The sequence below is a fragment of the Leptothoe sp. LEGE 181152 genome, assembly GCF_032906605.1.
Taxonomy (GTDB): Bacteria; Cyanobacteriota; Cyanobacteriia; order Phormidesmidales; family Phormidesmidaceae; genus Leptothoe; species Leptothoe turfae.
Map to the genome: position 1 here is coordinate 57,672 of NZ_JASATU010000024.1, position 57,671 is coordinate 115,342.

At 45.3% G+C, this 57,671-nt stretch carries 43 protein-coding genes (1 of these 43 only partly in view); 35 read left to right on the top strand and 8 right to left on the bottom strand.

Annotated elements, in window-relative coordinates; all coding sequences use genetic code 11:
* Both QGP82_RS14345 and QGP82_RS14350 read right to left on the bottom strand, forming a co-directional pair.
* Positions 1 to 942: the 5' portion of a dynamin family protein gene (locus QGP82_RS14345; protein ID WP_499059800.1), read on the bottom strand. The gene continues 705 nt to the left of window position 1, outside the view; the window shows 942 of its 1,647 coding nt (coding positions 1–942); it begins with the start codon at positions 940 to 942; its stop codon lies off the left edge, out of view.
* A 108-nt stretch (positions 943 to 1,050) separates the two neighbouring features.
* A complete protein-coding gene (locus QGP82_RS14350) occupies positions 1,051 to 1,368 on the bottom strand; it encodes a hypothetical protein (protein ID WP_499059801.1) in 318 nt (105 codons plus the stop codon).
* 585 nt (positions 1,369 to 1,953) lie between these two features.
* On the opposite strand from QGP82_RS14350, the gene QGP82_RS14355 reads away from it, so the two are divergent.
* Positions 1,954 to 2,415: a hypothetical protein gene (locus QGP82_RS14355; protein ID WP_163667166.1), complete on the top strand. Its 462-nt coding sequence runs from the start codon at positions 1,954 to 1,956 to the stop codon at positions 2,413 to 2,415.
* Positions 2,416 to 2,570: 155 nt separating this feature from the next.
* On the opposite strand, the gene QGP82_RS14360 is transcribed toward QGP82_RS14355, so the two are convergent.
* Positions 2,571 to 4,058 carry an ammonium transporter gene (locus QGP82_RS14360; RefSeq protein ID WP_499059804.1) on the bottom strand — a complete coding sequence of 496 codons (1,488 nt, stop codon included), beginning with the start codon at positions 4,056 to 4,058 and terminating at the stop codon, positions 2,571 to 2,573.
* Between the two features lie 306 nt (positions 4,059 to 4,364).
* Here QGP82_RS14360 and QGP82_RS14365 point away from each other — a divergent pair, with 306 nt between their 5' ends.
* Both QGP82_RS14365 and dinB read left to right on the top strand, forming a co-directional pair.
* Entirely contained in the window at positions 4,365 to 5,375 is a 1,011-nt protein-coding gene (locus QGP82_RS14365) for an adenosine kinase (protein WP_499059806.1), read from the top strand.
* A gap of 106 nt (positions 5,376 to 5,481) precedes the next feature.
* Positions 5,482 to 6,543: a DNA polymerase IV gene (dinB, locus tag QGP82_RS14370; protein WP_499059807.1), complete on the top strand. Its 1,062-nt coding sequence runs from the start codon at positions 5,482 to 5,484 to the stop codon at positions 6,541 to 6,543.
* A gap of 37 nt (positions 6,544 to 6,580) precedes the next feature.
* On the opposite strand, the gene QGP82_RS14375 is transcribed toward dinB, so the two are convergent.
* A complete protein-coding gene (locus tag QGP82_RS14375) occupies positions 6,581 to 8,884 on the bottom strand; it encodes a GumC family protein (RefSeq protein WP_499059809.1) in 2,304 nt (767 codons plus the stop codon).
* Positions 8,885 to 8,954: 70 nt separating this feature from the next.
* The gene (locus QGP82_RS14380; protein ID WP_499059811.1) at positions 8,955 to 10,385 is read right to left on the bottom strand and encodes a polysaccharide biosynthesis/export family protein; all 1,431 of its coding nucleotides are present in this window, start codon (positions 10,383 to 10,385) and stop codon (positions 8,955 to 8,957) included.
* Between the two features lie 2,482 nt (positions 10,386 to 12,867).
* Here QGP82_RS14380 and QGP82_RS14385 point away from each other — a divergent pair.
* The 25 genes from QGP82_RS14385 (at position 12,868) to QGP82_RS14505 (ending at position 43,532) form a co-directional block, all read left to right on the top strand.
* A complete protein-coding gene (locus tag QGP82_RS14385; RefSeq protein WP_499059813.1) occupies positions 12,868 to 13,929 on the top strand; it encodes an MraY family glycosyltransferase in 1,062 nt (353 codons plus the stop codon).
* A 61-nt stretch (positions 13,930 to 13,990) separates the two neighbouring features.
* Positions 13,991 to 15,268, top strand: coding sequence for a glycosyltransferase (locus QGP82_RS14390; RefSeq protein ID WP_499059816.1), 1,278 nt, complete (start codon positions 13,991 to 13,993; stop codon positions 15,266 to 15,268).
* Positions 15,269 to 15,321: 53 nt separating this feature from the next.
* Complete coding sequence (locus QGP82_RS14395) at positions 15,322 to 16,452, top strand: glycosyltransferase family 4 protein (protein WP_499059818.1); 1,131 nt, start codon at positions 15,322 to 15,324, stop codon at positions 16,450 to 16,452.
* Between the two features lie 45 nt (positions 16,453 to 16,497).
* Entirely contained in the window at positions 16,498 to 17,487 is a 990-nt protein-coding gene (locus tag QGP82_RS14400) for an FkbM family methyltransferase (RefSeq protein ID WP_499059820.1), read from the top strand.
* A gap of 270 nt (positions 17,488 to 17,757) precedes the next feature.
* Entirely contained in the window at positions 17,758 to 18,987 is a 1,230-nt protein-coding gene (locus QGP82_RS14405) for a hypothetical protein (RefSeq protein WP_499059822.1), read from the top strand.
* A gap of 45 nt (positions 18,988 to 19,032) precedes the next feature.
* A complete protein-coding gene (locus QGP82_RS14410) occupies positions 19,033 to 20,244 on the top strand; it encodes a glycosyltransferase family 4 protein (protein WP_499059825.1) in 1,212 nt (403 codons plus the stop codon).
* Positions 20,241 to 21,416, top strand: coding sequence for a glycosyltransferase family 4 protein (locus QGP82_RS14415; protein ID WP_499059826.1), 1,176 nt, complete (start codon positions 20,241 to 20,243; stop codon positions 21,414 to 21,416). The genes QGP82_RS14410 and QGP82_RS14415 overlap by 4 nt, the downstream gene beginning before the upstream one ends.
* 2 nt (positions 21,417 to 21,418) lie before the next feature.
* Entirely contained in the window at positions 21,419 to 22,600 is a 1,182-nt protein-coding gene (locus QGP82_RS14420) for a glycosyltransferase family 4 protein (RefSeq protein ID WP_499059828.1), read from the top strand.
* Positions 22,601 to 22,770: 170 nt separating this feature from the next.
* Positions 22,771 to 23,724 carry an FkbM family methyltransferase gene (locus QGP82_RS14425; protein ID WP_499059830.1) on the top strand — a complete coding sequence of 318 codons (954 nt, stop codon included), beginning with the start codon at positions 22,771 to 22,773 and terminating at the stop codon, positions 23,722 to 23,724.
* 142 nt (positions 23,725 to 23,866) lie between these two features.
* The gene (locus QGP82_RS14430; RefSeq protein WP_499059832.1) at positions 23,867 to 25,042 is read left to right on the top strand and encodes a polysaccharide pyruvyl transferase family protein; all 1,176 of its coding nucleotides are present in this window, start codon (positions 23,867 to 23,869) and stop codon (positions 25,040 to 25,042) included.
* 147 nt (positions 25,043 to 25,189) lie between these two features.
* Complete coding sequence (locus QGP82_RS14435) at positions 25,190 to 26,716, top strand: lipopolysaccharide biosynthesis protein (protein ID WP_499059834.1); 1,527 nt, start codon at positions 25,190 to 25,192, stop codon at positions 26,714 to 26,716.
* 290 nt (positions 26,717 to 27,006) lie between these two features.
* Positions 27,007 to 27,588: a serine O-acetyltransferase gene (locus QGP82_RS14440; protein ID WP_499059835.1), complete on the top strand. Its 582-nt coding sequence runs from the start codon at positions 27,007 to 27,009 to the stop codon at positions 27,586 to 27,588.
* 92 nt (positions 27,589 to 27,680) lie between these two features.
* Positions 27,681 to 28,631: a glycosyltransferase family 2 protein gene (locus QGP82_RS14445; protein ID WP_499059837.1), complete on the top strand. Its 951-nt coding sequence runs from the start codon at positions 27,681 to 27,683 to the stop codon at positions 28,629 to 28,631.
* A gap of 138 nt (positions 28,632 to 28,769) precedes the next feature.
* Complete coding sequence (locus tag QGP82_RS14450) at positions 28,770 to 29,357, top strand: O-methyltransferase (RefSeq protein ID WP_499059838.1); 588 nt, start codon at positions 28,770 to 28,772, stop codon at positions 29,355 to 29,357.
* 48 nt (positions 29,358 to 29,405) lie between these two features.
* Positions 29,406 to 30,566, top strand: coding sequence for a glycosyltransferase family 4 protein (locus QGP82_RS14455; protein ID WP_499059841.1), 1,161 nt, complete (start codon positions 29,406 to 29,408; stop codon positions 30,564 to 30,566).
* Entirely contained in the window at positions 30,566 to 31,672 is a 1,107-nt protein-coding gene (locus QGP82_RS14460) for an acyltransferase family protein (RefSeq protein ID WP_499059843.1), read from the top strand. Before QGP82_RS14455 ends, QGP82_RS14460 begins: the two co-directional genes overlap by 1 nt.
* Positions 31,673 to 31,810: 138 nt before the next feature.
* Complete coding sequence (locus QGP82_RS14465) at positions 31,811 to 33,085, top strand: glycosyltransferase (RefSeq protein ID WP_499059845.1); 1,275 nt, start codon at positions 31,811 to 31,813, stop codon at positions 33,083 to 33,085.
* Positions 33,085 to 34,314, top strand: coding sequence for a glycosyltransferase family 4 protein (locus QGP82_RS14470; RefSeq protein ID WP_499059847.1), 1,230 nt, complete (start codon positions 33,085 to 33,087; stop codon positions 34,312 to 34,314). Before QGP82_RS14465 ends, QGP82_RS14470 begins: the two co-directional genes overlap by 1 nt.
* 150 nt (positions 34,315 to 34,464) lie before the next feature.
* Positions 34,465 to 35,052 carry a YdcF family protein gene (locus QGP82_RS14475; protein ID WP_499059849.1) on the top strand — a complete coding sequence of 196 codons (588 nt, stop codon included), beginning with the start codon at positions 34,465 to 34,467 and terminating at the stop codon, positions 35,050 to 35,052.
* Between the two features lie 129 nt (positions 35,053 to 35,181).
* A complete protein-coding gene (locus tag QGP82_RS14480) occupies positions 35,182 to 35,271 on the top strand; it encodes an element excision factor XisI family protein (RefSeq protein ID WP_163671782.1) in 90 nt (29 codons plus the stop codon).
* A 169-nt stretch (positions 35,272 to 35,440) separates the two neighbouring features.
* The gene (locus tag QGP82_RS14485; protein ID WP_499059851.1) at positions 35,441 to 36,217 is read left to right on the top strand and encodes a Uma2 family endonuclease; all 777 of its coding nucleotides are present in this window, start codon (positions 35,441 to 35,443) and stop codon (positions 36,215 to 36,217) included.
* Between the two features lie 121 nt (positions 36,218 to 36,338).
* Positions 36,339 to 37,493 (top strand): methionine adenosyltransferase, encoded by a 1,155-nt coding sequence (gene metK, locus QGP82_RS14490; RefSeq protein ID WP_163702688.1) that lies wholly within the window; start codon positions 36,339 to 36,341, stop codon positions 37,491 to 37,493.
* A 416-nt stretch (positions 37,494 to 37,909) separates the two neighbouring features.
* On the top strand, positions 37,910 to 39,295 hold the full coding sequence (ahcY, locus tag QGP82_RS14495; protein ID WP_499059853.1) for an adenosylhomocysteinase: 1,386 nt from the start codon (positions 37,910 to 37,912) through the stop codon (positions 39,293 to 39,295).
* Between the two features lie 433 nt (positions 39,296 to 39,728).
* Complete coding sequence (gene fcl, locus QGP82_RS14500) at positions 39,729 to 40,679, top strand: GDP-L-fucose synthase (protein ID WP_499059855.1); 951 nt, start codon at positions 39,729 to 39,731, stop codon at positions 40,677 to 40,679.
* An 87-nt stretch (positions 40,680 to 40,766) separates the two neighbouring features.
* The gene (locus QGP82_RS14505) at positions 40,767 to 43,532 is read left to right on the top strand and encodes a protein kinase domain-containing protein (RefSeq protein ID WP_499059857.1); all 2,766 of its coding nucleotides are present in this window, start codon (positions 40,767 to 40,769) and stop codon (positions 43,530 to 43,532) included.
* A gap of 261 nt (positions 43,533 to 43,793) precedes the next feature.
* Here QGP82_RS14505 and QGP82_RS14510 read toward each other — a convergent pair whose 3' ends face one another.
* Positions 43,794 to 44,438: a response regulator transcription factor gene (locus QGP82_RS14510; protein ID WP_499059858.1), complete on the bottom strand. Its 645-nt coding sequence runs from the start codon at positions 44,436 to 44,438 to the stop codon at positions 43,794 to 43,796.
* Between the two features lie 57 nt (positions 44,439 to 44,495).
* A complete protein-coding gene (locus tag QGP82_RS14515; protein ID WP_499059860.1) occupies positions 44,496 to 46,463 on the bottom strand; it encodes an ATP-binding protein in 1,968 nt (655 codons plus the stop codon).
* A gap of 163 nt (positions 46,464 to 46,626) precedes the next feature.
* Here QGP82_RS14515 and QGP82_RS14520 point away from each other — a divergent pair, with 163 nt between their 5' ends.
* The 7 genes from QGP82_RS14520 (at position 46,627) to QGP82_RS14550 (ending at position 55,919) form a co-directional block, all read left to right on the top strand.
* Positions 46,627 to 47,487, top strand: coding sequence for an AraC family transcriptional regulator (locus tag QGP82_RS14520; RefSeq protein WP_499059863.1), 861 nt, complete (start codon positions 46,627 to 46,629; stop codon positions 47,485 to 47,487).
* Positions 47,488 to 47,976: 489 nt separating this feature from the next.
* Positions 47,977 to 49,278, top strand: coding sequence for an efflux RND transporter periplasmic adaptor subunit (locus QGP82_RS14525; RefSeq protein WP_499059864.1), 1,302 nt, complete (start codon positions 47,977 to 47,979; stop codon positions 49,276 to 49,278).
* Between the two features lie 54 nt (positions 49,279 to 49,332).
* A complete protein-coding gene (locus tag QGP82_RS14530) occupies positions 49,333 to 50,004 on the top strand; it encodes a GUN4 domain-containing protein (RefSeq protein ID WP_163668554.1) in 672 nt (223 codons plus the stop codon).
* 93 nt (positions 50,005 to 50,097) lie between these two features.
* Positions 50,098 to 53,286 carry an efflux RND transporter permease subunit gene (locus tag QGP82_RS14535; RefSeq protein WP_163702679.1) on the top strand — a complete coding sequence of 1,063 codons (3,189 nt, stop codon included), beginning with the start codon at positions 50,098 to 50,100 and terminating at the stop codon, positions 53,284 to 53,286.
* A gap of 59 nt (positions 53,287 to 53,345) precedes the next feature.
* Positions 53,346 to 54,566 carry a PQQ-dependent sugar dehydrogenase gene (locus QGP82_RS14540; protein ID WP_163668558.1) on the top strand — a complete coding sequence of 407 codons (1,221 nt, stop codon included), beginning with the start codon at positions 53,346 to 53,348 and terminating at the stop codon, positions 54,564 to 54,566.
* Between the two features lie 532 nt (positions 54,567 to 55,098).
* A complete protein-coding gene (locus QGP82_RS14545) occupies positions 55,099 to 55,509 on the top strand; it encodes a MerR family transcriptional regulator (RefSeq protein WP_163668560.1) in 411 nt (136 codons plus the stop codon).
* A complete protein-coding gene (locus tag QGP82_RS14550; protein ID WP_163668562.1) occupies positions 55,506 to 55,919 on the top strand; it encodes a carboxymuconolactone decarboxylase family protein in 414 nt (137 codons plus the stop codon). Before QGP82_RS14545 ends, QGP82_RS14550 begins: the two co-directional genes overlap by 4 nt.
* 82 nt (positions 55,920 to 56,001) lie before the next feature.
* Here the strand turns inward: QGP82_RS14550 and QGP82_RS14555 are convergent, their stop codons facing one another.
* The gene (locus QGP82_RS14555) at positions 56,002 to 57,120 is read right to left on the bottom strand and encodes a DICT sensory domain-containing protein (protein ID WP_163668564.1); all 1,119 of its coding nucleotides are present in this window, start codon (positions 57,118 to 57,120) and stop codon (positions 56,002 to 56,004) included.
* Between the last annotated feature and the right edge of the window lie 551 nt (positions 57,121 to 57,671).

Here is a 57,671-nt window from a genome sequence, read left to right on the forward strand (position 1 = left end):
GGGGTGGGGGGCTGCATTCAGAGATTGCAGCTGTTGTTGCAGAGCCTGGTGCACCTGGGACACTAAGGGCAACAATCGCGGTATGCGATGAACAGCCAACTCCGGTAAACGGACCTGTACCAACCTATGCAAAGCCGACTCCAATGCTGGTAACCCGGCCTGGGTGGCAGCAGCCATATCTCCTTTGAGGCGTGCCCGCAGAGCTGGTAAAGCATCCACCGCATAGAGATTACTCACACCATCCGGCAGGGTTGTTCGAAAGTCTTGGGCTAGCAATCGCAAACGGTACATGACCTGTTTGCGTTCCTCAGGTTCCATAAGATTGAGAAAATTCACCACAAATAGCACTGTGGTAATGCCTCGGTCCATCAGCCAGTCCCGCAGATGCTCTCGCTCTGCCAGGGTCATGAGCTTACGACCATCCAAGAGCTGCACCACCACATCGGTCTCCATCAGTTTGGCGTACACCCGCTCATTTTGTGCTTCTTGGTCATCGGTGCCCGGCAGGTCCACCAGCTCTACGCCTGGTTGCAGAAACGGGTGGGGACAGGTCACGGCCACCGCTGCCACATGGGCCTGCATCTGCCGCTGCTCATCGAGAATGGCGTAACGTTGCAACAGGTCTGTTCCAGGTTCTTCTAGGACTGTGCCATCGGTGAGGGTGATGCGGCTGACCAATGCAGGCCCATGGGTGACGGTGATAGCAGCCCCAGTGGTGGGGACGAGATCAATGGGCAGGGTTTTCTCACCGAGGAGGGCATTGAGTAAGGTGGATTTGCCGTAGTTAAAGGGGCCAAAGACGGTGATGCGTAGGGTGGTATGGGAGATGCGATCGCATTGATATAACACATCGGCCTTTAATGCAGCGTGCTCTGGGTCGAGCAGGCCTACCGCTTTTCTCAGGGTGTTGATGAGCGGAAAATGTGATGTAATAGCGGCCATACGTTAGGGAGATATGGTGTGGACAGTGGGATGGCCCACCTCAGGCCCTGGTGAAAAATTTTAATTGCGATCGCGCCCTAGAACCTAATTGCGATCGCGCTTTAGAACCTAATTTCTAGAGCGCTCTAGAAACAGCTTGTAAATAACCCAGCCAACGGCAAACAGTAACAATACGCCAGACAACCAGGTGGCCACTCGTATAGCTATAATCACACCCACAACGAGCAAACCAAACTGTACAAGTTTCGGTAAACGGTTATACCAGCCAAAGCTTACGGCTCCCTTGTGTTTAACCGTAGGTTTTACCGACGTCGACGTCTCTATCTCAGATTCAAGCTCACGCATCCGCACCTTTATTTCGCGTTCCTTGAGCTCTGCTTCCAGATTTTTGAGTTCTTGTTCTTTAGATTGATGATCAGAATTCATAGATTTGCAAAGGACCAACCGCTTCTCTACCAAAATATGCGCAGTTTTGAGCACCTGCAACCTTAAAAAAACTTGAACTCCAAACCCATGGTTCCTTCAAAATGGGGAGACAGCAGATATATAAAGAATGCCACAGGTATGGTGGTGTCGACAAAAGCTTGAATCTACCCTTGACTAAACACATTTTTATACAAAAACTGCTTTCATGTGCGGATTCTCATGTTTAGAGTGGTAAATACATAGTAATCCCAACGATCAGGTGTCGCATTGTTAGGACGTCGGTTCCGTAAAATCACGGGTTCACACAATATATAAGCTAAAAATTAGCTTAAAAAATAAATCAAAAGTATAGAGTTTTAATTGGTAAAAACTTTATGTTTTTGATTTATTTATTGTGGCGAATAGAACCATCCAAATTCTGTAATCCTTACCAAATAAACGGGTACTTCTTATACGGAATTAGGAGACCTTAAAGCTATAGTCTCAACATTGAAATCCCACTAGATTTATAGTCAAAAAATGCGCAAACAAGACATCAAACGAGATGCCTCTGGTCCCTCTATATTTCTATCGACAGTTGCCCTCATGTTGTCAGCACTAGCTATTTTTGCGTATTTTTTATTTAGATCTGGCTCTCCGCAACAGGCTGTTGAGGGTAGCCCAACGCCAGATAGTTATTGTCAAGAAAATTTTGAGGATCAGGAGGTTCTTTTACAAAGGCTATCAGACCTCAAAAATCGTATGGGTGATAATTGGTCAAGTTTTTGCCAGGATCGATTAGATAGCGCCCTTTATGAAACAGCTATTCTCAAAGCAGCAGTAGGGCGATTTAACACATCATTTATTCGCCTTTGCCAAATCCCCGAAAGGCCTGATTCAGAAATATTCAAAGATGCTCGATTTTTATTTAGTATCTGGGAAGAAAATCGTAATACGTCTGGTGAATCTCAGGAAATCAAACCTTTATTAGAAAACTTCTTCCAAAATTACGAAACCGTTAGTGAGAGTTGTCCTGCGGCAAAAGAAATATTTGCAGGCAATAATTAGTGAACTATCCGGTGTAGAAATCATGAATAATCTCGTAGGGGCTGTGCCTTGTGCCAGCCCCTCTACATTGGAATCATGAATAATCTTGTCGGGGCTGCGCCTTGTGCCAGCCCCTCTACATTGGCAGCTATCAGCCAGGGGCTGAAAACCTGGACTTACATAATAATTGTCGCGTCGCTACCGGCTTTTTCATCTTCCAGAGTGACTCTCAATCCCCGTCTAACCATGACAAAAATATCAATGGCCTCTTTTGAGTCGTGATATGAAATGCTCGGGCGCAGGTAATAGAGAAATAGCCCGATCATTGCCCAGGCCAATAGGCTCAACAGACACGTTACAGCAATGATACAGCCACAGCCTAGGCATTGATACAGGGTTTGCTGAGCTGCTGAATAAACGCTGTTGAACTCGCGGGAAAACCCCTGGGCAAACAGGCCAACAGCAATTGTTCCCCAGGCACCACAAAAGAGGTGTACGGGCACAGCACTAACCGGATCATCGATCCGCATGAGGTTTGATTCCAAAACGCTTTCACCCACCAGCACCAAAATGCCTCCCACCGCACCAATAATGCACGCGCCTAAAATATCAACATAGGCTGACGATGCTGTGATGCTGACCAACCCCCCTAAAATGCCATTAATAATCGATGACAGTTTGACCTTATACCCTGTAACCAGGGGACTATAGAAGAGAATTGCCAAACCTCCAGCCGTAGAGGCAAACATGGTGGTAATGATGACATGGGGGACATAGTCTAAAAACCGGGTTGAACCACCATTAAAGCCAAACCAGCCAACCCATAAAATTAAACAACCCAATGTGGTAAAGCCGGGGTTACAGGGCCTAAATATTTCTTCTTCTTCTTCACCGTAAGGGAAACTGCCGGTCTCCGCATCATAGCCAAATTTGCCATCTCGGGGTTTCAATAGCCAAGCCCCCACCAACGCTGCCGCACCACCCACACAATGAATCACGGTTGAACCAGCAAAATCATGGAAGTTAAGGGTGCTGGCCAGCCAACCGTTCTCCCCCCATACCCAATAGCCAACTAAAGGATAGATAAAACCCACCAGCACAAAGCTAAAAAGGATAAACGCCCAGAATTTAATTCTTTCTGCAACGGCCCCAGACACAATGGTGGCTGCTGTTCCGGCAAACGATAGCTGGAAAAAGAAAATGGCAGCAAACGAGCGATTACCCCAAAAGGTTCTTAAATTCTCAAAACCTTGGGGGAAAGGGTTAACATTGGCTGCCGATGGAAAGAGAGAGTCTACAAAAATTCCCAGTTGTCCAAAAATAGGATTTCCACTGTCGCCAAACATAAAGCGAAACCCAAAAACAAAAAACGCTGTAGCTGAGACGCAAAAAACAATTAAGTTTTTAGCTAAAATATTTGTTGCATTTTCAGTTCGGCAAATTCCTGCTTCAAGCATGGCAAACCCGGCATTCATAAAGAATACGAGTAACGCCGCAATTAGCATCCAGATAGTATTAATCCCTGAAAACAGTTCCGTAGTGAGGGGGATTTCGGGAGTCAATTCTTGGGCAAGCGTCTGAGGCGATATCGCTATAACAAAAGCTACTATCAGTAACGTGATAAAGGACCAGTATTTTGATAATCCATGGTGCAAAATATTCATAGTCCTACAGGTTTTTTGTTCTATGGTTCGCTGATTTTAGGTACTTGCAATCTCCTACAAGAGGCTGAAGTCCTCAACTTTTCGATACCCGGTAAAAACTGTCCGGAATGTTGCTCGAACCCCGACAGATTCTTTAAAATCTTGCCAAACTGACACCATGGGAGACTATCGAGCGGGGTGGGCAATGGGCACTCACCCTGGATCATGACTCACCCTGTGGCGCAGAATTGTATAGCTTCTCATTGCCACCCATCGTAATCAGCGGGATAATAAGCGAGCAAAATCATTTGATCTCCAATCACTCCCATGACCCACAATCCACCGAAGTACAACGTTTATGGCCTTGGCAATGCTCTGGTGGATATAGAATGCGCCCTGTCTGTAGAAACGCTGGCAGCCATCGGTATGGATAAGGGTGTGATGACCCTTTTGGATGAAGCCGTGCAGAATAATGCGATCGCACAGCTCAATAGCCATCAAACCAAACGTATCTGTGGTGGCTCTGCTGCCAATACCATCATTGCCATCAGCCAACTTGGCGGCAAAACCTTCTATGGCTGCAAAGTCGCCGATGACGAATATGGTCAGTTTTACACGCAAGATCTAGTGGACTGTGGTGTGGACACCAATTTGACCAGCCATGACCCTGAACCGGGGATTACGGGCAAGTGTCTGGTGCTGATTACTCCAGATGCCGACCGTACCATGGGCACCTTTCTGGGCATTTCATCCCAGCTGTCTGAGGCTGACCTCAATCCCGAAGCCATTGCCGCTGCTGAATATACGTATATGGAAGGGTTTTTAGTCAGCGGTGAAAACAGTAAGCAAGCGGCGATTAAAGCCAGCCATCTAGCCAAAGCCGCAGGCCGCAAAGTCGCCATGTCTCTATCGGATTACAACATGGTGAAGTTTTTTAGGCCAGGGCTGTTGGAAATGATTGGTGACGGTGTAGATATGCTATTTGCCAATGAGTCCGAGGCGCTTTTAATGGCAGATACGGATGATTTTGCCACCGCCATTGAACACACCAAAACCCTAGCTAAAACCTTTGCCATTACCCGTGGTCCCGCAGGTTCGATTTTGTTTGATGGCGAACAGGTATTGGAAATTGCTCCCCATCCAGTCACTGCCATTGACACCCTGGGTGCCGGCGACATGTATGCCGGGGGTGTGCTTTACGGCATTACCCACGGATTGGGCTGGGCCCAGGCTGGCAAACTGGGCTCCACGGCCTCCGCTCAGTTGGTAACCGGATATGGTGCCAGAATGGGAACGGATGAATTGCAGGCGGTGTTGAAACAGGTGGTTGGGGAGTAGGGGCTATGGGTGATCTTGGCTGAAAAGAGTCTTGATCGATGTTCAGGGCTGATTACATCAACTAAAGAGTGTTTGTAAGCTAGGGCTGACGACAACCATAAGGGAGATGGTAGACCATCGTAAAATCCTCCATGTTGATATGGATGCATTTTATGCATCCATTGAGCAGCGGGACTATCCTGAGTATCGGGACAAGCCGGTGGTGGTGGGTGGTCGTCCAGAACAGAGAGGGGCTGTAGCCGCCGCTAGCTATGAGGCTAGGCGCTATGGAATTCATTCGGCAATGCCGTCACGCATTGCGGTGCAGCGGTGTCCCCATGTGATTTTTGTGCGACCTCGATTTGATGTGTATAGAGCAGTATCCGAGCAGATTCGGACAATTTTTCGGGATTATACAGAGTTGGTTGAACCCCTGTCCCTGGATGAAGCTTATTTGGATGTGACTGGCTGTGAATCGGCGATCGCAACGGCTAAAGTCATTAAACAGCGTATTCAGCAGACCACTGAGCTGACGGCCTCTGCCGGTGTTTCCATCAATAAGTTTTTGGCCAAAATGGCCTCGGATGTGAATAAACCCAATGGACTGTATGTGATTTTGCCCGACGAGGCCATGGCCTTTATTGCCACGTTGCCCATCGAAAAATTTCATGGCATTGGTCCGGCCACTGCCCGCAAAATGAAACAGCTGGGTATTGCTAGGGGAGCCGACTTACAACGTTGGCGTGAGACTGATCTGGTGGCAGAATTTGGCAAAATCGGTAGCCACTATTTTCGTGTGGCCAATGCCCAGGATAATCGCCGAGTTGATCCTAACCGTATTCGTAAATCGGTTGGGGCCGAACGCAGCTTTGCTGAAGATCTGCGGTCTTTAGAGGCCATGAGCCAGGCGCTGGCTACGATTGTGGATGAGGTGGAAGCACGGCTGCTCAAGGCAAAAAAGATGGGCTATACCCTCACCCTTAAGGTTAAATATGCGAACTATCGCCAAATTACTCGCAGTCGTACGGTGGATGTGCCGATGCAGCGGGCCACTGACATGGGGCCGTTAGCTCAGGCTTTGTTGGAGCATCACCTTGAGCCTCAACCGCAGGTGAGACTGTTGGGGGTGGCGATCGCAAATTTGGTGCCTGCTGAAACGGTGGGGTTTCAGCAACTGTCGTTGCTTTAGGTGAGTTTGTTTTTTGACTATTTTATGGGTTGTCTTGCTATTTCTTGACATTTAAGAAATCGGATATGCTGAGGCCATTTTGGTGGGGTGAGCTGCCATTTTTACTGGCGGCGGCAGCCAGGGCGTTGGCCCCCTCATCGGTGGTGTCAGCCGTTGGGGGTTTGTCTGGCTGGGCTCCGTAGTCGCCGTAGGAATAGTACTTGTACCCATTACCTTTGGAAGAGACACCGTTGGCGACCAGACCCAGGACGGGAATCTTAGTGAAGCTGATGTTGTCCATGGCATGCTGGAGGATGTTGCGATCGCAACCATTTAACCGAGAAACCAGGATCAGACCATCGGTGTTAGCCGCAATCAATGTGGCATCCGCCAGACCCACCAGCGGTGGCGTATCATAAACCACCAAGTCAAACTGTTTTTCTAGCTGATTCATCAACAGTCGCATCCGCTTAGATGCCAGTAGTTTAACCGGGTCGGGGGGCGCAGTACCGGCTGTAATGGCATAGAAATCCAGAAAGGGCATGACCTTTTGTAGTATCCCACTGCCCTTCGTAACATTGCCCGAGAGCAAATCGCTAAGACCTGTTTTGTTGCTTAACCCAAGACGCTGATGAACCGTAGGTCGCCGCAGATCTGCATCCACTAGCAAGACTCGTTTGCCCATGGTGGCAGCGGTTTGCGCCAGATGGCGGGCAACGGTGGACTTACCCTCATTGGGCATGGACGAACTGATAATTACTGAGCGAATGGTACGATCGGCCCCCATCAACGACAGATTTGTGTGCAACAACCGCATTGATTCCAAAAACTGCGAGCCACCATAGCCATAGTATCCATCGGTGGCCCCCGTACCCTTTTTACTGAGACGTTGCTGTAGCCACTGGCCCGCCCCATTAGATTGTTGTGGAGCAGTGTCAAATTCCCCATGGTAGGGAATTGTGCCTAACAACGGCAGTTTTACGACCTTTTCAATCTCATCAACGGTGCGGCAAACAGTATCTATTTTTTCCAGCAGCAACGCTGACCCAACGCTAATCAACAGACTGGCAACAATGCCCAACACAAAACTACGTCTTGGATTAGGCGATATGGGAGTTTCTGGCCGACTGGGTGCTTCGATTATTTCCCAGGGAATTTCGGTTTGGGCCGCCTCAATCTGTAATTGTTCGCGCGTTTCCAAAAAACGGCTGAGGGCACCAACGGCAATCTCTAACTCACGCTGTAGATCGCTATACTCTCGTGCCAGGGTCGGTAACTGAGTCAGCGTATTTTGCAACTGGGCTTCAGCCGCCGCAATGGTGACATTTTGAGTGGATAACAATTCGATGGCATTTTCAGCTTCAGCATATTTTGCATTTAATACCCGCTGGGCCTCTGCCTCAATGACCGGAAGTATTCTCTCTCGCTTATCTTCCAGAACTTGAATAGCCAGACTTCCCGGCTGAAAACGAGTCAGTTCAGTGGCAATTTCTGTTTCCACCTGGCGCAGCTCTTGAATCAGCTGTTGATAAACCGGTGCGTTTTGCAGCGCAACTTCACTGCCCCCTTCACTCTGTAATAGCTCGTAGTTAGTGATCGCCTCAGCCAGCTGTCGATCAATTTCCAGACGCTGGGTGCTAAGTTGCTGAGCCTGTGTGGTAATCTGTTGATTTTGCGTCGTTGGATCAATGAAATTATAGGTTTGACGAAATCTTTCCAGCTGGCTTTGCAGCTCATTAACCCGCTCTTTTAACTCAGGCAACTGCCGGTCAACAAAATGAATCCCCTGGCGCAGATTCGTTTGGCGTTCATCCAAACTATACTTTAAATAAACCGTTGAAAGCGCATCCAAGGTCGCCTGGATTTCGACCGGGTCATTGCCCTTGTAGCTCACCTCAATAATTTTAGTTTCCCCCACCCGTCTGATAGTGAGGTTTTTTAACAGACGTTCATAATTAAGATCTGGATCAATGGTTTCTAGCTCTGCGATCACCTGAGCAATCAATTCAGGGCTACGCAACACCTGCACCTGAGTCTCATAATCCAGGCCTGACTGTTTGACCGGGGCAGCTTCTGCCAGAAGACCACTTAAGTCCGAGAGATTATCATCGGCATTAACCGGCTCTACCAGAACTTCAAAGCTCCCTTCATAAACTGGTTCCTGGCGCAGGGTATTGAACATGACCGTGCCCATCACACCGGCAGCCACCCCCGTAATCAGCAGGGATCGTCGCCGCAGCACGGTGAGCAGTTGAGCCAGGTCTAGCTCATCGTCATCCTGAGCCCATGGCATTTGAGGTAGTTGGTACGCTTTGGCCAGGCTGTTAACAGACGCACCGTTGGCTGAAGCAAGATTATCCATAGGGCGGTTACAAAGAAACTAGGAGTCTAATGAGGATAAAAGAGTAGGAAAAATGAGTATATTGAGCCGGTTAGAACAGATTGCCAAACGGTAGAATCTGGAGAAAGGGACCAAGAAAATTACTCAGCCCATCCGATAGGCGAGCCGCCGCATTGGGGTCAACAACAACAATATCGTTGTGTTGCAGTATGGGGTTTCCGTCAGCATTAAGCCCCTGGGCTAAATCCACCTCAAACGACTGCTGGGTAACAGTCCCATCAGGGTTTAAGCGAATCAAGGCCACCGTTTCTTTGGCACGACGATTAAAACCACCCGCCGCCAGAACAGCCTGATTGAGGGTGGTGCTAGCCGCCACAGCAACAGGGCCAGGGCTTTCGACCTCACCCACCACATTGACCGCAATTGAATCTGGCGACAGATTCGTAGCCGTGAGTAGACTAATATCTTCTGAGTTGGCCGTCAGGTTAGTTGGCACCACAATGGTGTCACCTTCTTGCAAAATTAAATCTTGTTCGCGTTCACCAGATTCCACCAGTTGCCACAAATCGAGGGAAATCGTTTGACTTTCACCCAAACGCGTTGTTCGCTTGACCTCTACCTGGCGAAGATTTGCCAGGGGTTTTACCCCACCAGCCAATTGCAAGGCACGGGTTACCGTCAGCCGACCCGGCTGCTGCACACTGGTGGCAGTGGCATTATTGCTAGTGATAGACTGACCCGACCCAGAGCGCGAGGCATAGTTGTAAGTGCCTGGACGAAAGACTTCACCAACCACAGCAACACTAATGGCTTCTTCCTCATCGGGGCCAATATTAGACAGGGCAATCTGCCTTGACATTTGCACGTCAATCTCATCCATTTCAATGATGGTGATGGAGTCACCATCACGCAAAGGAAAATCTTGAGTCAGATCCCCCTGGGTGAGAAGCGCAGATAAATCACTAACTACCCGTTGCGTGCCACCATTTTCCACCCGGCGTCGAATTTCCACTCGCTTTAAATCAGCTGCCTGGGTAATCCCGCCTGCTACCTTAATCGCTTCGATCAGGCTAGGAAACTGCCCTTCGCCACCCACGGGTAGGGTATATTGACCGGGCGTATGAATTTCTCCTGTGAGGGCAATACGGAGCTGACGGGGTGTTAAAAGATTTACAGTGATTTGCGGATAACGGACTTCTGATCGATATTTCTCGCTAATAGCTAATTCCGCCTGAGCCAGGGTCAAACCACTTAGCGATACCTGGCCAACGGCGGGTAAATTAATGTTGCCATTGGCTAACACTCGCTGCTCACCGCTATACTCAGGTACATTAAACACATCAACGGTGATCAAATCCCCCGGTCCCAATAAATAAATATCATTGAGGGATGAAACGGATGCAGCAGAAACTGTTATGTCGGGCAGTACGGCCAGGGCTGGGCTACCGACAGCAGTTCCCAGGGCAAACCCTGTTATTAGGGCTGTCCGAATTACCGTTTTCAAATATCTGGAGCTAGTCATTGCAGGACATATAGAAGGCTAAAAACGATGCAAGATAATACTGGGCGTTGCTGAACCAAACGATGGCGTTATCGAAGAATGCTGAGATATGCCGCTTTTAACAGTTTGGTTTATCCTTTAAATCAGCAATAGCAAATACTGAAACGTTTAACAATAATGTAGGTAGACCTGAACACCACAGACAATAGTCAGAGAAGCCGTTATCGCCCTCTAGAGAAATGCTGTCGATGGCCCGTAATATCCGGAAAATCCTGAACTTTATGGCGTTGCTATATATCTATTTTATATAGTTAGCAAATAGTAGAAAGACGGAGAGATGAGTATAGTTTTTTACGAGTCCTCATCAAGAATTTGGACTGTGGGACTAAGACTTTTGCATGAAAAGAATGTACTGTTTTGAGACATGTTGGAGGTCTGTTCCCTTAAGTTGGCGAAGCCTGCTCTTTAGGCTGAGGGGAATACCTTGTCCCCTCCCAGGAGTAGGTCTGTTTCATTGTCTAGACAGAAAATCTGAAGGTATTGAAAGCTCATTTGAGGAAAGACATGCCCTACTTGGAGGTGGGCCAAACAACAATGCGATAACCTGATTAATTGACCCCGCCGTAACCCTTAATTTAATGCCATTGAGGACAACCTAGTAGGCTGGGTCCTTAGGGCGGCCTCCCGGCCCTAACCATGGGGGTTCGGGGAACTCGGAGGGACCCCAAGCAACCGGTTTTGGCTCCCTCCGATCATCTCTCGATTCAGCATGAATGAAGTAATAAGCCTTACAGATTTTCTCTGGTGAACACGAAACAACCCTGCCTTTACCAAGGGGGGAGTTAAAGGGGGTGAGGCAACCGCGAACGCTAGTTTCCAGTACTTGTGTGGACACTGTAGCCTTACGAAGGAGGAACCAACGGAGTGGTCTACAGGTGTTAGCGCTAGTTATCCAGACCCCTCCCTGACGGTTCCCCTTCGTCAGGGGAACCCCTGGCAGGCCATATTGAAACCTATGATTTTTAAGGGTTTTAGCCATTCTCTCTGACTTATGTATACACCGTAGACCTTGGTAAGGGAGGGGGCTACACAATTTCACGATTGGAATCTTATTAATATTCAATCGTTTGCCAAAGGAAAATTCAATGACTGAGAGAGAATTGAGACTATCGGCCAGTCGATAATGGTCGATTGACAAAAATATAACCTGATAGTATTATTATTCGAGATTCTGGAGGCTATCTCCGCATAATAGCTTTGATTTAGTCTATCGTTCTGTGAAAATTTACTCAATGCTTGAGTTTGCTGATTATATATAAATATTTAGCTCTGAAGCACTGATAGTAGGAACCTGGCATTTTAGAGTTTGCCCTATTTTTATAACAAAAAAACAGCATGAGATGATCTTGTAGGACAGTTTCCTTCTCAGGATATTTCTGTGGGTGAGCAGCAGACCAAGTGGGTTCAGATTGTTCAGACCCTCTTTTGTGGAACTATTTACATTCGCCTAATTAGGATACTGGGGGTTCCCCCATGCTGCGTTTGATTAACTACCCCTGCCCGTGATTATACTGAGTGGCTGTATCCTTTATTAGGAAAGGATTTCCATCAAAAATAGGTGGTTATTTCATCCGGAATATGACAATGTTACCAGTAACTTAATTGGGAAATATCAAGTAGATCTGCTCAGTACGTCATCAAGGCTATTTAACTGGGGCATTGCTGATCCTCGGGATGACTTTAGTTGTGAGATACCGTCAAGTATCAATGCCTCTAGACCGGTTTATCCTCTAAATCAGTAATCGCTTACCTTGAGACAGTGCTATGTTTTTTCAATTGTGTGTTTAGGTAGGTGATGTAAAAATACGATCTTGTCGGTTGGTGTAAAGTATTGTTTCTTTGAACTGTCTGTTTATTTTCTATGTCTAATGGCCTCTTACTCCCGAGGCTGTTGGATGGTAGCAGTATTTTTTTCATAGGTTTTCTAGCTGACGATGCGCTCTTTCTTACGAACAATCTTTAGAAACCACATGTTATCGATAATTGTTTTTTATGGATAACGTGTCCACATCAGGGATATGCTTGACAAAAGTGCCTGTGACAAATTGTAGTATGGGAACTTTATTTATTTGCCGCTTCCTAAGTCAATGCATCTGCTGTATTTCAGCAAAAAGCGGGCTCTACCAAGAATGTTATCTGCAACTTACTGAGGATATTTCTGATAAAGAAGCTACCTATTATTTATGCCCCTAAACCCTCCACCATTGGGAAGCTTTGAGGTTTATTTCTCCTAGCATTTAGAAAAATCTAGTATGCCTAGGGGGAATATCACGATTCTGTCTGACTGGGGGCTTTTAACCGGTATAGTCTTTTCAAGAAAACGCCTTGACTAAGAGAAGTTGCATCGAAACTGCTTGACGGTTATTGATTTAAGACCTGAAGAGCGTGCTGTTTGCGAATACCAACATCTATTACTTGTTAGATCTATGTTGGCATTAATGTGATGCTTGATTTGTCAGCGTTGTTTTTTGGCTACGGTTTTTATTTTTTTGCTTTTATCAGTGCATTTGTTGTTGTTGTTGTTAGTGTCCCCATTGTTAGGACATTAGCAATTCGTTGCAGCCATGTGGATTTGCCCGACGATCGCAAGGTTCATCAAGTTCCAATGGTACGTTTGGGAGGGATTGGTATTTTTCTGGGTACACTGGCAGCCGCCATCTGTCTCTGGCGATTAGGTGGCTTTAGCTATTTATTGCCGATGGCCCAACGAGAAATAGCAATTATTTTACTGGGGGGCAGTAGTTATTTTCTATTGGGCTTTTGTGACGACTTAAAAGGACTTTCGCCTAAGTTTCGTTTAGTCTGTCAGTTAGCGATCGCAGCCCTAGTGTGGCAAAACGGCATTCGCATTGACTTTTTTAATGTGCCAGGCATAGGTCTGGTACATCTAGGATTGTTAAGCTTGCCAATCACGTTGTTATGGATTGCAGGGATGGTGAATGCCATTAACTGGATTGATGGTTTAGATGGCTTAGCTTCGGGGGTGAGCGCCATTGCTGCCCTGATCACCGTGGGGATTTGTTTATTTATTGGCGAACCGTCGGTGGCGTTGTTGGCCATGTGTTTGGTGGGTAGCCTGTGTGGTTTTTTGGTCTATAACTTTAACCCGGCCTGTATTTTTATGGGTGATGGGGGATCTTATTTTATTGGGTTTATGTTGGCGGTGATTAGCGTGACCGGTCTGGTAAAAGGGGCAACTGCCGTTACAATTCCATTGATTGTATTAGCGGTGCCAATTTTTGATATGACACTGGTGATTATTTCACGGTTGCTGCGGCGTAAGTCTCCTTTTATTGCTGACAAAAGCCATTTACACCATCGGTTATTGAAGATTGGTTTTTCCCATCGTGGTGCTGTGTTATTTATCTATGCCCTCAGCCTCTGGATTGGTAGCTGGGCCTTTACCCTGGCTCCGATTCCCAATGGTATTTTGGCAATGGTGATTTCTACACCCATCCTTGGCATTGCTTCCTGGCGAGCCTGGCGAGTGGCGCAGGTTTCCTAAAGACTTTCTTGAACGTTTCGCTTTTACTACCCAATTAAATGAACTGTTCTTGTAAAAACTAATGATTACAGCACTTGAGTCACAACATATTGTATCTCCGATACGACGTTTGAAAATTTGTCATTTATCGAAGTACTATCCACCTGTACCGGGAGGAATAGAGACTCATGTGCAGTCACTGGCAAGATCTCAAGCAGAACTTGGACACGACGTTAGCGTTCTTTGTAGTAGCTCAAAAGAATTCCATAAAAGCCAAAACTTGAGTGGTTGTAACACCATTGAAGTCGATAAAGGCGTTTGTGTGATTCGCTTTAGGTGCTTGCTTTCTATTGCAAAGCTCGATTTGTCCCTAGACTTACTTAAATATTTGTGGACCGTTGCAACAAGCAAAGAATATGACATTGTTCATATCCATACTCCTAATCCAACAATGATATTAGGGTGGTACCTAGTTTGCTTCTTTGCTAGCTTTCGGAAACTAGGAACTGCCTCACTAGTCGTCACACATCACAGCGACATCATTAAACAGAGATTTAGAAAATTTTTATTATACCCTTTCAAAAAGTTTGTATATGAGAAAGCTGTATACATTCTTGCGACAAGCCCTAATTATTTGGATGGTTCCAACTTATTGAGTATATTTCATTCAAAAGTAAAAGTTTTATCCTTGGGTCTGGATCTGCAACTTTACCTCAATCCAACGCCTGCCTCCGTAGCTTACAGGAGCTATTTAGAACATAAATATGGTGATCAAATCTGGTTATGTGTGGGTCGCTTAATCTATTACAAGGGAATTCATATGGCCCTAGAAGCTCTTACTAAAGTTCCAGGGAAGTTGTTGATTATAGGGACAGGAAAACTTGAAAAAAAGTTAAAAGAGAAATCCACTCAGCTAGGTGTTTCTGAGCGAGTAGTCTGGTTGGGGCATGTTGATCAAGATCAGCTAGCTGGGGCCTATCAGGCTGCTACTGCCTTCTGGTTTCCCTCAAACGCGCGCAGTGAGGGATTCGGTCTAGTGCAGGTTGAAGCCATGGCCAGTACTTGTCCAGTCATCAATACACACATTCCTGGTAGCGGTGTGTCGTGGGTAAGCCGACATCAGCAGGAAGGTTTCACTGTTGGAATTGGTGATGCAGAAGCACTAGCTAAGGCTGCTAGCCAGCTACTTGAGGATAAAGAGCTGAGAAATCACTTGGCTGAATCTGCCAGAAGGCGTGCCTGCAAAGAATTTGAGCAGATGAGAATGGCTGAACAAAGCCTGGAAATTTATAGGAATGTTTTAGGTCAACCACACGACCTCGTCATGCCCCTAAAAGCAAAGGAGGGTGTGAGCGCTTAACAACTCTAAAGTAGAATCTTCTCAAGTAAAACAATTCTATCGGATTCTGATTTATGAAAGTTTTACATCTTTATTCGGGCAACTTGTTTGGTGGCATAGAGACTTTATTGATTACGCTGTCTCGAAAAAGCAATCTATGCCACCAAATAGAGCCACATTTTGCGCTTTGCTTTGATGGCAAATTAGCAGATGCTTTACGTGCATCTAATGTTGAAGTGCATCAGATTGGTTACACCAAAACTAGTAAGCCGTGGACTATTTTGTCAGCGCGACGGCAGCTGCGCTTATTGTTGAAGCGTCAGAAGTTTGATGTGGTGATCTGTCATAGTTTTTGGGTGCAGGCTATCTTTGCTCCTGTTGTTCAAATGTCGTCTGCTGCTTTGGTATTCTGGTGTCATGATATTCCTAAAGGCAAACATTGGATAGAGCGATGGGCAAAACTCACAAAGCCTGACTTAGTGATTGCAAACAGCCGCTGCACGTTAAAAACTATATCGAAGCTTTACAAAAATGTCAGGACAGAGCTACTTTACTGTCCGGTTGAGTCGAGTATTTCTAAAAAATCTAATGCTATCCGTCGCAAGATACGCAGAGAACTGAAGACACCTGTCGAGAATGTTGTCATTGTCCAGACATCACGTCTAGATTGGTTGAAAGGACAACATAATTTGATTCAGGCATTAGGGCGATTAAAAAAACTTGAAAATTGGACATTATGGATAGCAGGAGGCGTACAAAGGGAACACGAAGAAAATTACCTGAATTCACTAAAGCATCAAGCTATAGAGCTAGGAATCCACAATCAAGTTCACTTTCTGGGTCATCGTTCTGATGTTCCTGAACTTTTGACTGCTGCTGATATTTATTGTCAGCCTAATGCTGCACCAGACGCTTTTGGAATTGCGTTTATTGAGGCGTTGTATGCAGGCCTCCCTGTTGTCACTACTGATATAGGTGGAGGCGGTCCTGAAATTGTTGATGACTCCTGCGGTATATTGGTTCCTCCAGAATCTCCAGAATCTTTGAGTGAGGCTTTAAGGACTTTGATCATAGATGATATTTACAGACGAAGACTAGCAGTTGGAGGTCCTAAGAGAGCAAAGGATCTCTGTGATCCATCGCAGCAGATAGCACGCTTGCATCAAATATTCGAACAATTAACCAAGAGTTTAGTAGTAGCATAATAGTCTCTCAAGGTAACCAGTCAATTTTTGAGAGAGATGTTTACAATGGCTAAACCAGGCAGGGTAGTTAATGTAACAATTCCTAATCAGTGTTTATATAGTTTTTCTAGACCAATTGAAGTTATGAATCTTCTAGGCATCTTGAAGCCAGAGTACTTATATCAGCCTGAGTATCTCTACCGTAGACTCTTAAATGTGCAGAGTGATATCTCTTCAGAATTTGCCGATTTGTCTATGCCCTGCGATCTAAAAATTAGAGTTCGGCCTTTGGAAGAACATGGCAAAGCTTTGGCTACTTTAGGAGTGGTCGATTTGGTGACATCTGAAGCCCTTTGGCGTTTAACTGACCCAGGAGAAATATCTTTAGATGTGGGTGCCAATATTGGATACATGTCCGCCATACTAGCTGCTCGAACTGCCTTAAAATCCGGTGGTAAAGTTTATGCTTTTGAAGCACACCCTGAAATCTTTGAAGAGCTTAGCTTCAATCTCAAGAATTGGCAAACAAGGCTGTCAAACGTGACATTAATCTCTCAACAGGTTGCTCTCTCAGATCGTATAGGGGTTGTTCATATCAGTGAACCACTTGGCTTCGATACAAATAGAGGCCTTGCATCAATTGCTTTCCAAAATGCAGATTCTGTTAGTCAGCCTGAAATTGAGAATATTTCCGTTAAGTCAACAAGTTTAGATACAGTACTTCCAGATACCTCAATAGGTGTAATGAAATTGGATGTGGAAGGTCATGAGCTAAACGTTTTGAAAGGTACAGCCAATTTGCTTCGCCAACACAAAATACGAGATTGTATATTTGAAGAGCATAATGACTACCCAACATCAGTGACTCAATATTTTGAGGAGTGGGGATACAGTATATTCCGCCTCAAACGAAATTTCTATGGACCATCATTAGTTAATCCTCATATGCCTGTGTCAGAAGTACGCTGGTTACCGAAGAGCCTACTTGCGACTTGCCAACCTAAAAGAGCAATTAGGCGATTTGAGCGTAAAGGTTGGAAAATTTTGTCAAGATAATTGAGGTCATCTTATTTAATCGAAGTTGTTATTCTAATGATTTACTTATCTTCATGGTAAGAATTTAAATGAATAATTAGAAAATTTTTCCTCTAGAAAAAACACCATTTTTCATCCATTACTGAAGTGCATACAGCGATTTCCCATTCAAGAAAAACTGCTCTAGGTAGTCTCAAGCAAGATTGGGGCTGGCCTCAGACTTTTATTTTCCTACAATTCCTATTACAGCTGTTGCTACTGCTCCCTCAATTTGGGGTTTTGAGAATCCCAATGCGAGTTGCCACGTTTGCACTCAGCCTATTCCTGCTGGTGCAGTTGAGGGGAGGCCGATTCAAGTATCCTGCTACGCGACCGGCGTTTGTTATCATTTTTATTCTGTTGTGTTCTATTCTTCATCCTCAAACGAATACACTATTGAGCTGGGCTGCTCAAATTGCTATGTATGTAGCAATTTTGGGGCCAATTTTTTGGGTAAGACACACCAATGTAACAACGTCTGGTTTTCGCCTACTCATACTTATAATGTGGCTTTTCCACTCGATTAGTGCTTTATTCGGTGTCTTACAGGTCTACTATCCAGGTAAATTTCAACCATTCTTGTCCACAGCTTCTCAGAGTAATCCCTTTTTAGAAGGGTTACAAATTACGTTGGCCAACGGTCAAACTGTCTACCGACCCATGGGTCTAACCGATCAGCCAGGGGGAGCGGCATTAGCAGGTTTTTATGCAATTATCTTTGGTGTAGGCATCGCCTTAAACTCTCGAAATCGCTTGTTGCAAGGATTTTGTGCTTTGAGTTCGGCAATAGGATTATTTGTCATTACTCTGACACAAGTGCGCTCAGTTTTGATGTTTGTCATTATTTGCCTATTGAGCCTTGCACTAGTTTTACTAGTGCAGAAAAAAATTGGTCGATTAGCAGCACTTAGCGGTGGAATAGTTAGTATCAGCATTGCGGTAATGGGCTGGGCCGTTGCTGTTGGCGGTCAATCAACAATTGATCGCTTTTCGGCGCTGTTAGCTGATCGTGCAGATGCTGTTTATTATGAACATCGAGGATACTTTTTAGAGGAGACTTTAAATCATCATTTGCCTCAATACCCGCTAGGGGCAGGTCTAGGTAGATGGGGGATGATGCATAGTTATTTTGGCCATGATAGTTTCCATAGTCCCTCGCTGTGGGTAGAAATTCAATGGACAGCGTGGCTGTTTGACGGTGGCGTTCTGCTGATCATTGCTTACGTAGCGGCTTTATTGATAGCTTTCCACATTGCGTGGAAAATTGCGATGAGTCGAGAAATGGGCGATCTACAGTTTTGGGGAATGCTAATTTTTGCATATGACGTTGGTTCCCTTGCTATTACATTCAACTATCCGCTTTTTATCAGTCAGACAGGTATGGAATTTTGGCTGTTAAATGCAGCACTTTACACAGCAGCTTGCACGAGTTGGCGACAGAATGTGCAGAATAAGCTTCTTTATCCCTTAGAGCCGACCTAACTTCTTTAAAATTCAAATATTTACACTGATAGAGTACTTATTACGATGAAAACGCTATCTGCTTCTCTAATGTCTTCAAAAGACAAGATATTAGAATCGGAAGAACAACTGTTACTAACTAAGCCTTATCTACTCATAACAGGTGATTTTGTTAAAACTGGTGGTATGGATCGGGCCAATTATGCTTTGGCCAGTTATCTAGCGAGAACAGGCTGCGAGCTTCATCTCGTTGCCTATCGCGTTGCACCTGAACTTATTGCTTATAAAAATGTAACCTTTCATAAGGTCTCCAAGCCGCTAAATTCTTACCTTTTAGGGGGAGTACTGTTGAGCTGGTTTGGCAAAAGGATAGCAGCACAGCTTTCTGCTCGTGATACTAGGGTTATTGTTAATGGTGGCAACTGTCAGTGGGGAGACGTTAACTGGGTGCACTATGTGCACGCGGCCTATAGACCCACTCAGGCCGTCAGCTGGCTGCAAAAAATTAAAGCAGCAATGACTCGCCAGCGATCATTAAGAGCTGAAAAACGGGCGATCGCAAAAGCAAAAATTGTAGTCTCTAATTCACAGCGTACCAAACAAGATCTAACCGAGAAGGTGGGTGCTTCACCAACTAAAGTTCACTGTGTTTACTACGGAATCGATACGGATATATTCAAACCAGCCACAAGTCAAGAACGAGAACTCCTTCGTCACGAGCTTGGATGGTCATCAGAAGGATTTATCGGTGTGTTTATAGGGGCACTGGGTGATCGTCGCAAAGGGTTTGATACATTGTTCGATGCTTGGAAGCAACTATGTCAAATCCCAAACTGGGATGGCCAGCTCATGGTAATTGGCTCTGGAGCCGAATTACCTATTTGGCGACAGCGCTTAGTCGATGAAGGAATAGAAAGCCATATTCAATTTTTAGGATTTCGAGACGATGTTCCCAATCTACTTAGGGCAGCAGACTGCTTAATTGCACCTACACGATACGAAGCATATGGATTGGGGGTACATGAGGCGCTTTGCTGTGGTTTACCCACATTAGTCAGCCAAACAGCGGGAGTAGCAGAAAGATATTTACCTGAACTAGAGGAGCTAAAAATTGTTGATCTTAACGATTCAAACGCTCTGAAAGAGCAACTATGTATGTGTATAAATAATTTAGAGCACTTTAAGGGCTATTCTCGAAAGCTTTCTAGCCAGCTAAGGAAAGAGTCCTGGGATGTAATGGCCAAGAAAATTTTGACCGTTATTGAAACTGCACGATGAAACCGTTGCGTATTCTATTAGTTCTACCTTCTCCCCCTTTACCCTTTGGGACTGCGGATGGTAGGTGGTACTACATTTTATTAAAGGAACTAGTTAAAAGAAAGTATTGTCTCACAACTTTTGTTGCCTGTAAGAGTATAAATGAGATTGATGAAATCAAGAGTACTTTCCCCTCATCTGAGTACGATATAAGGTGTTATTTATATAATCAAAAATCAGGAATACTCGGCAAATTTAAAACAGTTCAACAACCTTACTCTTATATATTTAGTCAAGCATTACAAAAAGACTTAAAACGTGAACTATCAAAACCGTTTGATGTTTTACATCTAGAACAGATTTGGAGCGGTTGGCTTGGGAAGGGGCATGAAAGTAAAGCGCTTCTCAATATCCATTACCTATTCTCAGTTGATGGCACTTTTCAATCTCCAAATACGCTAGAGAATAAATTTAGACGATTACTCAGCTGTAGGGCTGAAAGAAAGTTATTAAAATCTTTTAACTTGATTAGCACATTGACGGATAGATTAACTCACTCCGTTCAACAGCTAAATCCACAGGCTGAACTCCATACAGTACCTATGGGCATAGATTTGTCTCTATATCCATTTGATAAAGATAAGCTTGCTAATCATGCTCCGACAGTGGGGCTTATTGGTAACTTTGGCTGGCGACCCTCTTATTTAGCAGCGGAAAGGCTGCTGACTCGTTTATGGCCAAGTATTAACGAGGCAGTGCCTAATTCACGATTACAAATTGTGGGACGCTCAGCGAAGAATGCCTTAGGATCTTTTATAGATACGCCTGGTTTAGAAATTTATCAAGATGTCCCAGATATAATTCCGTACTTTCAAAGTACTGATGTTTTATTGTATGCACCAGACTCAGGAAGCGGCATGAAAGTCAAGGTAATGGAAGCTTTTGCCTTGGGAACACCCGTAGTTACGACACAAGAAGGAGTTGAAGGATTAGAAGCTGAGGATAGGGTCCATGCAGGTATTGCAGATGATGACAAACTATTGATTGCTAGAACCGTAGAAATGTTAACTGATTCATCCTTTTCTAAAGCTTGTAGAGACCAAGCTAGAAAGCTAATGGAAGATAAATTTAATATTATATCAACTGTCTCAAAGGTGGAAAGTGTCTATGAACAGATTAGCTCAAAGCAATAATTATGAAAATTGGATTTGATGTACGAAATTTGACTTCCTCAGTTATGAGAGGAATGGATAGATATACTATTTCTCTTATTAAAGAACTTTCTAATGTCGGTCATGATATCACTCTATTCTATAGAAAATCAGAACCTATTAATCCTAAAAATATTAACGGAATTAATTGTAAGGTAGTAGGCTTATCTGACTGCGGAGGATTTTCGTGGGAACAATTAGTCATACCAATTGCTTTGTTAAAGGGGAAATTTGATATTTACCATGCCCCAGCCGAGAGAGGAGTTCCTATATTATCTCCTTGCCCTGTTATATTTACAATTCATAGTGTGACAGCACATAGTTATTATGCTTTGACACATAGAAAATTATTACCAGGAAAAGCAAAAGACTATCTTGGATACGATTTTGATCCAAATAAGATAAATTTTGAAAATGCTCTACTGTATCTACAGGTCAAAAAAGCCGCTTTTATTTTAACTCCCTCCAGTTTTTCTAGGGGTGAGATTATTGAGTTTTTGAACGCAAATCCCAAAAAAGTTATAGCGACTCATCTTGCTGTAGACGAAGAGTTTTTGTCCGATAGAAAGCAAGATAAAAGTAAGGATCTAATAATAGGAGGAAAGAAAATAGAGAAGCCATATCTTCTCTACGTGGGAGGCTACGAAGATCACAAGAACGTCATCGGTCTTATAAAGGCATTCTCTAAAGTTAAAGAACATAGGGAAAATCTTAAACTTGTAACAGTTGGGACTTATGGTATTCCAAACTTCTTAATAAAAGAAGCTGAGAAGTTGCATCTAAGGTTAGAAAGAGATATATATTTTCTATCTGACTTGAAAGATGAGTTACCTCTACTTTATGAGCAGGCGGAAATACTAACAACATTATCTTGGAGAGAGACCTTTTGTTTACCTGCCCTAGAATCTATATCTAAAGGGACGCCTGTTATAGGAAGCACGTTAGGTGCGGTTGCAGAAGTTATTGGGGAGGCTGGAATAACTGTTGACCCAGAGGACCATGAACAATTTGTTCATGCCGTGGTTCATTTTCTAGAAAAGGTTGATCGAGATAATACAAAGGATATATGCATTAAACAATCAAAAAAATTTTGTTGGAAAAAAACAGCCGAGAAAACATTCTCAATGTATTTGAAGGCATCAGGCCAGCAATTAAGCCCAAAATAAAGAATTGGTTTGTAAGTGCATGACAAATCGGCTTTAGTTGATGCAGGATATAACCTTGTCTGCACGTGCATGCCTCAGTAACATGAAAACAACCGTAACTTTTGATTGTTTTAAAGATATTCTAACCCATTATTTTTAACTTTCAGTAATATTTTCTAGGAGAAAACTTAATGCTTACTAAAATCCAGCATCAACTGTTAAGAGCATGGGGTTCAACAGGTATTGCACCTGGATGGCATTATCAACAAGTTGAAAACTTTGGCGCTAGGCTAGATAAAGATATTGTTGTACAAGCTAAACTGCCCAATGGTTTAGCTCTACCTTGCAATATAAAGGATCATGTTCAGAGACAGATCTATTTCCATGGTGTTTATGAACCCATAGAATCTTATCTTTTTACAAGACTGCTAGAACCTGGAATGACGGTGATTGATGCAGGTGCAAATATTGGGCAATACTCTCTCCTTGCGTCAGGTATTGTTGGCAAAATGGGGAAAGTTCACAGTTTTGAACCTATAGATCAAACTTTTTCAATATTAGAAAATAATATCCTTAAAAATAATATTTCTAATGTGATACTCCATCAATGTGGTCTTTGGGATTCAGACTCCTCCGTGAGTTTGGGACTATCTCCTGAGATGAGTGACAATATTGGTTCTTATAGTATAGGTGTGTATGATGGATGCTTGAAATCGGATGTTCGTGTAGTTGCTCTAGATGAATATAGACAAGAAGCCTCCATCAGTTCAGTTGACTTTATAAAAATGGATATTGAGGGAGCAGAATATAATGCTCTCTTAGGAATGCAAAAAACTGTCGAAGAAAATCAACCTATTTTCTTAATTGAAATTAATCTTAAAGCATTAAATAGATTAAAGACATCGCCGCGAAAAATTTTGGATTATTTCCTAGAGCAAAATTACAAGGGTTATTTTATAGATTTATCAGGATTCAGAAAAGTAACAGTTGAATCTATACAAACTGTTAATCAGAAAAATGCCATATTTTTGCCAAGCTTAGAAAAATATGAATTAAAAATTGCTCATATGATTAATCATGATTTTCCTTTGAAAGAAATTTTTCAATGGGCAATGGCTGGATATGAGAAAAATCGATGCCTTTAGATAATCAGATATTAACTTTATAATAGATTAATGAGTGAGATGACTTGCAGCTATGACTAAGTTTATTACAAGCTAATGAGACTTTTAAGCTTTATTTTTTTTGTTTATCCTGATTTATTTACTACATAGCTTGGTGATTCTTATGACAATTAATTTATATAAGGAAGAAGCTAGAAAAGAAAAAAAACAAAATAATAATTTTGCACTTATAAGTGGAAGCTTTGGTAAGCAAAATTTAGGAGATGATGCTTTGCTAAATGCATTTCTCTTACGTAATAAGTCTAAGTATCAGAAAGTGTTTGCTATTTTAGAAGAAAACTTTGTTGAAGGAATTGAATCTGAAGGGGTAGATTTTTTAGAGATGCCTAAGTTGGCAATAGGAAGAGATTTTCTAAAAGGTACCTTTGATCGTTCTCGTAAACGTCAACAGATTCTCAATAAAAATTCTGGAATGCGTGGAGACTACTATTTAACAGGAGGTGTTTTAGGGTTTCCAATTCATGTAAAAATAAGATACAAAGAGCTGCTTTGGGCAAAAACAGTTTGTTCGAAATTTATTTATTATTTTGGTGATGCTGAGTATAAACCTTACAATCTGAAAACTGCCCAACAATGGGTGAATACAATGAATGATTCTGATAGCTGGATTTCTGTGAGGTCTATTGAAGCTGCATCACTTTTGACTCAAACTGGATATAGCAGAAATATTCATGTTGGTCTTGATCCCGTCTTGTTTGAGAGAGTCAGTTATAGTCAAAAACCATTTCAGCGACATAAGGCTTGTGAGGAAGTTCTTGCTTTAATTCCATGTGTAGCCAATATTGAAAATATGCGAGATACATGGATAAAAATCGCTGTTTCTGGTATAAGAAGAGGCTTGAAGCTGCGGTGGATTTCCTTTTGTGATCCATATGACTTAGAAATTTGCAGATCTCTTTTTCAGGAAATATCTCATGAATATCCGAATCATCCCCAAGAGATTTGTTATGGGCAGAATATAGATGATTTTTTGAAGGATCCTGTCTGCTGTGTTGCTGCCAGATTACATGGTGCCATTTATTCGATTACTAATGGTATCCCTACGGTTGCTGTGTGTTACGCAAAGAAGATAGAGAGATTGTTTAATATGCTCAACCTTGAAAACTGGATTCTCATACATAGTTCTTGCCATAGTCCTGCTTCATCAAGCATTGATAAGTTCTCATCAATGCTTGATGAAGCTATGAGTAACGGCTGGTGTATCAACTCTAAGAAGTTTGATGACAGATTAGAGAATCATAAAAAAGCGCTACAAAACCTAAATGCTTTCATCAAGTAGTAGGGTAACTGAAAGAATAACAAATCAAGACTGAGATGCACTCATATGTATGTAGTTTCTAGTATTTGTAGGATAACCAACCCAATAGCGTGTATTTTGTTCCCTATCAATACTTAAGTCCTGTCACATTTCAAACAAATCCTTGTGATGAACCGAGCTAGCAAAGCTGTACTGACCTACAGTAGCAGCACAGCTGTATCCATTTCTATTACTTTAATTGGTTTTTATATCACACCTAAACTGATTGGTTATTTAGGTGATGAAGCTTTCGGAGCTTTTCGTGTAGCAATGGATTGGGTTGCTTATTTAAGTATTATCACTATCGGTATCGGAGGAGGGCTACTACCTCTGCTTTCAAAATCTATTGCTCAAAGGGATAAAAATGGTATCTATGATGTACTGAAGATTGGTCTTGAGGCATATTGCAAGGCGACAGTTTTAATGCTGTTACTTGGAATCTGTTTAGTAATCTTTATCACAAAACTTGTTCCTGTTGAACCTGAACATACCTTTGGCTTACAGTTGGGTGTATTGATAAGTCTTTTTTCAATATTATTGGCTCCATTAGCAATTTATCCGCTTCTTGCACAAGTCAAACAGCTAGGTTACTTTATAAATTTTTCAAATTTATTGCAAAGCTTAGTGATATATATTTCATCTATATCTTTTGCTATTTTAGGTTGGAGCATTGCGGGTCAATTTCTGGCCTTACTTTTAGGTAGTTTTTTCAATCTGTTCTTTATAATATATATTCTCTCGAATGAATACCCAATCAAGTCTTTGATAGGTATTTTTAAGCGCAGTCATGATCTTACAGGGCTTAAAGTTCTTCTATGGCAAGGCAGCTTGAAAAATATCTTGATGGCTCTTGGTGGAAGACTTAGCATAATGACAGATAATATTGTTATCGCTGCCGTCATAGGTCCCAGTTCAGTTGTAAGCTTTTTTTTGACTCAAAAGCTTTGCTTGATAGCTCAGACTCAGATGCAGGGCATAGCCAATGCGAGCTGGGCTGGGCTAGCTGAACTATATTTTAGCGGCGAGTTTGAGACACTTAGTGTAAAAATTATCGAGGTCACTAAGCTTACTTCAATTTTGGGAGGAATTTTTTTAATTCCTGTTGTAATTTTCAATGGAAGTTTCTTGTCCCTGTGGATTGGTCCAGATAAGTACGCAGGCGCATTGGTTACGCAAGTAGCAGCTATGAATTCAATGCTTTTAGCATTGTTTTCTGTTTGGGCATTACCTATTAAGGCTATTGGCAAAGTTGAGCAACTTCTTCCACCTATCATATGTTCATCTCTAATTAACGTTGTCCTGAGTATCAGGCTAAGCTATTCGCTGGGTATAGCTGGCCCCTTAATAGGAACTCTTTTATCTTTCTTACTTACATATGCTTGGTGGTATCCAGTCTTAATCAAAAAAAATTTTAGAGTTCCTTTGAGGCTATTGATATTTTCAGTTCTTAAGCCTCTTTTTCTCTCTTTATTTTTTATTCTAATGTGTCAGTTTCTTTATCCAATCTTTTTTGATTTTCCTGAAGATTGGGTGAGTTTAATATTTAACATGTCTTTAGTCTCAGTTTTATATATGATTTCAACTTGGCTTTTCCTATTAACTGATCTTGAAAGAAGTATGTGGAAAAATCGATTATTAGGACCTCTAAGAAGATAGTAAGTTAATTCTTTTTTAGGTAGCCTGACAACTACCTATTTGATTAAAAAAACTGCTCCACATCTGGAAAAATTATCTCATGGAGGAGCTAGAGTAACATAAAAGGAGAGCAAAATTACTACTTGAATCAATGGAAAAATGTGCAAAAAAACTGTTCCCATAATATCTTTATCACCTTGCTTAGTCAAAGCTTTCCATATACAAACAAAGCCCATCTATCCCTTCCACTTTGTTTGTATAGTGGCTATTGATATTGCACTACAATCTCTATTTAAAATTACTGTAGTATTATGGACTTTGTGAATTTATTTTTTAATAATCTTCGCGAGGACATTATTGCACATGTTCCTCCTGACCATCGAAATAAAGCAGCTATTTCTTGGATGTGTGTCTATCTAAAGATAATCATGCTCTCTCGCGGATTTCATTTGATATTAATATACAGAATTACTCATTTACTACGCTGTAACTTTGGGGTCCTTGGTAAGATCTGCTCTAGCATTTTGTTTGCTTTTTCAAGACAATGGTACTCTTCTGAAATCTCGCCTTTAGCAAATATTGCGGGAGGTATTATTTTCCCTCATCCTAGAAATATAACTATTGGCGCTGAAACGATCATTGGCCCGCGCAGCTGGATCTTCCAAAACGTTACTATTGGGGGTAGTCCAGGAAAGGTTGGGTTGCCAATTATTGGGTCTGATGGTCGTATCTACACTGGTGCTGTCATTTCCGGGCCGATTAAAATTGGCAATCATGTTTCTATTGGGGCTAACACCGTTGTATCGCAAGATCTGGCTGACGGAGTCTTTGCTCGTCCTGGTAAACCAACCATTTCTAAGTCCTCTCAATATTCGTTAGATGTAGCGAGTTGAAAAGAGCTGCCAGCTGAGGAACAGAGAAGTATTGCTGTTATAAACTTTAGCTACTTGAGAATTCAATTATGTGTTTATACTCTACGAGTGTTTTGATACCGAGTTTTAAGAGGCCTAAAAAGCTGTCTAGCTGTTTAGATAGTTTATCTAAACAAACTCTTTTACCTGACGAAGTGATTGTTGTCTGGCAAGGTGATGATGTTGAGACCCGAAATGCTGCTTCCGAAATATCATCCAGTTTGTCTTTTCCACTAAAACTATTGCATAACATTCAACCTAATATTGTTGCTGCAGAAAATACTGCCTTTTGCAACTCTAAAGGAGATATTATTCTATTATGCGATGACGACATTACAGCCCCTGCCAACTGGATAGAGAAACATGTTTCTTTTTATTCTGACTCTACTGTAGGTGCTGTCGGTGGACCGGCTGATAACTATCAGCCAGATCTTTCTCCTTTTCCAAAACGAAGAGTTGAACCCATTGGAAAACTCAGTTGGTTTGGAAAGATATATGGGAATATGTATGACCATGATGATACTTGGAAATGTCGTAGCCCTCAAGAAGTTGAACACTTAGTAGGATATAACTTCAGTTTTAGAAGAGTGGCTTTAGATAGCTTCGAGGATTCTCTCAAGCCCTATTGGCAAATGTTTGAACTCGAGGCCTGCTTAAAGATTAAAAGTAAAGGTTATCGAATTATCTTTGATTTTAGTAATGTGGTAAATCATTACCCAACGAATACTGCTTATAAAGGCGGACGAGACGGAGATTTGCAAGTAAAAATATATAATGCTTGTTACAATCAAGCTTTTATTCTCTCAAAGCATAGTGCTCGAACTGTACGAGGAATTCGCTTAGCATATTTGCTGCTAGTTGGATCTACGGGTAGTCCTGGTTTTTTGTCTAGTCTGTGGGCTTTAAAGAAATATGGGAAAATAGCAAGAGAATTTGGAATTTTGATAAAGTCAACCCAGTACAAATTCAGTGGTTGGAGAGATGGTAGTCAGAAGCGTCTTGAAGGTTATACCAATAATGTGTAAAAGCAACTGAATTGCTTATGAAATCCTATAAAATTGCTTCGTTTAACGTTTTTCTTATTTTAAGCTAACTCCTTATGTCTTCAAATGGCCTTTCTATGTTCTCGCCCTTTATGTTTTTAACTTTTTAGGTAATTGAGTATGAAAATAGAGTCCCTCTTTAAACCAATTTATCTGGCTAAACGTTTGCAGTACAAATTATATGAAATATTTCATCCTGATGAGCCTTGGATCGCACAGGGAGCCATTCGGTGGTGTGATAAGCACCTAACGACAGAACATACTGGTTTGGAATGGGGCAGTGGGAGAAGTACCTTATGGTTTTCTAAGCGGCTTAAGTCACTTGTAAGTATTGAATACAATAAAGCATGGTATACCGAACTCTCTAGCCAGCTTAATGTTAAGCAGATACCCAACGTTGATTTAAGGTACATCGAATTAGATCATCCGCTTAACGCACCTACCCCGGCTCACTATGGTTCTAATCCCAAATATGTAAAAGTCTCTGAAGAGTTCGAAGATGAGACCCTTGACTTTGTTGTTGTGGATGGGCACTATCGTCAAGCTTGCATTTTATCGGCTATACCTAAAATCAAGCCAGGAGGCTTCTTGCTAGTTGACAACACTAATAGGATGCCGCTTGATGAGTGGGGAGTACCCAAAAGCTGGTCTATCATACATCAAAGCCATAATGTCATGACTGAAACGACTATCTGGAAGAAAAATTAGACAAAAGTTGTAGAACCTGTTCTACCCCTATATAAAAAAGGACCTATTATGGCTCGCTCACGCAAACTTCTTTCCATTGCTCATTCCTACGTCATTGCGCTAAACAGACGTTTAGCGCATGAGATGGCTTTGCTCGGAAAAGACAGCTGGGAAGTGACTGCTGTCGCACCGACTTTCATGGGTGGAGATCTAAGGCCAGTAAAGCTGGAAGCCTCTTCTCCAGGCGAGACCGAGGCATTTCAACTAGAATCTGTTCCAACCTATTTGAGTGAGAAAATCCACTTTATGACCTATGGTTGGCGACTCCGAGAGATTCTGCACCAAAACTGGGACATGATCCATTGCTGGGAGGAGCCCTATATCTTGGCAGGTGGTCAGATAGCCTGGTGGACGCCTAGCCATATTCCCATTGTTTACAGAACTGCCCAAAGCCACAATAAGAAGTATCCTCCTCCATTCAACTGGGTTGAAAATTACTCTATGGGACAGGCAGTCGGTTGGATCTGTTCGGGAAGGACGGTTGCTGAGACACTAAAGTCCCGACAAGGCTACGATTTACCAATGCGTTTGATCCCTTTGGGGGTGGATGCTCATCACTTCTATCCTAATAAAGAGGCTGGAATTCAGGTTCGTCAATCTTTAGATTGGGGAGATTCTGATGTGCCAGTTGTTGGCTATTTAGGACGATTTGTTCCTGAGAAGGGGCTTGATTTGCTGATGGAAGTTTTGGGGCAACTTGAAACTCCCTGGAGGGCATTGTTTGTAGGAAAAGGTCCAATGGAAGACCAGTTAACTCAATGGGCAAACCAGTATCCTAAGCAGGTGAGAGTTTGCACTGATGTTCGGCATAACGATGTTCCTGGATATCTGAATGCGATGGACTTGCTCTGTGCACCTAGCCAAACTCGACCAAATTGGCGAGAGCAGTTTGGTCGCATGTTAATAGAGGCATTTGCCTGTGGTGTGCCCGTTATAGGAAGCGACAGTGGTGAGATTCCAACTGTTTTAGAGGGGGCAGGTGTAGTCGTTGGCGAACAAGATATGTCAGGGTGGTTAGAGAACTTGTCTAATCTTCTAGAAAGTCCGGAAAAACGACGGAACCTTGCTGTACAAGGTCTGTGCAAGACAAAGGAACACTATAGCTGGCCAATCGTTGCTCAGCAGTACCTTGATTTTTTCAATGAGTTGAGTGAAATGCACACTTCTTGATGAATATGCCTATTTCAAAACGTGTAGAGGTAATTGATGTTTTAAGAGGCTTGGCTGCAATGGCTGTTGTCCTCTTTCATTTTACGGGTTATTTATCTTTGTCAAAAACTCCTATGAGCTTTTGGAGTCAGGGTATAGTAAATATTACTGAATATGGGTATGTTGGAGTTCCTATTTTCTTTGTATTAAGTGGTTATGTGATTGCGCTGACAGCTTCTCGTTATCGCTTCTCATTTAATACAGGCGTGCGATTCACACTTCGTCGTTTAGTTCGACTAACACCACCCTACTGGTGCATGGTTAGTCTCTTCGCTCTGACTATAGTGACTGGGAGGATGTTTGGTTTTTTCCAAAACACAACAGTTACAGTCGCTCAAGTCGTAGCGCATCTGGTCTACGCTCAAGATATATTAGAATACACACCTCTTGATATTGTACATTGGACTTTGTGTCTTGAAGCACAATTCTATATTGTGTTTTCACTATCTAATATTATTATCCATCGATATTTTCAAAAGCGTGAGGTACTCTATTTCTCAGCTACGGTAGTAGCTTCTATTCTAATTAATACTTTTGAAGTACTGCCAAATGCTTGGTTCCCTTGCTTATGGTATCAGTTTGGCCTGGGAATCTTGATTTATTATGCGAGATGCAACCAAAAGTTAGCCATTATCCTTTTCACTCTAGCAAGTGCTATGGCAGGTCTTGACTTTTATCGTGGAGAGATTATCGGTGTGACAGTATTAGCTACATCTTTCATCCTTTTCTCCATGGAGCGCTTCCCGTTTATCCCCAATTCTTATCCTAAATGTTTGTCTAGCTTGGGGCAGATTTCTTACAGTTTATACCTAGTTCATGGATTTGTTGGATTAGGATTAGGAATCGTCTTCAAATCATTATCACTTCAATCAGAGATGATTGCTTGGTTCTTGATATTGATTGCTGTAACTCTATCTATTGCTTTCTCTGTTCTTTTTAATTTAGTCTGCGAGCAACCAGCTGCGTCATGGTCACGACAGATTAAGATTGCTGCTGTGATGAAACACAGTGAAGCTCCCGTAGAAGGTCATGTATCTTGTAGAACTTCCATAAATCTTTCGGAATAGATATTGTAAGTCGGTGGGGACAGCTGAACCTTGTGACAACATAAAGTCATCTTAATCAGCTGTCTCAATAATTGAAAGTCATCATGATTCACAACATAAAATATGTTGAAACTATTTTGATGTTCTCATGGTGCTCAATTGATCCTGATTAGTAATATCAGCGAAATTAGTTTACCAATATTCAAAATTTACTTAAATTTTTCACTTGAAATGGGAGAAAATTGGAGTTCTCTGAATATGCTTTTCACTGAATTGACTGTTATTACCGATTATCTCGAAGAGGGATGGAAAAGTATGGATTTATGCGCACAGATGTTGATAAAACATCTGCCGCACATAAACTCTAACCCTCTAGAAACAACAGCTGTTTGTCCCAGTTTCGTACGACGATTTCAGAACATTCCGTATTTGAAGCATAAGCGAGTTGCCTTTAATGGCGATCGCCTTCTAAATCGTTTTTTTGACTATCCTCGGTATTTAAATGCTAACTGTAACGGTCAACCAAACCGCTATTTTCATATTGTTGACCATACTTATGCGCAGCTTATCTATAACTTACCTGTTAACAGGACAGGAGTATTCTGTCACGATATTGATGCATTTAAGTCAATTGTTGAGCCCGACATTGAGCCTCGTCCACAATGGTTTCGTTTCATGTCATCCAGAATTTTGAATGGCATGAAAAAAGCCGTAGTCGTTTTCTACACAACTGATATAGTTCGTCATCAAATAGAAAAATATCAGCTGGTTAATAGTAATCGACTAATTAAGGCTCCTTTAGGCATTAGCTCAGAGTTTGTCGCCCGGCAGTCTGTATATAATGTTCCTATTAGTAAGGAAGCACAAGCAGTATTATGCAGACTAGAGGGAAAACCCTATCTTTTGCATGTGGGTAGCTGTATTCCTCGGAAGCGAATTGACATATTGTTAGATGTGTTTGCAGGCGTTCGTCATGACTTTCCAGACCTTAAACTTGTTAAGGTAGGCGGAGATTGGACAGAAGGTCAATGGCAGCAGATACGTCAATTTAATTTAGCCGAACATATTTTTCACTTTAAAGGTCTCGAACGCTCTACCCTTGCTGAACTGTATCGCAATGCCGCGCTTGTTCTTCAGCCGAGTGAATCTGAGGGATTTGGTCTACCAGTGATAGAGGCACTTGCCTGCGGTGCTATTGTTGTTGCCAGTGATATTCCTGCTCTTAAGGAGGTTGGTTGTCAGTCAGCTGTTTTCTGTCCAGTCGCCCAGGTGCCTGTTTGGGTAGATACTGTTTGCCAGCTTCTAAAGAATCCAGGGCAGGCTCCTGACATCAGAACTCGTCTCGACCATGTGAGTCAATACACCTGGTCAGCTCACGCTAAGACTATCGCCAAAACTTATATGAATTTATCTTTGTCTCATAGATTAGGCTGATGGCGAAATCTTTAGATTCAGAACTAGAGACAGTCGTATTCCTGAATCCTGTTGGATTTATAGGTGGCGGGGAACGAGTATTGCTGTCTATGATGTCAGCTTTAAGATCAGCACAGCCCAACTTAAACATTTATCTAATTTTAGGTACTGAGGGTTCTTTGGCCTCTGAAGCAGCGGCTTTAGGTGTTTCTGTCGAGCTGTTACCACTACCAATGCAGCTAAGTCAATTAGGTGACTCAGGACTTTCCAGGTTGCCTCGCTTTTTAAGGTATATCCGTTTTAGCTGGCAGGCCATTCGAGCTATACCAGCTTTGAGTCGGTATCTGTCTAGTTTGCATAACAGATTGGCATGTATTCGGCCTGATCTAATCCATTCAAATGGTATTAAAACTCATCTTCTTCTAGGCATAATGAAGCGGCTGCCCGCACCTGTCGTCTGGCATATTCATGATTTTTATAGCACTCGTCCGCTAATTGGAAATATGTTGAGGCGGCTAGCTTCAAACGTTGATTTAGGGATTGCCGTGTCCGAGGCTGTTGCCCGAGATGTTCGCACTTGCCTACCCAATTTATCGGTGACGACAATTTACAATACTGTCGATTTGGAACGCTTTACTTTTACTGAAAGTGAAGTTGAGGTACCTAATCAGCCTCTAAAAGTTGGCTTAGTGGCTACTTTCGCCAAGTGGAAGGGGCATGATATTTTCCTTGATGCTGCCAAGATAGTTGTGGACACAATGCCAGATTGCGATACTCGATTTTGCATTGTGGGAGGGCCTATTTATAAAACCCAAGGTTCTCAGTTCTCTGAAGACTTTCTCAGAGCACGAGTGCAATACTTAGGAATCAACGAACATGTTGAGTTTTGGGGCTTTCAGAAAAATGTAGCAGAGGCGTATCAAAAGCTAGCTATTGTAGTTCATGCGAGCACTCAACCTGAGCCTTTCGGCTTGGTTATTTTAGAAGCCATGGCTTCAGGGAAACCTGTGATTGTTTCTCGATCGGGTGGAGCAGTAGAGTTGTTTACACATAATTATGACGGAGTAGGTTTTGAATCAGGCAATGCTAAAGAATTAGCTAATGCCATTGATAAATTAGTTAGAGATGTACAGTTTCGAGAGGAGTTGGCATCCAATGCAAGAAAATCGGTTGCTGAACGTTTTAGTCAAACAGCCCTAGGTGATACTCTCATAGAGGTATATAGAAGTGTTAAGACTAATCCTTTATGAGGGGCAAATATTTGATGATGATTGTGCAACTAAAGAGAAAAGCTTGAAGTGCTGAATGGCTGGAAGTAGGGAAAATTATTAACCGAACAGTATCAAACCATCTGGATTAAAGTACAGTAGTGTCAATCTACTGTTGCAGTATTCAGAATTATGGTTAAGTTGTGGCAGCAGTGGATATTTCATGGCGCGATCGCACTCATAACCACCAGCCTTCTAATCATCCTAGCCATCAAAGCCAGGCTAATCGTTTCAGCCCATCAATCCCCTGACCCCGAAGCCATTTTAGTCCTCGGCGGCGGCAATACCCGAGAGCCCGCCGCCGCCCAACTAGCCACCCAAAACCCACAACTAGCAGTGTGGGTATCCAGCGGCTTAGACCCCACCCAAGCCCATAAAATTTTCTCAGCCCAAAACGTCGCCCTAACGCGAGTCAACCTGGACTATAGCGCCACCGATACCGTCACCAACTTCACCACACTGGTAGCCCAACTCCAAGCCCACAACATCCGCCACATCTATTTAGTTACCTCAGACTTCCATATGCCCCGCTCCAAAGCCATCGCCTTTTGGGTCCTCGGCAGTCGCGGCATCGCCTACACCCCAATTTCTGTTCCCTCCAATATACCGTCCGAGTCTCATCATAAAATTGTGAGAGACATCGCCCGCAGTTGGCTATGGCTAGTCACCGGTCGCACTGGCTCTAGTCTAGACCCTGACCCGCCTATTAGGCCTTCGTGAGAAGAGAGGTTGGTATAGAGATAAACTCCCAGGTTGGGACTGTGGATAGGTGGATGAGGTAATGGGGTGAACAACTACTCAAGATCCCCTGGAATTAAAAATGGGTGGTGTTGATATGGAGATCGTGAACTGGTCGACAAAGGTGTACCTAAACAAGGCATTGTCCTCGGCTTTCACCCTAGCTACAGGCGTGAATTGTCAGACTACGCTACAGGCTGACCGTTATCTTCTAACTCTAAAAACTGACCCTATCTCAAATCTTGTGCCATGGTCAGTTAGGAAACATTAACCAACCGTCTGGATTAAAGTGCGGTAGTGTCAATCTACTCATCCCACATCCCGGTAAGTCATCCTAAAATAAGAAGCGGTAGTTCCTAAGGAAAATGTGATGGTTGCTGCCTCAATCAAAATAGCAGAGCTGCGTATCACCTGGGACCCCTTACCAGAGGACTTCAATCTGGACGAAAAACCTGTGGAAAATACCGGTCAACCACTGCTTGCAGGGGCATTACGCGAACCCCTAGAACTCAGTAGCTGGATTCAACCAGAGATGCTGATTGCATCTAATTTTGGCCTGTGTGCCACGATGAACGACAACCTGGTAATCAAAGCCCCCGCCTGGCTCTATGTTGCCCGAGTTAATCAACCCGGACAGACACGCAAAGCCTATACACCTAATTTAGACGGTGAGGCACCAACCGTGGTGATGGAATTTCTCTCAGATGAAGATGGCAAAGAATATTCATCTAAGCAAACATTTCCACCCGGCAAGTGGTTCTTTTATGAACAGATTTTAAAGGTACCTACCTATGTGATTTTTGAACCAGAAGGTGGACTTCTAGAAGTTTATCATCTGACCAATGGACGCTATGAACTAGAACAACCTAACCCAGAAGGTCAACATTGGTTAGAAGCCATGGGGTTCTTTTTAGGAACCTGGCGCGGCAAAAAAGAAGAAAGAGATGGCTATTGGCTACGGTGGTGGGATGCCAATGGACAGTTACTTCCCTGGGCCGTAGAAAAAGTAGCGGCAGTTACCCAGGAAGCTGACCAGGAACGGCAACGAGCTGAACAAGAACGGCAACGAGCTGAACAAGAGCACCAACGGGCTGAGCGATTGGCTGAAATGTTGCGATCTCAAGGAATTGATCCAGATATTGTGTGATCTACGACTTATGACCACCAAATACGGCATTAACGATTGTATGCACATCAACTACTATAGTTAAGCCATTATACCTATTGCTCGCCCTAGGTAGTTTTCGTATCTGCGATTAGCGTTTGCCATGAGTTTATATAGCACCTTCACTTCAGAATCAGTTTCAGAAGGCCACCCCGATAAAATGGCCGACCAAATTTCCGATGCCGTTTTAGATGCCCTATTAAGAGATGACATCCACTCCCGTGTTGCCGTGGAAACCATGGTAAAAACCGGTATGGCCATCATCGCAGGTGAAGTTCGCACCAGCACCTATGTTGATCTTGAAGATATCGTCCGTGATGTCATTATCGGCATCGGCTATAACAGTTCAGACTTAGGTTTTGATGGAGCTTCCTGCGCCGTTGTCAATGCTATTGGTAAGCAATCTACTGATATTGCCATGGGCGTCGACGAAGGCGAAAACAAAGATCTTGGTGCAGGCGACCAAGGTCTAATGTTTGGCTACGCCACCAGCGAAACTGATGTGCTGATGCCCGCCCCTATTTACTACTCCCACCGGCTAGTAGAACGCCAGGCCTATCTACGCAAAAATAAGGTGCTGCCCTGGCTTCGCCCTGATGCTAAGAGCCAGGTCACCCTGCGCTACGAAAACCGTAAGCCTGTTGCTGTTGATGCCGTAGTTCTTTCTACCCAGCATGATCCGGACATTTCCCTGGGCGATATCCGTGAAGCCGTCATGGAGGAAATCATCAAGCCCGTGCTGCCCCATCAATGGTTACATGCTGAAACGCAGTACCACATTAACCCCACCGGACAATTCATCATTGGTGGCCCTGTCGGTGACTGTGGCCTCACCGGTCGTAAGATTATTGTCGACACCTACGGCGGCATGGCCCGTCATGGTGGAGGCGCATTCTCCGGTAAGGATCCCTCTAAGGTAGACCGCTCAGCGGCCTATGCCGGTCGCTATGTGGCCAAAAATATTGTTGCAGCTGGTTTGGCAGAACTGTGCGAAATCCAGGTTTCCTATGCCATTGGTGTCGCTGAACCCACGTCTATTTCAGTCAATACCTTTGGCACTGGCAAGCTGGAGGATGACAAAATTGCCATGCTCATTCGCGAGCATTTTGACCTGCGCCCCCAGGGTCTGATCGATATGCTCGACCTCCGTCGACCGATCTATGGACCAACGGCTGCCTATGGCCACTTTGGCCGTGAACTGCCTGACTTTACCTGGGAAAAAACCGATAAGGCTGATTTGCTAAAAGCCGCACTTTAGGTAAGCTTGCTTTTCCTGAAATGCGAGCCTGGCATAGGCTGTCCTTTGCTGCTCAAGGTTACCGAATAGATCACTCGGAAAGTTGAGCCCACTCTGCGAGAAGCCGCTTTGGCGTCTACATTCAAAATCCGTCTCCCCTAGGGAGACGGATTTTGAGGGAATCCCCAGTATGCCTAATTAGGCGCATGCAAATAGTTCCATAAAAGGGGGCCTGAACAACCGTTAGCCACTTTGACAGTCGCTTAATCATAGAAATAGCTTCTGCAAAAGAATCAGATGCAAAAGAAGCAGGCCCCCTCCAAAAGGAGAATATCTGCTTTAAGCCAGCATTTGGAAAGTAGAATGCCTAGAACATCCTCTAACGGCATAATGAATAGGTTGGTCAGATAAACTTGTCACTCACCATAAGGAAGCCCATGAGCGCACAAACACTTACAAGAGACTACAAAGTAGCTGATATTAGTCTGGCCAGTTGGGGCCGCAAAGAAATTGCGATCGCAGAAGGCGAAATGCCAGCGCTGATGGCTATTCGCAAAAAATATAGCGACAGCAAGCCCCTGTCAGGCGCTAAGATCATCGGCTGTATTCACATGACCATTCAAACAGCCGTGCTCATCGAGACCTTGATTGAATTGGGTGCCGAGGTGCGCTGGTCATCTTGCAATATTTTCTCTACCCAGGACCATGCCGCCGCTGCCATTGCTGAAGCGGGTGTTCCCGTCTTCGCGTGGAAAGGTGAAACCGAAGACGAATATATGTGGTGCATTGAGCAGACCTGCCGGACCCCTGAAGGTCAGCTGTGGAATGCCAACATGATTTTGGACGACGGCGGTGACCTGACCGGTTACATCCACGAGACCTATCCTGAAATGCTCACCAACGTCCATGGTGTGACCGAGGAAACCACGACAGGTGTTCACCGTCTCTATGAAATGTTAGAGAAGGGCGAACTCAAGATTCCTGCTGTCAACGTCAATGACTCTGTCACTAAAGCTAAAAACGACAATAAATATGGCTGTCGCCACAGTCTAAACGATGCGATTAAGCGCGGTACTGACCACCTGATGGCTGGTAAAAAGGCCCTGGTGATTGGTTATGGCGATGTGGGTAAGGGGTCAGTGGCCTCTCTGCGTCAAGAAGGCATGATTGTTAAGGTGGCGGAAGTTGACCCCATCTGCGCTATGCAGGCCTGCATGGATGGCTTTGAAGTTGTTTCACCCTACCATCATGGTGTCAACGATGGCACAGGCGCTAACCTCAACAAAGATTTGCTAGCAGCCACTGATTTGTTGGTCACCGCAACGGGGAATGTCAATGTGTGTGACGCTAGCATGCTGGCAGCGTTAAAGCCCGGCGCAGTGGTTTGCAACATCGGTCACTTTGACAACGAGATTGACACTGCTTACATGCGTAAAACCTGGCAGTGGGAAGAAGTAAAGCCCCAGGTCCATAAGATTTATCGTAGCGATGACCCCCAAGACTTTTTGCTCTTGTTGGCAGAGGGTCGCTTGGTGAATCTGGGTAATGCCACTGGCCACCCCTCTCGCATTATGGATGGTTCCTTTGCTAACCAGGTGCTGGCTCAAATGTTCTTGTTTGAGCGCAAGTTTGCTGATCTGTCCGATGCAGATAAGGCCAATGCCATTACGGTAGATGTCTTACCTAAGCACCTGGATGAAGAAGTTGCTCGCTACATGGTTGAAGGCTTTGGCGGTGTGATTACTCAGCTGACTCAAACCCAGGCTGACTACATCAATGTGTCTGTAGAAGGTCCCTTCAAGACCGATAGCTACAAGTACTAAGGTTGAATACGGTCCAGGTTGTGAGATCTGGTCTGGTTTAATCTGACCATGCTTCAAACCCAGTTAGCCTTTTATGCTAAAGGCTAACTGGGTTTTTAACTTTCTTGTTGTTCGTGGTGATATCACGGCAACAGCAACACCAACGGAAATGAGATTTATCAGATTATCGCTATGGGGATACGTGAATAGTGAAAGATGAGTGGGGTATATTCAGCACGGGTGAAAAACGCCCATCTTCCAATCAATTTCTTTTCATTAGAACGCCAGTCTGGTTATAAAAATGTTCTGAAGTTTAGTCATAAGCGTGAAGGGTGAATAAAGTAACTGGGTGCCGTTTCCTTGGCGTTGATTAAAGTTATTTAAGCTGCTAAGGATACACTTAGAACGATAGACACTTTAGACACTTTTATTTTTTTTCGCATACTTAACCATTATGGAAACTAACGCCAAGATTTACGTCGCTGGCCATAATGGCCTTGTGGGTAGTGCTATTGTCCGTGCTCTCAAAGATCGGGGCTATACAAATTTATTGCTTAAGAGTAGTAAGGAGCTGGATCTTTGCCGACAGGCTGATGTTGAAGCTTTTTTTGAAGCGACTAAACCAGATTATGTCTTTCTGGCGGCGGCGAAGGTCGGTGGTATCCATGCGAATAACACCTATCGTGCCTCGTTTCTCTACGATAACCTGATGATTGAGGCCAATGTTATCCATAGTGCCTATAAAACGGGTGTCAAAAAGCTATTATTCCTGGGCTCTTCCTGTATTTATCCCAAGCTAGCGCCCCAGCCCATGCGCGAAGAGTCTCTGCTCACGGGTTTTCTGGAGCCCACCAATGAGCCCTATGCGATCGCAAAAATTGCCGGTCTCAAGCTGTGTGAAAACTACTGCCGTCAGTACGGCGTCAACTTTATCTCCGCCATGCCCACTAACCTGTATGGCATCAACGATAATTTTGACCTGGCCAACTCCCATGTCCTACCGGCCCTGATGCGCAAGTTCCATGAAGCCAAGCTCGCCAACCAACCCACGGCAGATGTGTGGGGCAGCGGTACCCCCCTACGGGAATTTCTCTATGTGGATGATCTGGCCGATGGCCTGTTATTCATGATGGACAATTATGAGGGCATTGAGTTTGTCAACATTGGTAGCAGCAAGGAAATTTCCATTAAAGAGCTGGCCCTAACCATCAAGGATGTAGTGGGCTACGGCGGCGAAATTGTCTTTGATAGCAGCAAACCCGATGGCACGCCCCGTAAGCTCATGGACCCCTCTAAGCTTACTGACCTGGGCTGGCAGGCCCAAACCTCTCTACAGGAGGGCATTGCCAAAACCTACGACTGGTTCCAGCTGCACTATGAATCCCTACGGGGCGTAGGCGCATAGGCAAGGGCGCTACAGCTGATATGGTATCTACTTGTCAGACGCTGACAGATTGACTACCATCGTGGCTCAGCAACGCCACAAATCACTATGGTGCAGCGCCTAGCGCATCGCTATCACATCGATAAACCTATGGGTCAAGGCGGCTTTGGTACAGTCTTCTTGGCCCACGATGAGCAGTTGCCCGGCCATCCTATCTGTGTGGTTAAACAGCTCAATCCCATCCACACGGATGCCCTTGAGGTTGCTAAGCGGCTATTTAACCTGGAGGCTGAAACCCTTTATCGGCTGGGGGAACATCCCCAAATACCAAGATTACTCGCCCACATAGAAGAAGCGGGCGAACTTTACCTGGTACAAGAATATATTCCAGGGCAGTCCCTGGCGGACGAATTTGCCCTTGGCCCCATGGCAGTGGAGCAGGTGATCCAGGATCTGCAAGGCCTGCTGACGGTATTGGCTGCCGTCCATAGCCAGCGGGTCATTCACCGCGATATTAAACCTAGCAATATTTTGCGACGGCAGGAGCCGGATCAACCTGCAGGTCCGCTAGTGCTGATTGACTTTGGTGCGGTCAAAGCACTGCAAGCATCACCCAACCCAGACTTGACCGTTGCCATTGGTTCTTTGGGCTATATGGCTCCAGAGCAGCAAGCGGCCCATCCTTGCTTTGGCAGTGATTTATACGGCCTGGGGATGGTGATGCTCCAGGCGCTATCTGGGCGGCATCCTATGGGCTTTGGCACCCCTGCCACCTGTGCCCGTGTGGGGGTCAGTGTCCCCCAGGAGCTGGCCCAGTTTATCGACCGGTTGGTGCATTTGGACCATCGTGAACGGTATGGGACTGCGGGGGAAGCGCTACAGGTGTTTCAAACGCTATTTGATGGGCTAGAAACATCGGAGGTAGCGTCTGGGTCTGGGCCGACAGTGTTGCCGACGAGCCCTTTGCCAGGAAAGGAGGCATTAGGTGAAGGCACGTTGGGTTTCTTGGGGGCAACCCAACCTACGTCGCTTTCTCATCGTTCGGTGGAGGGCACGTCTAACTTCGCTCTCGCCAATTCGTACTCCCAACAAACCCATCGGAATCGTCAGGCTCTACTCAATAAGGTGCGCCGTTTCTGGATTGAGGGTGTTCTGGATCGCTCTCTCCACGGTCAAGTTTTGTTGAATTTAGGGTTAGAAGAACGACCCGATGCGATCTCACTTCCCTGGCAAATTACCTACGCTACTCCTGGCCAGTCGCCCCAACCGTTGCCAGCAGGTACCCAGGTCAGCCATGTTTTTGATGCCATTGGCGAAGGTCGCACTCTCTTAATTTTGGGTGAACCAGGAGCTGGCAAAACCACCACACTGCTGAGTTTGGCCCGCAAGTTGCTCGATCGGGCTGAAGAGCAACAGCGGTTACCGGTGATCTTCAATCTCTCGTCATGGCGCAGTGGCGCAATTGCTCCATGGCTGGTTAAAGAACTCAACAGCAAATATCAGGTACCTCAGGCCATTGGTCGGCGCTGGGTAGATCAACAACAGTTGTTATTGCTGTTAGATGGCCTGGATGAAGTGGCACCTGACCGTCGCACCGCCTGTATCGAGGCTTTAAACCAATTCCATCGAGACTATGGTCCTGAAATGGTGGTTTGTTGTCGCATTCGTGACTATGAGCAACTACCCCAAAAGCTGGAATTTCAGGCCGCTCTTTACCTGCGCTCCCTCACCGATAAACAGATTTTAGCGTATCTAAATCGTCCTGAGCAGGGGTTAACTGGCTTAAAATCTCTTTTAGAACAAAATGCCGCTGTTCAAGATGCCACAACGTCTCTAATGGAGTTGGCCCGTTCGCCACTGATTTTGAATATTATGGTGCTCACCTATCAGGGGGTATCATCTGATGAGATTCTGCGATTGGGCCATAAGCCGCACCATGGAGATTATCAACATCAGTTGTTTGATGCCTACATTCAGCGGATGTTGACCCATCGCCCTGGGCACCCTCTCTACAGCACGGCCCAAATCCAGGGCTGGTTAACGTCTCTGGCACAGCGATTGGTGCTCACATCCCAAACTGTTCTTCTCATTGAACGGATTCAACCCGATTGGCTGGCCCCAAAGCTGAGACGTTGTTATGTGGCTGGACTGTGGTGTAGCTTTTTTGCGATCGCCACTCTCCTGGGTGCTCAGGTGCTCGCTTGGGACAGACTACTGTTGGCCGTTGGCTTAGGTAGCCTGATTTGTAGCCGCATCTTTGGTGTTTATCGCATCACCCCTGCTGAGACATTGCGCTGGTCCTGGCGACAAGCTCGCAATAACTTATTGCTGGGGCTGAGTTTAGGCCCCTTAATTGGCTGGAGTCTCAAAGTGGGCTTCGGGTTTATATTTGGCGATAGCGCTTGCCTTCGTAATGGCACCTGTTTCGCCAACCATAGCTTGATCGGTCTGGCTTTTGGGGCCACCCTGGGGCTTACCTTTGGCCTGATTCGTGGCTTCAGCGGCAAACGCATCGGCAATACCAGTCGTCCCAATGATGGTATGTGGCAATCAGCCCGTAATTCCACCTTATTTGCCCTGATATCCATGGTTACGCTGTACGTACCTGGTGTTCTAATTGGCAATACCAAAGCTTCATTTTGGGCTGCGACCGGTTTGGCTTTTGGCTTTGCTGCGGGTGGCGGTGAAGCCTTGATCAAACATACCCTGCTCCGAATAATTCTGACACTGAGTGGCACGACTCCCTGGAACTACCGTAAGTTCCTGGATTACGCTGCTGATAGCATTTTTCTCCAAAAAGTGGGGGGTGGGTATATATTTATGCATCGACTCTTGCTTGAGCATTTTGCCTCTTTTGGAGAAGAGAATACCTAGTTGTCTGCGGCCTCAAGGGAACTCAAAACTCAGAACTGTCAAAAAAAGGTGAACTTTACCACCTTTCCTGAAAATCGAACAAAATACTGATATGGTGATAAAGTGTGTGATCTGATACAGTTTATCTTTTAATGTCCTATGTATACAACTGCATTTTTGATGATAGCTGCATTAATCATTGTTATTGTTGTTGTTGCTATTATTGGAGCTAAGTTTAGCTGAATATTTTAACTACAGGGATCAACACATTGTTGATGTACATTACATTGATGTTGTCTCTAATAAATATTCAAAATTTGGAATTTGAGACAATATTTTAATGTCGGAAGCACATACATTCTGGACAAGGGCAATGCTACGCTCTCGTTGCTCACTAGGGGGTAACGCCTTCAGGATATTGACAACAATCTCTAATTTGGTGGCTGCCTCCTTCATGTGTTGCCGTATATTGGTCAGCAATTCTACCTGATTGCCACTAAGACCTTCACGGAATAGCTGAATCTCTTGTTGCAACTTTAACAATTGAGCTTGTGAAGCAGCCTGCTTTTGCAAACGACTTTTAATGGCAGTTAACACATCTGAACGGGTAAAGGGCTTGGTCAAATAATCATCTGCCCCCAGCACCATCCCCTGACGCACATCTCCTTTGTTTGCCAGGGCGGTCAGAAAAATGAAGGGAGTTGCTATGGTTTTAGGTTCCTGACGCAGGGCCCGTAGCACGTCATAGCCATCAAGTTCAGGCATCATGACATCACAGATAATTAAATCTGGCAAATGCTCAAAGGCTCCTAGTAAACCGGTCATGCCATTGTCTGCTCCAACAACATTGTAGCCTTCTAATGTCAGTAATTCTAAAAGGTTTGAACGAATTTCTACTTCGTCTTCGATTACTAAAATTTTAATCATTACGTTTTCTCGGGTAGACCTAATATGTTCGACTGATGGATAGATAAATACAGGGTCCTAGGCATTCATTAGGTTGCCCGAGAATGTGGTTGGGTTACTCAGAGAAATCACAGGCAGCGTAATCACGAACGTCGTGCCTTGACCAACGGTGCTGTCAAAGGTGATCTGTCCATGGTGCAATTCTACGGATTTTTGGATGATGGCCAACCCCAGACCGGTCCCTGAAATTGTGCCAACGTTAGGCCCCCGGACAAATGATTCAAAGAGTGTCGGACGCGCTGCTTCTGGAATACCAATGCCGTGGTCTTGCACCGATAGGGTCAGATCATGGTCTGTGGTCTCCAGGGTAACCAGAATTTCACCACCGCTAGGGGAGTAATTGATGGCATTACTCAACAAATTAGTCAGAATATGGCGCATGAGTTTACGGTCAATGTGATGGGATGTGTTGGGCAGGTGCGATCGCAACACCAAACTGTGGCGATCCGTCGTAATTTGCAATTCTTCAATAATTTCCTGACAAAACTCACTAAGCACCAGCGGCTGCGGATTAAACTCCATCCGACCAGCCTCCACTTTGTTGATTAATAGCACATCATTTAATAGCTCAGTCATATGGGTGGCAGCTGTTTGAATTTTTTGTAAATACTGATGTTGCTTGGTAATCTCCCACTGTTCACCATAATATTTCAATAGTTCTGCCGATGACAAAATTGTTGTCAGAGGTGTGCGAAACTCATGGGATGTCATCGACACAAATCGGGTTTTCATCTCATTGAGTTCTCGTTCTCGCTCCAGGGTGTGGCGAATTTCTGTTTCAATCTGTTTTCGCTTCGTAATGTCACGAATAATTGCCATGACTTCTTGCGGGGAGCTGTTAACAATACGTGCCTCGAAATCACGATTTTCACTGTCAAGGGCTAGCTGAAACTCCAGTACCTCAATTTCTTCAGTTGCTAATGCCCGAGTAATGCATTGCTGCATAGCTGCGGCCACCGGCTGGGGCAGCACATCAGCTAAATGATGCTTTAAGCAAGCACTGGGAGAAAAGGGCAACGTATGGTGTTTGGGTTCACTAAAGTTCACAATCTGACCCTTGTCGCTAATGCGAAACATGGGATCTGGAATGGCATTGAGTAAGGCTCGATTAGTGGCATAGCTGGCCTGTAGAGCTTTTTGTTCTTGTTTTAGATGCTCAGCGGTTGCCCATAGCTGGCTGGTACGCTCCTTGACCTGAGCTTCTAAGCCATCGTGGAGTGCTTGAAGCTCAGCTTCGGCCCGTTTACGCTCAGTAATATCAACTAAATAACAGCGAATTAGATCGCTCTGGGGAATATAGTGAAATGCCTGTTCAAAGATCCGATCGCCGACCGCTATATGGCGGACAAATTGTTGTTTTTCCTCGGCCTGAACGGCATCAATCACTCCCTCTAAAATCGGATGGCTGAGTTTGGCCAAACTAATGGTAGGAAACTGGCTAACGGCAGCCGGGTTGAGGTACGTCAACTCCCCTGTTAGAGCAAGCTCAATAATTGGATGGGAGAACAGTTGAGGAAACGACGCCAGGCGAGCAATAACAGCATCTTGGGGGCGATCTGATTCAGCCATGAGCGATGAATCCACAGGGGCGGCAATGAGTGTGGCCATATACTTTTCTGCTTCATCACTGCCTGAGAGCAGCCACTGCACATCCTCACTATCAGCAGCCGTGTGGTACCGCACCTTCACATTGGCCCCAAATACAATTTCATCACCGTGGCGCAGATTACGAGAATCGCAGCGTCGGCCATTGATAAACAAACCGTTAGTGCTAGGTTTTCCCTGTAAATTGCCATCAATAATCTGAAACCCGTAGTCATCTTCACCAGGATGGGGCACCCGTAATAAAATGGCATGCTGACGCGAGACTTCTTTAGAATGGAGAACAATTGAGTTGCTGACATCGCGACCAATGGATCCAGAATCAGCATATAAATTGACGGCACGCTTTCCCTGGTCGTCTTCGATAATTAAAAGATGTTGCATACCCACAGACTGGTTTTGTTCAGATCACAATAGTTGGCCAAGCATTGGCTTGCCATCAGATTGCCCGATTCTGCAAAGGTAAAAACATGGTACTCCTGTCTAGAACATTTCCCCAACGCTAGGTTTGATGAATGATATACACGCCCTTCTCGAAAATTTATGTATGCATCAAAACCATTTTGAAACCAATCTTACCAATGCGAAACACACCATTAAAACATGGCAGCTTGAGGGAGTTTTGCTGGAATGGTATCACTTGGTGCCCGGACCCGCTGGCCCAATTCCCAAACATTGTCATCCAGAGTATCAACTGGGGTTTAGTCAGGATACCAACGGAGGGTACTTCTATCGAGGCGGGGGACATCCGGTACCGATGGGGCACTTTAGTCTCCTGCATTCGGGGGAGGTACATGCCACCACTCGTAAACGGACCTGGCTCGAACAATATCGTACCTATTGGATGCTTTACATTCATCCTGATCGGTTGTCTGAGGTTTTTACGGCCTTATCAGGGTCTTCTACTGGCTTACCTTTTTTTGATAACCCAGTCATTTACGATCGCACCTTAGCCACCCAATTTTTGCAGTTTTTTGGCACCTTTCAACAACAGACCAGCACCCTTGAACGCACGACCCTACTATCGATATGTCTCAATCAGCTGATCCAACGGCATGCAGAACAACGCGTTGTACCCCAGACACCTAAGCGAGATCGCCACCGTGTTCAGCAAGTGCAGGACTATCTGATGGCCCATCTAACTGAAAATGTATCGCTTGATCAACTGGCCCAGCTGGTTGGGCTCAGTCCTTACCACCTGCACCATATCTTTCAGCAAGAGGTGGGTATGGCCCCACATCAATATCAGATCCAGGCTCGGGTTAACCGCGCGAAACAGTTGCTACACCAAGGCTTGTCACTCAGGCAAGTGGCCGAAGATGCTGGTTTTTCCGATCAAAGTCACCTGACACGGCAGTTCAAGCGATTTTTGCAGGTGACGCCAGGCCGCTATTTGCGACAAAAATGATCAAAAACCGCAAGAATGTTCAAGACTTCGATGTTAGGGTTTGATATTCTTCGATATTGTGTGGGTCAGAGCTAAGCCTTTCTGTTTGAGCACGATGCCAAGCTCTTGGCTCAACCACTCGCATCATTTATTGCAATTATGGAAGAATCTTCTATACATGATCGAGAACGCTTAGTACCTTGAGTTGGTAATGACTTAGATGGAAAATGACCTGACTCAGTTTTGAGTGATAGTCAAAAATCTAGCCAAATTTATATTTCTTTTCTTGTAATAAAAACTTGGTAACACTGCACACTTACTGGTTACAGTCAGGGACGTAACCTATGTATTGAGGGATTCCTCCACAGTTGCTTCAGATCTGCTAACGTTACTTTAGGTTGTTTAAGATCCTTTAATTGTCTAATTGTCGAAAATTGTCGAAGAAAGTGTTTTTTGCATTCACAACAAAATTATTGCAATTTTATCCACCCTTTCAGAGCAAAGACAGTCATGGAAACACAATCTGCGATTACACCAACCGCATCGTCTGGTCTTGGCCGTAACCGCCATCAAGGATGGCTCTGGTTATTAGTAGGATTTCTAGGACTGGCGGGTGGATGGTTTTTATGGAGCCGATTTCAGCAGGATGTAGTACCTGGCGCGATCGCAGCCCAATCCACCACTGTTGAAACCGAAACAGCGCGCTCTGCCCCCGTAAAAGAATTCTCAGAATTTGTTGGCGCGCTGGAAGCTCAGGAACGGGTAATGCTGCGGCCTGAAGTCGAGGGCCGTATTACTCAAATACTGGTGGTGGCAGGTGATCGGGTGTCAGCGGGGACGCCGATTTTGCAGCTCAGCCCAGACCGTCCCGCAGCGGTTGTCAGTGGAGCTATTGCTGACATTGAAGTGGCTCGCGCCTCACGCAGTGCAGCCCAGGCAGAAATTTTAGAGGCAGAAGCGGATCGGGATAGTGCTATCGCTGAACGGGCGTTGCAGGACACTGAATATCAGCGTACACAATCTTTAGTAGATGCGGGAGCTCTGGCGCAGCAGTCGTTGGACCAGGTGGCGCGAAATCGGGATGTTGCGATCGCAGCCCTAGCAGCAGCCGAGCGTCGTATTCAAACTGCCCGTGCCAACCTGGCAGAAGCCCGTGCCTCTTTAAGTCGAGCAGAATCCAATGCTGCTGTTGCCACTGAAGACCTATCCGACTATCAGGTTGTCGCCCCCATCAATGGAGTTGTTGGTGACTTACCCGTCAAAGTCGGTGACTACGTCAACATCGGACAGATGATCACAACCCTGACCAGCAATCAAACTATGGATCTGCGTCTCTCGATTCCGGTAGAACGTAGCAACGAACTGCGAGCAGGTTTACCCGTAGAACTTCGTACCCAGGAAGGTTTAGACCCCTTAGTAACAGGGCGCATCAGCTTTGTCGCCGAGCGGGTGGAAGCAGGAGCCCAGTCCATCCTAGCTAAGGCAAGTTTCCCTAACCCCGATGGACAACTGCGGGATGAACAGTTTGTTCGCGCCAATGTTATCTGGGACGAATCTCCCGGCGTTATGGTGCCCACCACCGCCATCTCCCGTGTCGGTGGCCAAAGCTTTGTATTCGTGATGGAGTCGGCCACAGAAGGTGATAGCGAATTTGTTGCCGTTCAACGCCCGGTCCAGCTTGGCACCATAGATAACAATCGCTATCACATCATCAGCGGTGTAGACACAGGAGAAACCATTATCACCGCCGGCATTTTACGCCTATCCGACGGCGCACCCGTCACTGCGGACAACTCCACCTCAGCCAACTAATAGGCACTTAGCCTGAAGCCCCCGTTCACAATTCAAAACTCTCCCCCACTCCCCATGACCTCCCCCAACTCCCAACAGGATCCCTCCCAAACCACCCCCGTTGACAGCTCACCCAGTCCAGAACTCCTCGCCATTCAGAAAATGATGGGTGAGATCTCAGCGCTGCGTGAAGAAATCAGTCAGCTATCCCAGCTACCCCAACAGGTGCGCCAGATCGAACGTCGCTTAATGGTGGTGGGCGATCTCTACCGATACGAAACCCTGCACGAACAGCTATCCAATCAGGAATGGTTTGCTGCTGACAAAGAAACTGTTCGGCTGATTGCCGATATCGCTGGTGTCTCCGACTTAGAAGACCTCAGCCCCCGCGAAATTCGTAGCTTCTCCTGTGGTGAGCTGCAAGTAATTGACCGTCTATGGTCCACCTACAGCGAGGGACACTTTGGCTTTAGTGTGCAGCTGCAAATTTACCAGGAGTTAGGCGGTAGCCTGGAAAGCACCATTGGTGAAGACCTGCAGCTTACCCAGCGATGGGGTGCTGCTTTGGGCTGGCGTGAAGGCGTTAGTGAACAAACTCCTACCGGGAATCGCTGGCGCAAATGTGATGAATTGGATTTTTCTCTCAACGCACCTAAGGGGTGCCATCCATCTCGCTGGTGGAATTCTCCCTACGGGTCTCGGATGACAAATTACTTTCTCAATCGTTTAATTACCTGCGATATGTAGAAGAAAATTTCGGCATAGTGGGGCAGGCACAAGGCACAGCCCCTACAAGATTTTCCCCCTTCTCCCCCTCTTCCCCCCTCCCCTGATCGCCCCATGTTTGTCGAAACTTTTATTCGCCGCCCTGTGCTCACCATGGTGCTCTCTATCATCATTTTTATGGTGGGGGCCATCGTGATTCCGACGCTGCCTGTGGAACAGTATCCTGACATTAGTCCGGTGCAGGTGGTTGTCAGCGCTAACTACATTGGTGCCAGCTCCGAAGTGGTGGAAGAAACCGTAACCACCACACTGGAGCGTGAGATTAACGGCGTTAGCGGTATGCGCTATATGAACTCCACCAGCAGTGATGATGGCACGAGTTCAATTACCATCACATTTCGTCAGGGCTACGACCTCGATATTGCAGCTGTCGACGTTCTCAATCGGGTTTCCATTGTCACCCCCCAGCTACCTCAGGAAGTACAGCGGACCGGGGTTACGGTGCGTAAACAATCCAGCAGCGTGGTAGTGGGGATGGCCATCTACAGCGAAGAGGAAGGTCTTTACGACGACAACTTTATTAGTAACTACGCTGATCTCTACGTGCTAGATGCCCTACGACGAATTCCAGGTGTGGCTCAGATACAGCCGTTTGGTGAACGGCGCTATGCTATGCGACTGTGGCTTGACCCAGCTAGGATGGCGGCTCGTGATATTACCACCGAAGATGTGGTGGATGTTATTCAAGAACAAAACCTGCAGGTGGGGGCAGGCAGTATTGGTCAACCGCCGACGGAAGATGGCCTCAGCTATCAGCTAACCCTGCGCACCCAGGGTCGTTTAGAAGAGGTGAGCGAGTTTGAAAACTTGGTCATCAAAACTGAAGATGATGGCAATCTAGTCTATTTTCGCGATATTGGTCGAGCCGAGCTAGGGGCAGAAAGCTACAACACGTTTGCCCGCTATCGACAGCAGGGGGCGATTGGCTATCAGATTGTACAAACACCCGGCACCAATGCTCTAGAAGCTGCCAATGCGGTTAAAGCCACCATGGCTGATCTGGCAGAAGACTTTCCACCAGGGTTGAGCTATGCAGTCCCCTACGACCCTTCGTTATTTGTAGTGGAATCTAGAAAAGAGGTCGTCAGTACCCTGCTTCAGGCAATTATTTTGGTGGTGCTGGTACTGTTTTTGTTTCTTCAAAACTGGCGCGCCACCATTGTTCCTGCGGTGGTGATTCCGGTGGCCTTAATCGGCACCTTTGCCTTTATTAAAGTGTTTAATTTCTCCATCAACAGTCTCACCCTGTTTGGTTTAATTCTGGCGACAGGGATGGTGGTGGACGATGCCATCGTTGTAGTAGAAGACATTGCTGGCAAAATCCAGGATAAGGGTATGCGGCCCCACCTGGCTGCGATTGAAGCCATGCGTGAGCTGACAGGGGCGGTGATTGCCACCTCGCTAGTGCTGTTAGCTGTATTTATTCCAGTGGCCTTTTTTCCGGGGACGACAGGACAGCTTTATCGCCAATTTGCTCTAACCATTGCTTTTGCTGTTACTATTTCCACGTTTAATGCTCTGAGTTTGACCCCTGCCCTATCGGCGCTGTTAATTCGTTCAGGGCAACAGCCTGGTGGTTGGCTGGGGCGATTTTTTGGTTGGGTAAATAGCGGTATTGATGCTATGCGTCGTGGCTATCAAGTGAGTTTGGGACGCCTCACTCGCCTAAAAACAACAGTGCTGATTTTGTTTGTTGCCGCCCTGGGTGTGGCAGCCTGGCTTTATACCTCAGTACCGACAGCGTTTTTGCCAGAGGAAGACCAGGGTTATTTAATTAGCCTGGTGCAGGGACCCGAAGGCTCTTCGGTAGACTACACCAGTGACATCATTGAACAGGTAGATCAAACGTATCTTGGTATTCCTGAAGTGGAGGGTACCTTCTCCTTAGGCGGGTTTGGTTTTAGCGGTAATATTCCCAACAACGGTGTGATTTTTTCTCCCCTGATTCCCTGGGGTGAGCGCCCGAGGGAAGGGCAATCGGCTCAGGCTGTACTGGGTCAGGTGTGGCCACAGTTTGGTCAGATTAAGGAAGCCAATGTGATTGCCTTTAATCCCCCGACTATTCAGGGATTAGGCAGCATTAGCGGTTTTGTCTTTCAGCTACAGGACCAGGGCAATAACGATCTGCAAACATTTATGCAGGCTAAGGATGAACTTGTGGCAGCAGCCAATGCAGCTCCAGAATTGCAGAATGTTTTTACTACCTACACGGCCAATGCACCGCAGTTAGATGTGGATATTGACCGCAGTTTGGCAAAAGCGATGCAGGTGAATATTGATGAGATTCTCAATACGTTACAGGGCTTTTTGGGGTCGCGCTATGTTAACGATTTCAATGCCTTTGGCCGGACTTATCGGGTTTACATGCAGGCCGATGCCCAGTTTCGTTCGAATCCTAGCGATATTGGCAATCTCTATGTGAGGTCTGAGACTGGGGAGATGATCCCTCTGGATACTTTGGTGACTATTTCACCCACTACGGGACCCCAAACCATCAATCATTACAATCTGTTTCGTTCTATTGAAATCAATGGTTCGCCAGCAGCAGGCTACAGTTCTGGACAAGCGATCGCAGCTATGGAACGCATCGCCAGTGAAATCCTGCCCACATCCATGGGGTTTGAATGGTCCGGTATCTCTTTAGAAGAACTAGAATCCGGTGGCCAGGCTCCGATTATCTTTGGTTTGGGCATTATTTTTGTTTTCTTGGTGCTGGCGGCCCAATATGAGAACTTTATTGACCCAGTGATTATTTTGTTGGCGGTACCACTGGCCATGTTGGGTGCACTGCTGGCGATTTCTATGCGGGGATTGCCAAACGATGTCTATTGCCAGGTGGGTCTGGTAATGCTAATTGGTTTAGCCAGTAAAAACGCAATTCTGATTGTGGAATTTGCTAATCAGCTAAGAGATGAAGGTTTGTCCATTGTACGTGCAGCTGTAGAAGCTGCTCAGCAACGGTTGCGACCCATTATCATGACTGCCATTTCCACCCTGTTGGGGATTTTTCCTCTAGTCATTGCCACAGGAGCCGGATCCGCTAGTCGTCAATCTCTAGGCACTGCTGTTTTTGGTGGCATGATCGTCTCCACAGTGTTGAGCCTGTTTGTTGTGCCAGTGCTCTATATCGTCATTGTCAGTTTCTTTTGCCGGTTTAAGGATAACTGTCGTGACCTATCACCGATGCCACCAGAGGTTTCTACAGAAGCGACACCTGAGATGGCACTTGCGGCTCGCAAATAAACACACAATCGGCAGATGTTTGTCTATCGTTGAGGTAATTACAAACAGGAGAGATGGCAATGCTCCGATATAGATTAAGTTCCATCGTTGGAGCTGTCATGGCTGGGGCCATGGTGTTGAGCTGTGCGACGTCTAATCCAGAGCAGTCAGCGACCTCACCTGATGCTCCGGCAGAGGCTGCATTGTCTAATAACTCAGATCCTTCCAGCCAGGTCCAGGCAGAGAGCCTACAACAAACCATTCTGGTAGAACCCTTAGAGCATCCCTGGGGAATGGCTTGGCTACCGGATGGCACCCTGATGGTGACCGAACGTCCAGGACGGGTGCGGCTCATTAAGGCAGGTGGTTTTCTGGATCCCACCCCCGTATCGGGTGTGCCTGATGTATTTGCCGCTGGCCAGGGCGGTTTAATGGATGTGTCAGTGCATCCTCAGTTCGCTGAAAATCAGTGGGTCTATTTTACCTATGCCGCTGGTTCTTCGGGGGCAAATCAGACCCGTGTAGCCCGAGCACAATTTGATGGTGATACCCTCTCTGATTGGACCGTCATCTTTGAGGTGAATCGGACCAAACAGGGTAGCCAGCATTTTGGCTCGCGCATTAGCTGGTTGCCGGATAATACAATGCTGATTTCCATTGGCGATGGCGGTAATCCACCGCTACAGCTAGAGGGTGAGCTGATTCGGCATCAGGCGCAAAAGCTGGATAGTCATTTGGGTAAAGTTCTTCGCCTTAACGACGATGGGTCCGTGCCAGAGGATAATCCCTTTGCCAATACGCCAGACGCTGATCCCGCTGTTTGGAGCTATGGCCATCGAAATATTCAAGGACTGATGGTAGACCCCATCACTGGTCAGGCTTGGGCCACAGAGCATGGCTCACGGGGTGGCGACGAGCTGAATCGGGTGGACCCAGGGGAGAACTATGGTTGGCCAGTGGTGACCCACAGTCGTGAGTATACCGGTGGCGAAATTTCATCGGAGCGATCGCGACCGGGCATGATCGATCCTCTGGTGGTTTGGACACCTGCGATCGCACCGTCTGGTCTACTCATTTACCAGGGCGATCGCTTCCCTGATTGGCAAGGTGACCTATTCGCCGGCGGTCTGGTTTCGCAAGATGTGCGACACATTGCCCTGGACGATCTTGACATGGTTATCAGTGAAACACCTATCCCCATTGGCCAGCGTGTGCGGGATGTGCGCCAGGGGCCGGACGGGCTGATTTATATTTTGACCGATGAACCCAACGGGCGGCTTATTCGGTTAGAGCCAGGGTAGGCGGCTAAAGAAAGGGGGAGTGATTGGTTATTGGGGCGTATGTAAGTTTTGAGTTTTGAGTGATGGTGTTCTGGTGTAGCCGTTAGTGATTAGCCTTTGATGCGGGGGCTGGCACAAGGCACAGCCCCTACGAGATATCTCCTTTAAACGAAGGGGAATGATTCACATTTGGTGTTAGAGATGTTGGAAACAACCTGAGAACCTAAAGATTCTTGACACCAAAGAAGATCTCGTACAACAGAGATACCTTTTACCCGGACCTCGCCGTAACCCAACCTTCACCAGAATGTTTGCGCTAAGCGATCACCCTGTCGGGGGAAACCCCAGCTTGCTTAAGTGGTGTAGCTGATGTGGCTTCGAACAAGGGAGTTTAGGCCCCCACATTAGGAGGGTAAACCCCAGTAGGCCTAGGTAGACTAGCTTAGAAATTTCCGGAAAGGAGGAAAGCCCTGAGCCCCCCCTCTAACCCTCTACCAATACCCCCAAAATACCCCCTTGACTTAGAGCCCACTCTAACTCCTAACCTAGGCTTATGGACCAGGCACTCACCATCCAACAAGTCGCCCAAGCCACCGGCCTGAGCACCCACACCCTGCGCTACTACGAACGCTGTGACCTAATTGCCCCCATCCATCGGGCCAGCAACGGTCACCGTCGTTACTCAGCGCAGGATATCCGCTGGATTCAGTTTCTCACCAAACTGCGCATGACCGGCATGCCCATTCGTCAAATTCAGCAATATGCCACACTGCTACGCCAACATCCTGACGCCGTACAAGAACGGCGCGCCTTGCTAGAAGCCCATCGCCAAACCGTTGTGCAACAACTACAGGAGCTACAAGAAAACCTCACCGTAATCGACTGGAAAATTCAACACTATAAAGAGATTGAAACCAAACTGTCCGAAACACCTGTGCAAACATCACCCCAGAGAACATTATGAATTCCGTTGCCCAGTCTGCACCCTCTGACCGTTACCAGCAAGGCTGGCAAATGCTCAAAACCATTGACGGCGAAGCCGGAGAAAAAGTAATCGATAGTCTGCAATCCATCGCCCCCGATCTAGCCCGCTACGTCATCGAATTTCCCTTTGGCGATATCTATACCCGTCCGGGTTTAGATCTAAAATCCCGAGAAATTGCCACCCTCGCCGCCCTCACAACGTTAGGGAATGCCCAACCGCAGCTCAAAGTTCACATTCACGCCGCCCTGAATGTCGGCTGTACCGCCCAAGAGATTGTTGAAGTTGTGATGCAGATGGCCGTATATGCAGGATTCCCCGCTGCTCTCAATGGCATTACCGCCGTTAAGCAGGTCTTTGCAGAGCGCAATATCCACCTAACTGGAGAATAAACCCATGAAAACTCGAAAACGGCGATGCCATTGTTCCCATTCCCGGCACCAAACGTTATCCCGATATGAGCAGCGTCAATCGTTAAATAGCCATGTCTATGCGGTGCGGCACCCCATGGACAGGAGCTGAGTTGGAGTTTTTTGTACTATTAGGCTGATTTTTTTTAACTAATAGCTGCTCAAATTGCAACGCAACAACCTTGGCAATGGCCATCAGCGTTTTAGCATCCTCATCATTCCAATGATTTGATTCAGGTGCACCAATGGAAATTGCCCCTGAAATTTTACGACAGACGAGCGGTGCCGCAATTAATGATTGGGCTGTGGGCATCACCACGTCTACGTCCGTTCGTTGATTAGTATCTCGAATCTGCACCAGACGTCCCTGGCACATGACCTGTCCGCTGATACCCTTAGCCAAGGAAATTTTGCGACCCTTACCATTGGCCTCACCCACAAGCACCGGAACGGTGTAGTAATCGTTATCAAGTTTGAACGAAATGGCTACGCCAGCTGCCCCAAAGACAGATTGCAAAATAATAGCCGTATTCTGCAACAGTTTTGATGGGCTGTTAGATGACATTTCTGCAATATTGTGCACAGTACGAAGCTGTTGCCAGCGTCGCTGGCTCACCTTGTCAGTTTGCTCAATCAACTCCAGCATGCGACTGTTGATCTCAGCAATGTGCATATACTGCTGACTGTAGAGGCGTTCCTTCACGGGGCGATACATGGATTCCATTACCTGGGACATGAGCAAGGCAATGCGATCTACCACAGCTTCGTCATAGGACCATAGCGCATCGTATTGACGCCCACTGGTACCAGGCTGGTTTTCAGTTTCTTGAGCCACTAAGGTCGCCCAAAACTCAGACGTGTCAACAAACAAAAACCATTCCTGTGCCAGAGCTGACGTAGGACTCAGCTCAATAAATTCTACCCCTTGGATTGAAGGTGGCTGACAATCTGGCACACCGAACACATAGACCCGTCGACAAACTGAGCCTAACCGGCTATAACGGCGCATTTGTTCGGGAAAATTTGAAAAGCGCTGGAAACCTGCGTAAAAATCAACCGCCAATTGATGCTGAAGAATCTGATCTTCAATCTGCTGACTGATCACGTTCATCATTTCAACCGAGCGCGTAAAGCGCAGGGTGTCGTATTGCCCTGCAAGTGAGCGAAAGAGGGATATATCCATCAAAAATACGCAGGCTGAACCTACTAGTAGACAAACCTAAACAACAACATAGATGCCCCCAGTGCCATTGAGTACCTGGCAATAGTTCAAATTTTATTGAAACTATTGCCTTGACATCGTTAATACTGGCTATTTTTAGTTGTACATGTCCTTGTAGACATAAGCAATGAAAAGAGTTTCACAAGACTCCATTCATTGATGAGTTCACTCTTACACAACTCTAGCGTTTGCCACTAAATATTCCACCGCTCAACATTTTGACTCAAATGCCAGGAATGTTCTAAAGGTAGAAGAATACTAGACATTTGACTATTTACTCTAGCAGTTGAGGTCAAACACACGCAGAAACAGTCAATTTAGAGGTGAAATTGGACGAATAACGCTTGTTTTCAATTACTAGGATGATAACGTATTCAATTGACTTCAGGGAATGTTTCCTAGGAGTTCAATGGGTTAGCTTATAAAAGTGTTCTTAAAATAGGATAAATGACAGATACCAACAGGTACCAATAGATGATATCTAGCGACGTGTTCTAAGGCACAGTTGCTGA

Bases quoted from the DNA above. Each gene is read 5' to 3' on its own strand.
- ahcY (WP_499059853.1), top strand. From the start codon at position 37,910: ATGAGCGCACAAACACTTACAAGAGACTACAAAGTAGCTGATATTAGT.
- QGP82_RS14355 (WP_163667166.1), top strand. From the start codon at position 1,954: ATGTTGTCAGCACTAGCTATTTTTGCGTATTTTTTATTTAGATCTGGC.
- QGP82_RS14540 (WP_163668558.1), top strand. From the start codon at position 53,346: ATGCTCCGATATAGATTAAGTTCCATCGTTGGAGCTGTCATGGCTGGG.
- QGP82_RS14360 (WP_499059804.1), bottom strand. From the start codon at position 4,058: ATGAATATTTTGCACCATGGATTATCAAAATACTGGTCCTTTATCACG.
- QGP82_RS14475 (WP_499059849.1), top strand. From the start codon at position 34,465: ATGGTTAAGTTGTGGCAGCAGTGGATATTTCATGGCGCGATCGCACTC.
- QGP82_RS14405 (WP_499059822.1), top strand. From the start codon at position 17,758: ATGCGAGTTGCCACGTTTGCACTCAGCCTATTCCTGCTGGTGCAGTTG.
- dinB (WP_499059807.1), top strand. From the start codon at position 5,482: ATGGTAGACCATCGTAAAATCCTCCATGTTGATATGGATGCATTTTAT.
- QGP82_RS14400 (WP_499059820.1), top strand. From the start codon at position 16,498: ATGGCTAAACCAGGCAGGGTAGTTAATGTAACAATTCCTAATCAGTGT.
- fcl (WP_499059855.1), top strand. From the start codon at position 39,729: ATGGAAACTAACGCCAAGATTTACGTCGCTGGCCATAATGGCCTTGTG.
- QGP82_RS14520 (WP_499059863.1), top strand. From the start codon at position 46,627: ATGCATCAAAACCATTTTGAAACCAATCTTACCAATGCGAAACACACC.
- QGP82_RS14455 (WP_499059841.1), top strand. From the start codon at position 29,406: ATGGCTCGCTCACGCAAACTTCTTTCCATTGCTCATTCCTACGTCATT.
- QGP82_RS14470 (WP_499059847.1), top strand. From the start codon at position 33,085: ATGGCGAAATCTTTAGATTCAGAACTAGAGACAGTCGTATTCCTGAAT.
- QGP82_RS14390 (WP_499059816.1), top strand. From the start codon at position 13,991: ATGATTACAGCACTTGAGTCACAACATATTGTATCTCCGATACGACGT.
- metK (WP_163702688.1), top strand. From the start codon at position 36,339: ATGAGTTTATATAGCACCTTCACTTCAGAATCAGTTTCAGAAGGCCAC.
- QGP82_RS14385 (WP_499059813.1), top strand. From the start codon at position 12,868: ATGCTTGATTTGTCAGCGTTGTTTTTTGGCTACGGTTTTTATTTTTTT.
- QGP82_RS14440 (WP_499059835.1), top strand. From the start codon at position 27,007: ATGGACTTTGTGAATTTATTTTTTAATAATCTTCGCGAGGACATTATT.
- QGP82_RS14425 (WP_499059830.1), top strand. From the start codon at position 22,771: ATGCTTACTAAAATCCAGCATCAACTGTTAAGAGCATGGGGTTCAACA.
- QGP82_RS14510 (WP_499059858.1), bottom strand. From the start codon at position 44,438: ATGATTAAAATTTTAGTAATCGAAGACGAAGTAGAAATTCGTTCAAAC.
- QGP82_RS14415 (WP_499059826.1), top strand. From the start codon at position 20,241: ATGAAACCGTTGCGTATTCTATTAGTTCTACCTTCTCCCCCTTTACCC.
- QGP82_RS14505 (WP_499059857.1), top strand. From the start codon at position 40,767: ATGGTGCAGCGCCTAGCGCATCGCTATCACATCGATAAACCTATGGGT.
- QGP82_RS14515 (WP_499059860.1), bottom strand. From the start codon at position 46,463: ATGCAACATCTTTTAATTATCGAAGACGACCAGGGAAAGCGTGCCGTC.
- QGP82_RS14395 (WP_499059818.1), top strand. From the start codon at position 15,322: ATGAAAGTTTTACATCTTTATTCGGGCAACTTGTTTGGTGGCATAGAG.
- QGP82_RS14535 (WP_163702679.1), top strand. From the start codon at position 50,098: ATGTTTGTCGAAACTTTTATTCGCCGCCCTGTGCTCACCATGGTGCTC.
- QGP82_RS14350 (WP_499059801.1), bottom strand. From the start codon at position 1,368: ATGAATTCTGATCATCAATCTAAAGAACAAGAACTCAAAAATCTGGAA.
- QGP82_RS14485 (WP_499059851.1), top strand. From the start codon at position 35,441: ATGGTTGCTGCCTCAATCAAAATAGCAGAGCTGCGTATCACCTGGGAC.
- QGP82_RS14375 (WP_499059809.1), bottom strand. From the start codon at position 8,884: ATGGATAATCTTGCTTCAGCCAACGGTGCGTCTGTTAACAGCCTGGCC.
- QGP82_RS14430 (WP_499059832.1), top strand. From the start codon at position 23,867: ATGACAATTAATTTATATAAGGAAGAAGCTAGAAAAGAAAAAAAACAA.
- QGP82_RS14450 (WP_499059838.1), top strand. From the start codon at position 28,770: ATGAAAATAGAGTCCCTCTTTAAACCAATTTATCTGGCTAAACGTTTG.
- QGP82_RS14380 (WP_499059811.1), bottom strand. From the start codon at position 10,385: ATGACTAGCTCCAGATATTTGAAAACGGTAATTCGGACAGCCCTAATA.
- QGP82_RS14525 (WP_499059864.1), top strand. From the start codon at position 47,977: ATGGAAACACAATCTGCGATTACACCAACCGCATCGTCTGGTCTTGGC.
- QGP82_RS14410 (WP_499059825.1), top strand. From the start codon at position 19,033: ATGAAAACGCTATCTGCTTCTCTAATGTCTTCAAAAGACAAGATATTA.
- QGP82_RS14435 (WP_499059834.1), top strand. From the start codon at position 25,190: ATGAACCGAGCTAGCAAAGCTGTACTGACCTACAGTAGCAGCACAGCT.
- QGP82_RS14545 (WP_163668560.1), top strand. From the start codon at position 55,099: ATGGACCAGGCACTCACCATCCAACAAGTCGCCCAAGCCACCGGCCTG.
- QGP82_RS14420 (WP_499059828.1), top strand. From the start codon at position 21,419: ATGAAAATTGGATTTGATGTACGAAATTTGACTTCCTCAGTTATGAGA.
- QGP82_RS14460 (WP_499059843.1), top strand. From the start codon at position 30,566: ATGAATATGCCTATTTCAAAACGTGTAGAGGTAATTGATGTTTTAAGA.
- QGP82_RS14555 (WP_163668564.1), bottom strand. From the start codon at position 57,120: ATGGATATATCCCTCTTTCGCTCACTTGCAGGGCAATACGACACCCTG.
- QGP82_RS14550 (WP_163668562.1), top strand. From the start codon at position 55,506: ATGAATTCCGTTGCCCAGTCTGCACCCTCTGACCGTTACCAGCAAGGC.
- QGP82_RS14530 (WP_163668554.1), top strand. From the start codon at position 49,333: ATGACCTCCCCCAACTCCCAACAGGATCCCTCCCAAACCACCCCCGTT.
- QGP82_RS14365 (WP_499059806.1), top strand. From the start codon at position 4,365: ATGACCCACAATCCACCGAAGTACAACGTTTATGGCCTTGGCAATGCT.